Consider the following 57,671-nt stretch of genomic DNA (forward strand, 5'->3'; position numbering starts at 1 on the left):
ATAAAAGCATCTTGCATTACATCTTCTGCCAAACATTTATCTTTCATATACCTAACAGCCACAGCAAACATGCCTTTTGCATACAAATTATACAATTGCATTTGCGCTTTTGCATCATTGCTTTTGCATTGATCAATTATAGTTTGATGTAATTGTTTGGTTGGTTTCATTAAATCATTCTTATTCTAAAGACGATACATTTTTAACGATGTTGCAAAACGTTCTAAAATTTATCTTTAAATTTACATATTAACTTTTACAATGAATAAAAAACAATCTGCATTGCATGAAAAAGAAGGTGTTTCTAAACCAGAAACCACTAACTATTCTAGTGCAGAAAAAATAAAAATTAACAGAGCAAAAAGAAATTCTGTTGATGAATTTGTAACTCAAATTTTAAAAGGAAACATTACATTTCTAAGCAGAGCAATTACTTTAGTAGAAAGCACAAATGCGAATCATCAAAAAAAAGCAAACGAAATTTTAGAAAGATGCTTGCCTTTTGCAAACAATTCTGTAAGAATTGGTATTACTGGAGTGCCAGGTGTTGGTAAAAGTACATTTATAGAAGCTTTTGGTAAATACCTTACAAATAAAGGAAACAAGGTTGCAGTTTTAGCTGTAGATCCAAGCAGTTCTGTAAATAAAGGTTCTATTTTAGGTGATAAAACCAGAATGGAACAGTTGGTTACAGATCAAAATGCGTTTATAAGACCCTCACCCTCTGGGACCTCTTTGGGTGGAGTTGCTCAAAAAACCAGAGAATCTATAATTTTATGTGAAGCTGCAGGTTTTGATACTATAATTATTGAAACTGTGGGAGTTGGTCAATCTGAAACTGTAGTTCATTCCATGGTAGATTTCTTTTTATTACTGAAACTTGCAGGTGCAGGAGATGAATTGCAAGGAATTAAAAGAGGAATTATAGAAATGGCAGATGCCATTGTTATTAATAAAGCTGATGGTGATAATGCTAAAAATGCTAACATTGCTAAAGTAGAATTTAACAGAGCTTTGCATTTATACCCTTTAAAAGAAAGTAACTGGCAACCTAAAGTTATAACTGCAAGTGCATTGCAAAATTTGAACATTGATAAGGTTCATGAAATGATTGCTGAATATCTTAAACTTACCAAAAACAACAATTACTTTGAAGAGAAAAGAAATGAGCAAAATACTTTTTGGCTACTTTCTACCATAAATCAGCAATTAAAAGATAATTTCTACAACAATCCTAACATTAGTAAAGAGTTAACTAAAGAAATTATGAATTTAAAAAATGGAAAAACCACACCATTTAACGCTGCTAAAAGATTATTAAATTTGTAATTTTTTTGGTTGGTTTTCGACTACAAAGTATATAGTTTTGTGTAAAGTTTAGTGCTGAAACAATACTATCAATAATAGCATAAAAAGCTATTCTTAAGATTCTATTTAAACCTATGATACATCAAAAATTAAATAATTTTATTGCTCAAGTTGTTGATAATATGCCTAGTGATTGGGTTAATCTAACAACTCATAGACTGGATATATATAATGAATCGCTTGCAAAAAGCGAATTTTTAGCAAAATTTGAAGCCTTATTTAAAAACGATACAGTCAATAAAAATAAGCTAGAAAATTTACCAACTGCTTATGATTATATTCGTTTAGGGCACCCTTTATCTTGTGTTCTTGAATGGATTTTAAGTAAATTAAACGATTTACATCCAGATGAAGTAATCAGTTTTTCTTCTTTAACGATGCCTATTTTGGCAGTTTTAAGGAAAAATTTATTGGAAAATAAAGACACAGCTATTTATTTTACAAATTCCAGATTTAATGATATAGATTTTGAAACCTTAAAACGTGTTTATGGCTATAATTTTAGTACTCATTTAATTGATAATGAAAGTGAAATTCAAGAATCTGATTCAAGTACTATTTTTATATCTGATAAAGAAGACTTTAAAACGTTTAATTTAAGCTCATCAGTTGATTTTTATGTTAATGCGTATTCAGACTTAGGAAGTGTTCTATTGGTAAATGGAGTAAAAAATAAAGAATACACATCAGAAATTCAACATGTTAGAAGAAGAGAAAGTGTTGCTATGACACCTGTAAATTCTTTAAAAGCGTTAAATCTGTTTTTAGGAAGATCATACACCGAAAATGATACAAGTGCTAATGATTCCAAAAAATTAGTACAAAGTTTAATCAAAGATATTACAGGCACAAAAGCTACTCCTTTATTAGGCTCTAGTGGATTATCTATTCAATATGCAATTATGATGGGCTTAGTTGATGATGCTCTTCAAAATCATAAAAATAAAACTATAAAATTTATTGTACCACCAAATTGTTATGGAGGTACAAACGATCAAGCAAGAAGAGTTGCAGCATTAGATAAAAATATTGAAGTTGTTGATTTACCTGTAGATGGTAAAAATGATATGGTTTCTAGCATAGACCGCATTTTAGATGAAGTTGCAAATGAAGATGCTGTACCTTATATCATTGCAGAAATACCTACAAATCCAAGAGTTGAAGTTCCGAATTTAGAAGATTTAAAACGTGTTTTAACCAATGAACGCAAAACCAATTCTGGAGAAAGTGCAATAGATCCTATTTTCATTTTAGACCAAACTTTTTGTCCTAATTATCAATTTTTAGGCGAAGGTGAAATTTTATCAACTTGCAGAAGTATCGCATATGCTAGCGGTTCTAAATTTCCTAGTGGAGGTAAATGTACTGCTGGTTATTGTGTTTCTAATGATAAAGCAAAGGCTTTAATGCACAAAATTGAGCATCACTTAACTTTATGTGATAATGAAGCTACAAAACAACAATATGATATTCTTGCTGAGCAGTTGCCTAGTATGAACCATAGAATTCTAGAAGCTTATCAAAATACAAAAGATTTTGTAAGTTTTATTCAAAAAGTTTTACCAGAAGCTAAAATTAATTTTGTTTCAGAACAGTTGGCTCTACAAGGTTTTACACCTTCTGTATTCTCTTTAGATTTGCCTACAAAAGGTACAACTTTAGAAGAGCAAGAGGCTTATAAAAGAGCCTTGAATTTAAAATTAATTAATCTAATGATTACAGAAATTCCTGACGAAAGTAAATTCTGTGTAAGTTACGGACAATTAAAAGGATGTTATTGGACAGTTCCTGCAACATCTACTCAAGGTACTACAAAAGAAGGAGATAAAGACTATATTGTTCGTGCATCGTTATCGCCAGATCTAGATTTAGAATTACATAAAAAAGTATTTACAGATTTTGTGAATTCTCTATAAATTCCAATTAACATGAAAAGCTTTCATCAAACTACATTTTTGTTTTTACTAATTTTTGCCATAAGTTTTTCTGTGTTTAGTCAAAAAGACAACAATTCTTCAGGAGATTATATTTACAAAAAAGGAGATTTTAATGGAATTGGAAAATGGTATTTAGGCAGAGAAATTGCTTATGTAATGGGTTATGAAGGCATAAATTGGTTAGAACGTTCTACGCGTGAAAAAGAAGAAAACACTTCCAAACTAATCAAAAACATGAATATTAAATCTACTGATATTATTGCAGATATTGGTGCTGGTTCTGGATATCATGCGTTTAAAATGGCACCTTTATGTAAGAGTGGATATGTTTATGCTGTAGATATACAGCCAGAAATGTTAAATGCTATTTTAAAAAATCCGAAGTTTGAAAAATACACCAATATTGAGTTAGTTGAAGGTGATGAAAAATCTGTAAATCTTCCTAAAAATACTTTTGATAAAGTACTGATGGTTGATGTGTATCATGAGTTTAGCTATCCAAAAGAAATGATTTTATCCATTAGAAAAGCATTGAAAGAAAATGGTAAAATTTATTTGATAGAATATAGAATGGAAGACAAATCTGTTCCTATAAAAAAACTTCATAAAATGAGCGAAAAGCAAGCTGTTAAAGAATTACAGGCTGCTGGATTTAAGCTCGATGAAAATATAAGTAATTTACCTTGGCAACATTGTATGGTATTTAGCAAACAATAATTGCCAAGATTTTTTTAATGACTTTTCTTTTTTAATAACTCAGGAAATTTCTTCTTGAACTTATTTAATCTAGGCACAGAAACTGCTTTTACGTAACCTTGATTAGGATTTCTTCTTTCAAAGTCTTGATGATATTCTTCTGCCTCATAAAACTTAGTATGTTTTGTTACTTCTGTAACAATTTGATTGTTATAGACAGACTTATTTAATTCTGCTATTTTATCTTCAATAATTTGTTTTTCTTCTGCTGTGCTATAAAAAGCAATAGACCTGTACTGAGTGCCATAATCTGGGTGTTGGCCATCTTTTGTTGTTGGATTATGAGAGCCAAAAAATACAGCAACTAAGGTTTTAAAAGAAACTTCTTTTGGGTTATAATAAACGGCTACAGTTTCTGCATGACCTGTTTTACCAGTACCAATTGATTGGTAAGTAGGATTTTTTGTAAACCCACCTGCGTAACCTGATACAGCCTCCTCTACTCCTTTAACACTCTCAAAAATAGCCTCTACACACCAAAAACAACCACTAGCAAAATAAGCTACTTTGGTATCTTCTGAAGGTGTATAACTATGGATTTTTTGAGTATCATTAGAACTAGAATCTTTTTTAGAAAACCCTAAACAAGAAAATAATAGTAAAGAAAAAGTAACTGTAAAAAATGCTTTGTAAAATTTCATAAAATTAAAATCGTTTTTAAATTAAAATTTGCACCAAGAACAAACTAAAAAAATTCTTGGCACAAATTTCTGAACTTTTAACTCGATAACAAAACCGAATTACAACTATAGTCGCAAGAAAAGACATCATCATACAGTTTGTTTACAACTTTAGCATTTTGTTAAGAAACCTTATTGTAAAAAACGGATTAGATAGTTACTTTTGTTATTCAATTCAAATTAATTCATGGAGCATTTTATAGTTTCTGCACGTAAATATAGACCTCAAAATTTTGAGGACGTTGTTGGGCAACAAGCCATCACAAATACGTTAGAAAACGCTATAAAAAACAACCATTTAGCGCAGGCTTTGTTGTTTACAGGTCCTAGAGGAGTTGGTAAAACATCTTGTGCCAGAATTCTAGCAAAAAAAATAAATCAGCAAGAAGTAGAAAGTTCAGAAGATGAAGATTTTGCTTTTAATATTTTTGAATTGGATGCAGCCTCTAATAATTCTGTTGATGATATTAGAAGTCTTACAGATCAAGTACGTATACCACCACAAACTGGTAAGTACAAAGTATATATTATAGATGAGGTGCACATGCTTTCTCAGGCAGCTTTTAATGCGTTTTTAAAAACCTTAGAAGAACCACCTGCTCATGCTATTTTTATTTTAGCAACAACAGAAAAACATAAAATTATACCTACAATTTTATCTCGTTGTCAAATTTTTGATTTTAAGAGAATTGGCGTTCTAGATGCCAAAAACTATTTAAAAACAATAAGCGAAAAAGAAGGAATTAATGCAGATGATGATGCTTTGCACATAATTGCTCAAAAGGCAGATGGTGCAATGAGAGATGCGCTTTCTATTTTTGATAGAGTAGTTAGTTTTTCTGGAAAAGAATTAACTAGAGAAGCAGTTACAGAAAACTTGAACGTTTTAGATTATGAAACGTATTTTAATATGACAAGTTTACTGCTCGAAAACAAAATACCTGATGTTTTAAACGCTTTCAACACAATTCTTAGTAAAGGTTTTGAAGGGCATCATTTTATAAACGGATTAGCTAGTCATTTTAGAGATTTATTGGTAGCAAAAGATAAGGCCACAGTTGCTTTATTAGAAGTTGGTGATTCTGCCAAAAAGAAATATTTAGAGCAAGCCACTAAAGCAAGTATACCGTTCTTAATGCAAGCTATTAACAAAGCTAACGATTGTGATCTAAATTATAGAGCCAGCAAAAATCAGCGATTACTTGTAGAATTAACTTTAATGCAAATTGCCTCTATCACTTTTGATGGAGAAAAAAAAAAGTCAGCTAACTACATAATTCCTGCTACTTTTTTTCAAGCTTTATCGCCTAAATTTCAAGAAGTTAAAAAACCTACTTTAAACAATAGCTTTACACCAAAAGCTAATGTAGAAGATACAAAAGCAGTAAAAGAAAAGCCTGTATTAAAATCTGTTCAGAGAAGGTCTTCTTCGTTATCACTAAAAAGTATCCACCAGAAAAAAGAGGTTAAGAAAAGTGTTGTTGAAGAAAATTTTGACAATCACCCTAAAGATGATTTTACACTAAAAGAACTGCAAAAGCACTGGGATATTTATCACAAAAAAATGATTAGTAAAGGGGAAAACAATATGGCTACAGCCTTAGGTGTGAGTAAACCTAAATTGTTACCTAATTTTGTTATTCAACTAAACCTACCAAGCACTTTAATAGAAGATCACTTTAAAGAAGGTAAGTACAAGTTTTTAAAATATTTAAGAGAATCTTTAAATAACTATGGATTATCTACCAAAATTGTAATTGACAAGACTATAGAAGAGAAAAAAGCCTATGGTAATGTTGGTAAATACAAAATTTTGGTAAAGAAAAATCCGCTTTTAGATAAATTAAGACAAACTTTCGAATTAGATCTATAAATAAACCTCTTTTTCTGTTTTGTAACTTTCATCAATATCTTTACCCAGATAAGAAAAAGTTAATCCTTTCTTTTCTAAACCAGCCTTTTCAAACTCAGCAATTAAATATATTCCTTTATCCTTTTCAATAAATAACGGAATTGACTTTTCTTCTTTAGCTAATAACTCTAAAATTTTGTTGTACTCCTCTTCAGAGTTAATTTCAATTTCTTTAATTGTAGGATTTTCTCTAAATGCCTCACTTAAATTAATATAATCGTCTTTTGGTGTAAAGAAGTTTTCACGCTCTTCAGAAGTGGCATTAATAACCTCTAAAGAAGAGGCTAATCTAAATGCACCATGTTCACCAAAAATTGTAGAAAAATTAGCCAATGCATATTTGTTTACTGCATCATTACCTGTCATTGCAATTAAATAACCAACATCATTCAGCTCTATATTATCTCTTAATTCATCATCATAAATGTTTACAGCTAACGCTTCTAAATCTTCGTTTAAGGCTTGCTTGATAAAGTTTTTGTTAGAATCTATAATTACCACTCGCTTTCCTTTACTTTTTAAGAAACTTGCTATTAATCTTGAAGGATTTGAAGCACCAACAATTAAAATGGCATTAGAACTCTTTAAAAACACCCCTACCAATTTTGCAAACAATCTAGCCGTAGTTGCATTTAATAAAACAGTTCCTAATACAATCATAAAAACCAAAGGCGTAATATACTCTGCACCCTCAACTCCTTGTTTTAACAATTTACTTCCAAATAAAGAAGCAATACCTGCTGCAACAATACCTCTTGGCCCTACCCAGCTAATAAAAAGTTTTTCGTTGAATTTTAACTTTGAATTCGTAGTGCTTAAAAATACAGCCAAAGGTCTAATAATAAATACTACCAATGCAAATAGTGCTGCTGTTTTCCAAGTATAAAGCAGTAATAGCTGATCCATATTGATATTTGCTGCCAATAGTATAAAAAGGATAGATATTAAGAGTACACTTAAAGATTCTTTAAAATAAAGCAGTTCTTTAATGTTATTTAATTTTCCATTACCTAAAACCATACCCATTACTACTACTGCCAATAAACCAGATTCATGAGCAAAAAGTTCAGATTCTACAAAAACCAAAAGAACAGCTGAAAGCGAAACAACATTTAACAAGTAATGTGGAATTAATTTCTTGTTGATAGCATATGCTAATGCATGAGCAAAAGTGAAACCAAAAGTTGTACCAAATAATAAAATTTTTCCAAACTCAATTAGGGCTGTTTTTGTAAAACCACCTTCACCACCAACACTTATAAACTCAAATACCAAAACTGCAACTAAAGCGCCTATTGGATCTATCAAAATACCTTCCCATTTAAGAACAGTACTTATATCTTTTTTTAAGGGAATATTTCTTAAAATTGGAGTAATTACGGTTGGTCCAGTTACAATAATTAAACCTGAGAATAAAAAGGAAATCTCCCAACCTAAATCAAAAATAAAATGAGCAATAATGGCTGCACCAAAAAAGGTTACAGCAGAGCCAAGTGTAATTAACTTAGTAATAACTGGCCCAACATTTTTAATTTCGTTTCTTTTTAAGGTTAAACCACCTTCAAAAAGAATAATACTAATAGCTAATGAAACAAAATAATACAAGTAATCGCCAGGAAAAAGGCCTTTATCACCATTCCATATTGGTTCAATCCATTTTGTACCATCTTCACTTAGATATTCAGCTGCAATTGGCCCAACTATTAAACCAATTAAAATTAATGGTAAAATTGCCGGAATTTTAAATTTCCAAGCAACCCATTGAGCTAAAATTCCTAAAATAATGATACCTGCTAATTCTAACATATAAATCTAAATAGTATTAAAAAGTAAATTTAAGAATGTTTACCCATCTTAAAAATAAAATGACCTATTTTTTTGTTGTCCTTAAAATCAAGCTAAACAGTAAAAACTCTAACCTTTTTCTTTTTAAGATAAACGTTGTTGAGTTTTTCTACCAATCTTGCTGATTCTGATTTTGGTATAGCTACAAAAGCACAATCTTGTTTCAATTCAATAACACCCAATTGATCTTTGTTTAATGCACCTTTTTTAAAAAATAATCCTGCAATATCTCCTTTAGATATTTTATCTTTTCTACCTCCAGAAATGAACAAAGTTTCCCAATAAATGGATTTTAATTTTTGTTGATTGGAAATATCAACATTATTTGCTCCTTTAATAAAATCTGGTAATTGTTCTTTAGCCCATTTTAAAACATAAGCTGTTCCTTTAGCATCTACTCTAGCTGTTCTCCCATTTCTATGGGTAAACTCCTCTATTCTTTGAGGTAATTCATAATGCACAATGTATTTAATTTCAGGGATGTCTATGCCTCTTGCAGCCAAATCCGTAGCCAATAAAATTTGGCTAGTTCCGTTTCTGAATTTGATTAAAGAGCGCTCACGATCTCTTTGTTCCATTCCACCCGAAAATGTGCTGTGGGTAATATTGTTCTTTATTAGAAAATCACTAACATTTTCTATAGTACTCTTTAAATTACAAAATATTATACCTGGTTGATTTCCTATATACTTCAGCAAATCTACTAAGGTTTGATTCTTACTTTTACTGCTAGATGTTACTATTTTAATATCTAATTTCTTTGATTTTTTACCTGTTAAATAATTTAAGGTCTTCGCATTTTTTAAACCAACAAACTCTGGAATGTCAGTTTCTTGAGTTGCAGATGTTAGAATTCTGTTTTCTAGATTAGGCAACTGATTAATAATACCTCTCATTTCATATTCAAAACCAACTTCTAAAGATTTATCAAATTCATCTAAAATTAATGTTTTGATACTTTCTTTAGAAAAACGATCGTTTGCAAAATGATCGGAAATTCTACCTGGAGTTCCTATTAAAATACTAGGTGTGTGTTTTAATTCTATTTTATCTTTTGCCATAGACCTACCTCCATAAACAGCATTTACTTTAAAACCAGTTCCCATTTCTCTAATTACTTGCTCAATTTGGATAGCAAGTTCTCTAGAAGGCACCAAAATTAAAGCCTGTATATTTTCATTATCAACATCTAACATTTTTAAAGTTGGTAATAAAAAAGCCAATGTTTTTCCTGTTCCTGTAGGACTTAAAATAACAGTGTTTTTCGTGTTTTCTATAACCTCTATGGCTTCATTTTGCATTTCATTTAACTCGTAGATATTTAGCTTTGCTAAAATTTCTTCTTGATTTTTAATGTTATTGGCCATAATTCTATTTGTTAATTGTAATGAAAGTTTTATCTAAATTCTTGCCAAAGATAGTGTCTCTTTTGCCAATAAAGGCTTTATATTTTTTACTTTTGTAATCTTAAATAAAGATTATGTTAGGCTTACAATTTGAAACAGAAACTTCTTGGGCAGAAATTGCAAAAGTTAATTTAGAACAAATATTAACAGATCATGCTTTTTTAGAGCAAAAAGCGGCTTCTAATGCAGTATCTATCATTATTAATTATTCTGAAGAAACCGAACTTGTAAAAGAGATGAGCAATATTGCTATTGAGGAAATGCAACATTTTAAAATGGTGCATCTTTTAATGGTAAAACGTGGAATGGTTTTAGGAAGGGAGCAAAAGAATGATTACGCTGTTCGTTTGCAAAAGTTTTTTCCAAAAACAAAAAACAGAACAGATGCTTTAGTTCAACGTTTGTTAGTTGCTGCTCTTATTGAAGCTAGAAGTTGTGAACGTTTTAAGGTATTCTCTGAAAATATGGAGGATGAAGAATTGAAAAAATTCTACAAAAATCTTATGATTTCTGAAGCCAACCACTACACAACATTCTTAAAATTTGCCAGAGATTATCAAGATAGAGAAATAGTAGATACTAAATGGGCAGCTCTCTTAGCTTTTGAAGCAGAAATGATGAAAGAAAGAGGCCATGTAGCTAAAATTCACGGATAAAATTACATAGAAACATGTTTTCTAAAGAAGAAGCAGCACAATTACGTAAATTATTCTGGACAAGCTTTGGAAAGTCCTTTCCTAGAAAATGGCTTTTGTACAATACAAAAATTAAAGGTTTTGCCTTTAAATTTGTGGCCGATAGAAAAAAAGCAATGGTTTGTTTAGACATAGAGCATCCAGAAGAAATTGCAAACGAGCTACTTTTTGACCAAATGCTATCTCTAAAAACTTTACTAACTAATGAAATACCTGAAATAATTTTTGATAATTCTTACGAGTTAGATAGTGGCAAACAAATTCATAGAATTTATGTTCCTTTTGATAAAAAATTTAGCATATACAATAAAGATACCTGGAGAGATTGCTATGAATTTTTTGTAGATGAAATGTCTAAGTTTGAATTATTCTTCTACGAATATGAAGACTTTATAAAACAAGCGATATAAAAAAACACCTTTTCAGGCGTTTTTTTTATTTTATAAATTTTATAGAAAAAGGATAACTAGGTGGTTCGTTATTGCTAGCCTTAACAGCATTGGTTATTGGAAAAATCAAGTAGGCAAAACCTAGCACAATTAGTCCTAAAATACCCAAACCTAATAATAGAATTAGAGGAATACATATTAGAACATAAAGAAACATAGAAATTCTAAAATTTAGAATTGCTTTACCATGTTCATCCATATCATAAACCTCATCTTTTTTAGTTGCCCACAAAATTAAAGGAACTATAAAGCCACCTATACCCGATACAAAATCTAATAATTGGCTTAAATGGGTTAATACTAATAATTGTCTATTTTCTTTCATCATCTTTAGTTTGGTTTGTAATTATTGGACGCTAATCAATTTAAAATGTTACATCATATTTTATTTTTTTCATTTTAAATCTTCAGATAAACAATACTTTACTACAAAAATAATTATTGTTATTCAAAAATTGATTGAGTCAAGCTTAAAATTAAATGAGCAAAGACAAGCTAACCTCAGCTATTACTTTTGTAGAGTAATTATAAATGAAAAACAATGAATTATTTAAACTTAGACAATCACAAAGTATTACCAGTGGTAACAGAGCTAAATGTACTTTTAGCAGATTACCATGTTTATTATCAAAAACTAAGAAATTTTCATTGGAATATTCTAGGTAAAAACTTTTTTGACTTGCACAATAAGTTCGAGGAAATGTATAATGTTACCAGAGTAAAAATCGATGAAATTGCAGAACGAATAATTACCTTAAGGTATCACCCAATCAGTAAATTATCAGACTATATAGAAGTTTCAAAAATTAAAGAGTCTAGCCCATTATTATCTGATGAAGAGATGGTGAAAGACATTATCAATGATCATAGTATTTTACTGGAACAGTTAGGTAAAATTATAGATAGAGCTAATAAAGCAAATGATGAAGGTACCGTAGATTTAATTGGAGCCTATATAAGAGAATTAGAAAAATCAACTTGGATGTTAAACGCTTGGTCTAAAGATACCCAAGACGAATTAAACACCAGTTTTGTAAAATAGAAATTAACCAAACTTAAAGCCAAAAAATGAATAAAATTATCGAAAAATTAGAATTATGGAAAGATGTGTTTATTAAAAACATACCAAATATTGCTATCGCAATTGTAGTTCTAATAGTATCCTATTTCGCTTCTAGAGCAATAAGCTCTTTTGTAAACAAAGCTATAGGAAATAGAATTAGTCAAAAATCTGTAAGAAATCTTGTATCTAGAGTTGCATCTGCCCTAATATTTTTATTAGGTCTATATTTTGCAATGACCATTTTAAAGTTCGACGATACTTTAAAAACCATTGTGTCTGCAGCAGGTGTTTCTGGTATTGTTATTGGTTTGGCTTTACAAGGTACATTATCTAACACAATTTCTGGTATCGTTTTATCTTTCAGAAAAAATTTAGGTATTGGTAATTGGGTAGAAACCAATGGTTATTCTGGTGAAGTTATAGATATTAACCTAAACTACTTTGTTATTAAAGAAGCAGATAACAATATGGTTGTAATACCTAATAAAACCATTTTGGAAAATCCGTTTAAAAATTACTCTTTAACTACTAAAATGAGAATATCTATTGAATGTGGTGTTGAATATGGAGCAGATTTAGAAAAGGTAGAAGCTTTAACAAAAGAGGTTATTACCAGCAACTTTAACCAAAAAGAAATAGACAAACATGTAGAGTTTTACTTTACAGAATTTGCTGATAGTTCTATTAATTTCTTATGCAGATTTTGGGTAGATTCTCAAAATGCATTAGAGAAGTTAAAAGCTAAGAGTAAAGCAATTATAGAAATTAAAAAAGCATTTGATAAAGAAGGAATAAACATTCCATTCCCAATTAGAACATTAGAGTTTTCTAACAAATTAGATGTTCAAAATCAATTGGTAAAATCAAATGATTCCCAGAACCAGGAGTAATAAATGGTTTAGTTATAGTATTAACAATTAAAAAAATAATTATGAAAAATTTAAAATTAACAGTATTAGGATTAGTATTAGCAACATCAGGTTTATTTGCACAAGAAGCAGATTTAGACATGTCAGATAAGTGGGTTACTAAAGATGTAGTAACAATGGAGGTTGAGTCTGATGAGTATGATGTAGATGAAATTACAATGTTAGAAATCACAGAGGTTTTTACACCAGTAATGCTAGATCCAGAAGATAGATATAAATTAAATCAGGATATCATTTTCATGCCAGCTCAAATTACAAAAACCATTAAATTAGATTATGATGCAGATGCATTATATGATAGAGAAGTAGAATTTACCTATAACAAATCAGATGAGTTTGATTTAGATTTTACTTTAACCAAAGATGGTATTATCATTTTAACAGATAAAGATGATTTATTTGTAAGAAAAATGTGGGATAAAAATACTGAAGTAATGTTTTCTAACATTAAAGATAAAAGAATTAAAAATGAAGGTGAATATATAATTGAATTAACTGATGGACAAAAAGTTGATTTAAAAATTTCGAACTACGAGAGAATGTAATCATATACCTCAGAGAGTAAAACTAAAGGTTTAATACTTTTCGTATTAAACCTTTTTTGTGTTTTATAAAGAAACACAATTAAATACAATACTGTTTTACATTTGAGTTAAACTGATTTTTATAAGGGTTAAACTAAAGCTTAGAACGCAATTATATTTGTAGTGTACAATAAGTATGCTTTGAAAAAGAAAGCGCCGAAAAATTTAACCTTTATAAAAAATTACATTATGAAAACTTTAAAATTAACAGTATTAGGATTGGGATTATTATTATCAGGAACTGCAATTGCTCAAAAAGGAGATCCAAACATGTCAGATAAATGGGTAACTACAGATTTTGAAAAAACAGAATTAAATAATGGTAAAGGAGATAGATATTTTGTAAAACAATTTGTTGTTACAGAGGTATACACTCCAGTAATGTTAGACCCTGCAGATAAATATAAATTGAATCAAGATATTATTTATATGCCTGCTCAAGTAACTAAAAAAATTAGATTAGATAACGATACAGATGCTGCCTATGATAGCTTTGTGGAATTTAACTACACAAAACCAGTTAAAGGCGATGTAAACTTTACTTTAACTAATGAGGGTATTGTAATTAACGCCGAAGATAGTTCTGTTAGCATAGATAAAATTACAGATAAAACAGCTGTAATGCACAAAGACATTAACAATATTATGAAAGAAGGAAACTACACTTTAACTTTATCTAATGGAGAAGAAATTGATGTAAAAGTTTCTAACTATAGTAGAATGTAAAAATTAAAAGAAAAAGAAAACCCTATTTAAAAGCGTAACACTGCAAAGTGTTGCGCTTTTTTATTATGTCCTAAATTCTTTATGTATTTTTGCAATATGATTAAAAACGATACTATAATTGCATTAGCCACACCTTCTGGAGTTGGTGCTATTTCTGTTATTAGGCTTTCTGGAGATAAAGCAATTACCATTGCAGATTCTTTCTTTAAATCAATAAAAAAAGATAAAAAACTTACAGATCAAAAAACACATACCATTCATTTAGGGCACATTGTAAATAATGGTTTAATTTTAGATGAAGTATTAGTTTCAGTTTTTAAAAATCCGAATTCTTATACAGGAGAAAATGTGGTAGAAATATCTTGTCATGGTTCTACTTACATTCAACAAGAAATTATACAACTATTTCTGAAAAATGGCTGTAGAATGGCAGATAATGGTGAATTTACAATGCGAGCTTTCCTAAATGGAAAGATGGATTTATCGCAAGCAGAAGCAGTTGCAGACGTTATAGCCTCTAATTCTGAAGCCAGCCATGTTATGGCAATTCAGCAAATGAGAGGTGGTATTTCTAATGAACTTAAAGAACTTAGAGGGCAATTATTAGATTTTGCAGCGTTAATAGAACTAGAACTCGATTTTTCTGGAGAAGATGTTGAATTTGCAGATAGAACAAAATTTAAAGAATTAGTTGCTAAAATAACCCACGTTTTAAAAAGATTAATCGATTCGTTTTCATTTGGTAATGCAATGAAAAACGGTATTCCTGTTGCAATAATTGGAGAGCCAAATGTGGGTAAATCTACACTTTTAAATGCTTTATTAAACGAAGAGAGAGCCATTGTATCTGACATTGCTGGTACTACAAGAGACGCTATAGAAGATGAATTAATTATAGAAGGTGTTGCATTTAGATTTATAGATACTGCAGGTATTAGAAAAACGGAAGATATTGTAGAAAATATTGGTATTAAAAAAGCTTACGAAAAAGCAGAAAATGCACAGTTAATCATATTTCTTATTGATGCTAAATCAGAAAATAAAGAAAATAGATTGGCAGAAATTGAAGCTATTCAACAACGATTTCCAAATAAAAAATTGTTGGTAGTTGCTAATAAAATAGATTTAATTCCGACAGAAGAACTTGAGCAATTAAAATCCAATATTGACAATCTTATGCCTTTGTCAGCAAAAAATAATGTTGGTATAGATGAATTAAAGCAAGAATTAACCTCTTTAGTGAATATTGGTGCATTAAGTAACAACGAAACTATAGTTACCAATTCAAGACATTTTGAGGCTTTAAATAATGCCTTAATTGCAATTTCTAGCGTTCAAAAAGGAATTGATTTAGAAATTTCTACAGATTTATTTTCAATTGATATTAGAGAATGTTTACGTCATTTAGGCGCAATTACTGGAGATTATGATGTAGACAAAGATATATTGGGCCATATCTTCTCTAATTTTTGTATTGGAAAGTAAATGAATATCCAAGATTTAATTGGCACCTACTCTATTCTAGGTACAAATCAAAATGATTCTGGAATCACCTATTCTGGCACTTTAAAATTATCGCTTCAAAAAAACCAAATAATTGCAAAATGGCTTATCAATAAAAGTCAAGAGCAATTTGGTATTGGTTTTTATAAGGATAGAGTTTTGGTAATTAACTTTAATTACATAGGTGATGAAAACACTACTTATTTTGGAACAGTGGTGTACAAGTGTTTGAATAAGGATATTTTAGAAGGTTTTTGGTCTGAAGAATTTGGAAACCCAGAATTTTTAGGAACTGAAAATTGTTTTAGAATAAAAAACAGCTTTGTGAATTAGTCAATAAAGACAACACAAAGCTGAAACTTAAAAAAAAAAAAAAATCTACTTTTCTATGAAACTATTTTGGTTGGATATTTGTTATCCTTAATCTCTACTTGATTGCCATTCACGTTAATCTGTGATGATTTATTTTTTGATCTATACGTCCAAGCTATTTGCCCTAATTGACCTACAATTTTTATTGAGTCTTTCATAGATAGTTTAGAACCATCAGCATGAATCCATCTTTTTAATGGTTGCTCACATAAAATTTCTCTTGCTCTCTCTAAACCATAGTGATGTGTAATTCTTTTAAAGATTTCTACATCAAAAATCCATTGAGTAACAAACTTTTCATTAAAAGAGATACCAATTACATCTTTGTGGAAAATTTTAGCACCACATTGAGTGTCTTTGAAATCCATTTTAAGAATTTTTCTAATAATAAAGTTTATGGTTAAACTAATTATTTTTCTTGCTGATTCTTTAGTGATGTCAGCACCCATTCTACTAATTCTTGAACCACTTACAATTTTGTAGTCAGAGTTTTCTATGGTTGATACTAAATCATCAAAATCTGTTAAGTCTGTAGATAAATCTGCATCTAAAAATCCTATATAATCTAAATCAGATTTTTTAGCCATATGCAACATTCCTAATCTTACAGCTTCTGCTTTACCTCCATTTTTTTCACAGTCGTACACTGTAATAAAATCTTCTCTACCTTTTTGTATCTTATGTAAAACCTCTAATGTTTTATCTTTACTACCATCATTTACAAAACATAAATGATAGCCTGAATGCTTTTCTATAAAGTTTAAAAACTCTTTACTTAATAATCTATCTTCTTCATTATAACATGGTATTACTACACCAACACATCTTTGCTGTATTAATACATCTTTATATTGTTTTCTTACGCTTTTTTGTTCTGGTACACCAATTAATCTTTTAGTTCTAGAACAAACTTCACTTAAGCTTAATGGTTTTTTCATATAATCATTAGCACCTAAATCAAATGCTTTTTCAATCATATCATCAGAAGTGTTACCACTTAAAACCATAATTGGTGTATCCGACTTTTTTTCTTCTCTAATATGTTTTACTACGTCTATACCTGTTGTAATTGGCATGTTAATGTCTACAATTACTAAATCTGGTTGAAAAGTGTTAAAAGCTGATATACCTGCTAAAGCAGAAGTTTCTGTTTGTACTTCATAACCTAAGGCTTTTAATCTAGTTTCTAAAGGGATTAAAACTAATTTCTGATCATCGATTGCTAATACTTTCATGATGTTTTTTTTTTTAAGATTGTTTTTTTTATGCAAATCTAAGGCTATAACCATGTTTTATTTTGAATAAAAAGATAAACACTAACCTTTAGTTAGATGAACTGCAATAATCTATAGTCAAATTAAAAGTATAGAATACTGAAAATCTTTTATCTTTACATTGTAGATATATGAAGCAAAATTCGAATAAACATCTTATTAGTGCTGTATTACTTGGTATTGCCTTTCATGGTACATGTATATTTTTTACTTTAGAATATACATATGATGCTTTAATACACTTATTCTTTGCAGATCATTATTCAGGTAGTTGGTTTGAACCCTGGAACTATGAGTGGTACACTGGTTTTACTGTAATGAGTTATCCACCATTGGTGCATCAATCTATAGCAGCACTCTCGTTAATTGGTGGTTTAAAATTCGGAATGTTTTCTGTAGCATTAGTAGCTATTGTACTTTTTATAACAGGAGTATATAGGTTTACATTAATGATGACAAGTAATGAATCTGTTGCTGGTTATGCAGCCATTCTTGCAGTATTCTCCTCCTCTTTTTTAGAAACATTACACGTATTTGGTCAATTACCTAGTATTATTGGTATATCTGTGTTAATGCATGCTTTGCCTGAAATTTATTTATGGCTAAAAACAGGTAAATACAAATTTTTATTTACATCACTCTCTTTAATAGCAGTTACAGTAACCTCACATCATGTTACTCCAATTTTTGGTATGGTATTCTTTATCTTTCCATTAATTGGTATGGTTATTATGGATGTTGCTTATGATGATGTAAAATCCTACAAAAAAATAACCATTAAAGTCTTTTTAAAACACTTCTTTAAACAATTAAAAAAGAATTTAACCTTTGGATTTATATCATTATTTCTAATCATATTTTGCATTTTACCTTATTGGATTAACTCTAAAGCCAACCCAATAACGCAAGTGCCAATTCCTCATGGCTCTAGAGATAATTTTTTAGAAACTACCTCTTCTGGTTTGGTTTTTTTCTTAATTCCTTGGGGTATACTAATGTTTATGTTGCCTTTCTTCTTTTATAGATATTACAGCAAACGTTATTTATTTTTTGGATTATCTTTTACAATGCTAGTAATATTAGGTACAGGTGGTTCTACACCAGTACCAAAAATGATTTTAGGAGACAACGCCTTTAACATACTAACATTAGACAGGTTTACACTTTGGGCTTCTATTATGGCCTTACCCATGTTTGGTGAGTTTATATATCGATTTGTACAAGGAGATTTAAAAGAACTCATACAAAGAAGATTTGGTGCAGTTTATCACAGATTATTTGGAGTTGTATTGGCTTCTCTCTTTTTATTTATGATCATTTTTACAATGAGTTTAGGATATTTTAGACCTTCTCAGCCGCAGAAAATTAAAATGTTGCCTATTGTAAACTTTCTAAATCAAGATCAGCATTTTAAATGGCGATTTTTAACCTTAGGTTTTGGAGATCAAATGGCTTGGCTTTCTGCACAAACAGATGCCATGACTGTAGATGGTAATTATCATTCTGCAAGAAGATTACCAGAATTAACAACAAGACCCATAGAACGTTTAGAGAATTCCAAATTTAAAGGAGTAGCAGGTATTGGTTCTTTGCAACAATTTTTAACCACACCAGAAAAATACAATTTAAAATATATCTTTTCTAACGATAAGTTTTACGACCCTATTCTCTATTTCTGTGGTTGGCAACGTTTACCTCAATTAGAAAACGGAATTATGGTTTGGGAGCGTTTAAATGTACCTCCACTCTCTTCTATACTGCCTAAAGACGATGTTGCCAAATGGCAAAAAATACTTTGGGGTTTAATGCCTTTCTCTACAGTAATCATTGCATTTCTATTGAATATTCAACCGATTTTTGTTCGTAATTTACGTTCTAAGATTCAGGTAAATAAAGATTTCTTAAGGTATAAAGTTAAGTTAGAGAACTTTCCTAATGGTTTATTAAGAATAACACATATTTGGAGTTTCATTTTATTTATGATTATTGGGTATGGAATGTGGTTGTTTTATTTAAAAAACGATTCTCAAGTTACACCAGAAAACCTTATCACTTCATATTATGATGCTTTAGATTTTAAAGAATTTGAAAAAAGTTTCTCTTTAACAGATCCTGAAAGCAATATTACTATTTCTCAATTTATGCTAGAAAACTCTGTAACTGATGGTTTACTAAGTTCTTATGCAAAATTAGACGCTATAGAAACAGAGCGCATTAAAGAATCTGATAGTGTTGTGGTCTTAAAGGTTGATACCAAATGGATAACACCTTTAGAAAAAATTAATAGAACCGATTATAAAACTGTGGTAAGCAGAAAAGGAAAATGGTATGTAAAACCTGTTAAACTAGATTCAGATTTACCTCCAGATCAATTGTACTCTAACAATGTAACTGGGTATTTTAATCAAGGTAGAAGAAGAGTAACCACAGAACAAACCTATCATGAAGATGTTTTAAAACAACCTGTGCTAGAAATAGTATCAGCAAAACTGGTAAAACATAATAAGAGTTATGCTATTATTGGTGAAGTTCAAAATATTGATAATGTTCCTGCTGATGTTATCATTAAAGGAACCTTGTATAATGATGATAACAAGCAACTAGCCACATACAATGCTAAATATCATATAAAACATAAATTAATGCCAAAAGAAATTAGTTCTTTTCGTATTAACTTCGAAGGTATAGCTTGGTCTAAAACACAAGATTCTATTCCTAATGCCTTTGATCCTGATGAGTTTACGCCTATAGAATTAGATGAGCAACCAACCAAATTTAATCTACAAGCTGCAGGTAATGTGTCTTATGCAGATTTGTATAAAAACGTTGTTCTTAATGATGTAGATTTGGTAAATGATCAAGTAAAGGGTACACTTTTTAATAGCGGTTTACAAGAAATTACAGTTCCACAACTTTTAATTACATATTACACAAAAGATAAAAAAATGGTTTGGGTAGACCATATGTTTTTGAAGAATGGTATTCGTCAACAAAGAAAACAATATTTCTCTTATCCTATATTAACTAAAGATACTTTAAAAGTAATTAGTACAGACATGAGTAACTGTTATGTAAATGGTTTACCTAATGATGATATTGCCGCTAAAATTATTGCAGAAAGAATTGAAAACCATGATAGAAATACACTTTTAGAAATTGATAATGAAAATTATCAATACCTAAAAATAGAAATGAATAATTACATTGGTAACCCAAAATAATGAATTGTAAAAAAACACTTCTTTTAATAATTTTTATACTTGCTGTTAATTCTATAACAGCTCAGCTTAGCAATGAAATTAAGCTACTTAATGAAACTACAACATATCAAGTAGGAGATTCTATCGTTCTACAATTTAAAGCAAATGGTATAAGTAACTTAAAATTGTATTGTGCCAATAGTTATGGCAATACTTTGGTATCACCAATAGTTGAAAAAGATGTTTATTCATTTGCTATCCCAAGATTTTTAACAATTAAAAAAGGCATTTTAAATTGGTCTGTATTTAACAAGAAGCAGAGAGTTTCTGGAAATCTAACTATTATACCTAAAGAAAACCCAATAGAAATGGAAACCTATTTGGGTCCACCAAGCATAGAGGCTGGTGGAACAGATTTTACAATGTTAGTCGTAATTCCTACAGATGATTTAGACAACCCTTTAGTAGATGGCACAGAAATAGATGTGAACAAACAATTTTTAACTTCAAGAGAAAATTTACAAATAAAATCGAACAATTTAATTGGTTATAAAAGAATTTTCTCACCCATAAAAAGTGGTAGAGTAATTTTGTCTTCAAAAGCCAAACAATTAGATTCTAAAGAGTTTGATGTTAATATTATGCCTGCAATTGCAGAAAATTTTCAAATTTTCTATGAAAGGCTTCATGAGTATGCAGATGGTAATCAAATTACTACTTTTTTCACCTCTATTATTAAAGATAAAAATGATAATGTAGTAAGTGATGGTACTTTTGTAGATTTCTTTATTACCAATAAAGCTGGTAATATTTTAAAAACTTCAGGCACCACCATTAAAGGAATTGCTTATGCTAAAATACTACATCCAGATGCTGAAGAAACATGGCAAGTAAAAGCAATTATTACAGGTATTTCTGAAAGCGATTCTATAAGTTTATCATACAATAGAGCAATTGAAGATTTTACAGTATCTTTTAGTGAAGGAAACAGAAAAATTAAGGTAGGCCCAATAAAAAGTTTTATGAATCAAATGATTCCTGATGGCCTAACAATTACCTTAAGAGTTTTTAATAAAGGCAAACTCATTGAAGAAATTATAAAACCATCTAGAGATGGGTATGCATTCTATGAGCTAGATAAAGCCATTTATAAAAATGATTTATATACTTTTCAAGTAAAAACTGCAGGAATAGAAAAGAATTACGAGTCTAAAAAAGTATGGTAAAAACGAATAAATATATGCTTAGAATATTCATAATCATGAGTTACGTTTTAGTAATCTCAGTGATCACTTTTTTAATAAGTTCGCTTTTCACCTATTTAAATACTGGTGCAGATAGAGCTAAAATTCTACATTTAGAAGTAAAAAAGGAAGTGCAGTATTTACCAAAACTAACTTGGGCAGAAAATGGCAATGAAGGTAGAGAAATGGATGACCAAGTGCTTAATAGCATAGAAAACGATTATTTAGATGCATGGTATGTAAAAAACGTAGCTTTTAGAAATAACGACATCACTGGTATTGAAGATTTTTATACAGAAAGTGCCAGAGTAAATTTATATGATAATATTTATAAAAACAAGCTAGATTCCTTAACCATAGAATCAACAACATTTAAACACAAACCAGATATTCTATTTTTTAGTGAAGATGGACAATTAATTGTGCTTGAAGATAAAAATGTAATTGAGTATAAAAAGTTCTATGAAAAAGATGAGCTAGTTTTTGAAACCACAGAAGAAAATTCTTACAAGGTAATTCTATTATTAGAAGATGGTTTTTGGAGAATTAGACACATGGTAAAACAATCTTCTAAACCAATTGCACCAAGGTTTGATGCTGTACCTATAAATTTTACCATGAAAGGTATCAACTATTACCCTAAAGATACTCCTTGGGATATGTTTGGTGACGACTTTAAGCTTAGAGTGATAAAAAAGGATTTTAAAATAATTCGAAAAGCAGGCTTAAACAGTATTAGAATTTTTATTCCTTATGAAGATTTTGGAAGTGCAGTTGTACTGCCAGAAAAGCTAGAGAAGCTGAGAAAAGTTCTAGATGCTGCAGAAAAAAATAATCTTAAAGTGGTTGTTACCCTTTTTGACTTTTATGGGAACTATGACATTTTAGATTGGACGTTAAATCAAAGACATTTAGAAACAATTGTAAGTACATTTAAAGATCATAAAGCAATATTAGCTTGGGATCTTAAAAACGAGCCGAACTTAGATTTTGATCAAAGAGGAAAAGAAACTGTAATTTCTTGGTTAGAGCAAATGTTAATCCTAGTAAAATCGATAGATAAAAACCATGCAGTTACAGTTGGTTGGTCCAATACAGAAAGTGCTCATATTTTAAGTGATAAATTAGATTTTGTTAGCTTTCATTATTATGAAGATAAAGCCAATTTTGAGGATGATTATTTAGTGCTTAAAAAACAAATACCAAATAAAGAATTGGTGTTAGGTGAATTTGGTATTTCTTCATACAGTGGTTTATGGAAACCTTTTATAGGATCTCCAGAAAAGCAAGCCATATACCATGAAGAAATGCAAAAAGTCCTTAATAAAAATAATATTTCATTTTTATCTTGGACTTTGTATGACTTTGAAACTGTACCTTCAGAGGTTGTAGGGAAACTTCCTTGGAGAGTGAATCCTCAAAAAGAGTTTGGTTTTATAGACGTAAAAGGGAATAAAAAACCATCTTTTAAATTCATTACTAAATAGCAGATACATTTTTTACTGCACCACCTTTTTTAGCGATAATTTTTTCGAACTCCTCTAAATATATATCAGTTATTCTTTCCATTGGGTAAGCAGTAGCTGCTTTATAATTTGCTATTTCTAACTTAATTCTATGTGCTTCATTAGTTACAATAGCCTCAATAGCTTTAGCCAAACTTTCTGTGCTTTCTGGCTCAAAAAATTCTCCTCTGTAACCTTCATCTTCAATTAAAGTTGTTAAATCGCCTAAGTTTGGCATAACAACTGCTTTACCATAACTTCCTGCTTGATGCAATACTCCAGAACTACCTGTAGTTGATGTGTAAGGAAAAACAACTACTGCACTTTCATTGAATAAAGGAGCAACTTCTTCTTCTTCTACATAACCCGTAAATCTTAATTGAGGTACATGCTTATATTTTTCTTGAACATTTTTTAAATAACCAGGCACATTTGGATTATCTGTACCAGCAACAACTATTTCTAAATCTAAACCTGAAGAAGCTCTAACCATTTCTACAGCTTCAATCATTTTTTCAACTTTTTTATACGTACCAAATTTACCAAATGTCATTACTTTTAAAGGTCCTTCTGGTAGATCATGAGATGGTTCAGCTGGAATTTCAAATGTTCCATGAGGAATCATTTTTACATTTCCTGATTTGTACTTCTCTTCTAAGGTAGTTACATACTTATCCATAGTAACTGCAACTAAATCTGCTTTTAATATCAATTTCGTAAGAGTTGTACCAATAAAATTATAGACATTTTGTGCTATCTTGTTAGAAGTAAAACCTGCCTTATCTAAATCTACTTGTTCTAAGATATTGTGTAATAAAACTATAGTAGGTATTTTTTTCAACTTGCAAATTAATGGTAACATTAATCCAGTTGCTGCAACAATCTTCTTATCACCAAACTTCATAAATTGTAAGTTAAATAAAACAGAATCTGGTTTAACTTCAGAAATCGCCTTAGTTACATTTATAATGTTTTTATAACTATTAAACTTCCAACATTCTTTTACAGTAATTTTGCATCCGTTTTCTGTGAAAGAAATATCTTTTGCTCCAGGAGTTTCATCAGTTAATAAAACCAATTCAGTTACTTTTTCGCTCTGTCTAAAGCTTTTTACTAAATGATATGCATATTCGTTTAAAGTTACTTTACTTGGTGGGTAAGCTGTTACAATGGCGAGTTTCATAATTTTTATTTTTTTAAGTTATAACAAATTTCAATCATTTTTCTTGACTTTTTAGTCTATAAAAGATTAAAAGTAGAAAACTTTAGATGAATGGTATTATTATATAGTTTTTTTGATTTTTACTGATTTTGAGTGGTTTAAGAAGAAATAAGCCAATTGTACCCCTAATAATAACACCATAGCTATTATTTGTACATGAACCACTTGAGACAATGAATTATGGTATACTGTAACTAAAACCACTTGTAATAAACCAAATATTCCAGATAAAACCACTGGCACATATTTATCTAATGAAAGATAATAATAAGCGAATATGTTAGAAATTGCAAAAACTCCAGTAGCTGAGGCATATTTCCATAATAATGGTGCAATTTCTAAATAACTGCTACCAAATAAAATGTTTATTATTTGTTCAGGGAAAAAGAAACAAGCTACAATAATTGAAGCTGCAATCATACCAATGTAACCTACATACTTCATTAAAATTGGTAAAGTAGATTTACCTTCTTTCTTTAATTGAACAACAGTTGGTAATAAAAGCATTACAAACATCCAAGCTATAAAATATACAACTCTACCAATTAAAGCCAAAGACGCATATAAACCAGCTTCGTAAGAATCGAAATAGTGTTTTACTAAAAGAATATCACTATTATTAATAATAATTTGGGTCAATTCATAAAATGCGGTAATAATAAAAAAGTTACGAACTAGTTTGCTATTGTCTACATCTAATTTAAAAGAAGTTTTAAATGAAAATATTTTGTATTTAAAAGGCAGCATTCCAAATACGAACGAACATAAAATACCTACTGCAATTAGTACTGAAGAATCAAAATCTAAGAAATATAAAAGCGAAAATGTAATCAATAATCTACTAATCATTTCTGATTGATAGGTAACTGATAAAGAAGTAAGTTCTTGTTTTCCTTGAAAGACTCCCCTATTTACACTCATTAAAAAGTAAAAAGGTACACCAATACCAAAAAGTAAAAACATTTTAGAAGTTGATGTTTTAAAGAATTCTTGCAATTCTGCAGAGAAAAGAATAATGGCTAATGCCAAAATGATTCCAACAATAAAAGCTCTTTTGTAAAGGGTAGAAATGAATGATTGAAAACTTTCATTCTCAAATAACACTGAAAATTTAGCTGCGACTAATTGAAACGTCATTGCCACAAAAGACAAAACCAGTAAGAATGTTACTAAAATAGCTGCATCTGCAAATTTATCTGGACCTAAAAATCTACCAAGAATTAAATTGTATAAATAATTACCTCCATTTACCAGCAAAACACTTAGCATAAAAAGCTGTTCTGGCTTTATTTTGCTCTTAATGAGTTTAATAGTTGCATTCATGATTTTTTTTTTAATACAAATATCGAATAGAAAATGAATTTTTAAATAAATAATCGATGAAAAACAATTACCTTTAGATTAGCGTTACAATTTGAATGCTGAAGCCAAAAACCAATTTTAATACATATGCGAACGAAAAACCTCCTATTCCTTCTAATAGTATTCATAGCACAATTTACCTTTTCACAAGAAATGAAAGAAGGGTTTACCTACTTAGAAACAGGTAAATACAAAAAAGCAGAAGTTTTTTTCAAACAAATTTTAGAAGATTTTCCAACCAATAAAACTGCAAAACTTTGTTATGGAAGAGCTGTTGGTTTAACAGGTAATGCAACTAAAGCTACTAGAATTTTCACAGAGCTTTTAGAGAAATATCCAAATGATTTTGAAGTAAAACTAAATTATGCTGAATCTCTTTTATGGGGTAGTCAGTTTCAAAAGGCTAAATCTTATTATAAAAACCTGGTAGATGAAGATGATCAAAGTTTCTCTGCACTTTTGGGTTATGCAAATACTTTATCTAACTTAAAAGAGTTTGAGCAAGCAATTGTTTATGTAGATAAAGCTCTTAAAGTTTCACCTAACAATCCTAATGCACTTGTTAGTAAAAAGTATATGAGATTAGGTTTAGCTAATACAAAGGTTACAGATAAAGAGTATGATGAAGCAGAACGTATTTTAAATGAGAACTTTTCAAGTTTTAAGAATGATAAAGAAACATTACTAAACCTTGCCAATCTGTATTTGATTTCTAATCAGCCAGAAAAAGCAAAAGCAACCTATGAACAACTAGGCTTAGATCCTAAAAATAAATTTATCTCTTTAAACGGAATTGCATTAGCTCATCATATTAATGGAAAAGAGAAATTGGCTTTAGCAACTAGCAAAAAGGCATTAGAAGCCATTACTGAAAACACTAGTGAAACAGAAAAAAACCAAACTAAAGAAAGGTATATTCAAGCCTTAATTTGGAATAATAAATATACTGCTGCAGAAAGTGAAATTGATACTTTATTTGCAAATACAGATGAGCCAGAAAACTGGATGCTAAGTTTAAGAGCTACATTAAATATCTATAAAAGTGATTTTAAAAAGAGTATTGCTGATTACAATTTAATTTTAGAGAACGATAGTTCTTCTTTTGATGGAAATCTAGGGAAAGCAAATGCTTTAAAAGCTTCTGGTTTTTATGAGAATGCCTACAAAAGTGCAAACAACACTTTAAATTTTTATAAAAAGCAGAAAGATGCTACTCAGTTTATAAAAACACTAGACAAACAATTTACACCATTTGTAGAAACAAAAGCTGCTTATTCTTTCGATAATGGTAACAACAAAGCCTATTCGTATACCGTAAATTCAGAATTACCTTTGTCTACCAAATTTAAGCTTACAGGCTCTTACAATTACAGAACAACCTCAAATGATGTTTTAAACTTAGATGCAAAATCAAACAACATTCTTTTAGGTGCATCTTATCAACTATTAAATAACTTAACTGTAAATGGTAGTTTTGGTTTTACATCTTCTGAAGCAGAGAACAATAGTTTTAATCAGTTATTAGCAGATGTTAGTTTTAATATAAAACCATTTAAACTGCAAGATTTACAAATTGGTTATAAGAGAGACATACAAAGTTTTAATGCAGAATTAATAGACAGAGAAATTGTACAGAACAATTATATTTTAAACTACAGTTTAAGTACTAACTTTAATTTAGGATGGTTTACACAGTATTATTATACTTCTCAAAATGATGGTAACACTAGAAATCTACTATTCACTTCTTTGTATTACAATATTTTAAAGAAACCATCTTTAAAAGGAGGTTTTAATTATCAAAACATTTCATTTAAAAACCAAGTACCAACTATTTACTTTAGTCCAAGTAAATTTCATGCTGTAGAAGTTTTTATCAATCTAATTAAAGATGAAAATATTGCGAAAGAAAAAGAATGGTTTTATGGTTTAACTGCGGCTACTGGATTTCAGTTCATTGAAGATGATGAAAGACAAGGAACCTACAGAATACAAACTACTTTAGGTTATAAATTTTCTGAAAGAAGTTTACTAAACTTTTATGGCACAAGAAGTAATATAGCCTCTGCAACTGCTGCTGGTTTCACGTTTACAGAACTTGGCTTACGTTTTAAATGGTATTTTTTAGGCAAACCTATCTATAAAAAATAAAGACTAAAGAATTAACTTTAGTCTTTATATAAGGGTAAATTTTGGGTACTATGAAAAATTTTCTTGTTTCGTTTTTGATTTTTCAATCCTTTTCAATGGGTCTTCTTATTGGCTAATTACAAAAGTTCCTTTATGAACTCTTTTAGCATCGTCTTCTATTACGTACTTATAAATACCTGAGTTTACCTTTGGTGCTGTATAGTTTACTTTAGTACTAGAACCGCTAGTTGTAATCTTTTTAACATCTACTGTTCTACCTAATAAATCAAATACTTTAATATTTACGAATTCTGATGTATTTGGTAATACTATAGTAGTATTCGTTGCAAACGGATTTGGATAGTTAACCAATGTATTTTCATCAGATAAATTAAAGTCTTCTGCAGATAATACACTTCCTGCAGCACTTAATGCTAAATTATCTACAGATAATTGAAATGCTTTGTAAGTTGAGAAATCTCCAATTACAGAAAATACTATTGTTTTAACGTTTGCAATGGTTGCACTTTTTCCACTTGCATCTTTAAACATATCAAAATCAATACTCACAGCTCTCTTTGCACTACTTGCTGGTAAAGTATATCTTAATCTGTTTTCCCATGTTCTATCATCTTCTTGCATTATTACAATTTCTATATCTTGATTGTTTGCAATTTCTGCATTTACAAAATTATAGTCAGTTGCAACAACTGTTTGATCTCCAGCTAATAAATGTCTGAATAAGTTAATGTTACCTTTTACATCACCTGTTAATGATACATTTCTGTCTACATCAAAATTAGATTCATCATATACTCTATCTGAAGTTGATATTGCAAAGTCTGTCACAGTTGCTTGGTCATCTAAATAATCTAATCCCCAAGGACCATCTGCAAGATATAAAGCATCTTTTTGTGGTGAAGAAGCTGTTTCTAAAGACAAACCAATATCAAATAATACACCAGTTTGTACAGTTAAAATTTCACTATAGTTACCAGATAAGGTATACGTTCTAGTCATTTCTTCATAATCAGACAATTCTGTTTTAGCAATATTTCCCACAAATTCTAATGACGTTTCTTTTGTTTTATTAATAATCTCTAATTCTAAAACACCATTGGTATATTTACCAGACTTAACAAATACGTTTGGTAATACGTTATCTACTTTTGTACTTTTTAAGCCGTTTGTAGCAGTATGAGTGTCTATAATATGATTAGCAATTGCAAATACTTGAGAGAATGAACTACCCCAAATTTGAAAGTTTTGATAGTTTCCTGCAGGGTATTGATCTATATTCCAGAAGCTAAACAATTCAAATTCAGATCCGTCAGTTTTAATAGAGAAACTTAAGGTGTACTCTATATCTTCTGATGCTCTTTTAATTTTAGAGGCAATAATTTGATGACCTCTAGTTTCTACTGTTCTAATATCTTCTAAACTTGAGTTATTTAAACGATCACAGATAACTTTTGAATGATCATATATTTTACCTTCTGTAGATGTCGCTAATACTGCAGATACTCTTTGGTCTCCTTCATACATATCTAAAGAGAAAATTTCTACTGCATTTGTAATACCTAATAAATCATCTGGACTAGAAACTTGAGCTACTTCTGTTTTGTACATACCAGTCTCAGGTAAATAATCTGCTAATGAAGTAGCACCTGATTTGCTAGAATATGCACTTTTAGAAAACTTTAATTGATTCGCTTTCTTGTTTAAATTATGCTTTACTTTTTCTCTTTTAAAATTTCTTTTTGCAATTAAATTTGCTAAATCACCATTACTTTCTAAACCACCATCATTTGCAGAACTAACATCTGTTGCATCATCTACATCTGCATAGTTTGTAGTATCCATTGCTTCATAAGGGTTTGCAGTTACATAAAAAATGGCATCGTTAAAATCATTATCACATGAACCATAATCTCTTCTAATATCTTCAAAACCTAATATTACTCTTTCGTTATCTGGATCTGCTAATAATACATTGTGGTATCTTAAGTCTGCATTCGCTTCTGGATTAAAATCTGGGTTAGAATATAATTGCCAATGACCATTACCAACTGTTTGTGTAGTTTGGCTCCAAGCGTTTGCTAATAAAACCCAACCAATTCCTGTACCAGCTTTAAATGATCCTATTTTTACTTTATCTCCTACTAATAATCCTCCTCCACTTCCTAAAGCAGATGCATTAGGAAAAATAATTGTAATATCTTCTTTGGCAGGTGCACTTGTCATTGGGTTTTCTAAATCATATGTATAAAAACCTAAAACATTTCTGTAACCTGCACCTTCACTAATGAATGTAATCCAAACATCAGCATCATCATTTAATTTGATATCTGTATCATAACCTGCAGTAATGTATTGTGGGTTATAATCTGGAACAGGATAAGACTCAGGTAATGAGTTACTTATCATTTCTAAAGTTGCCACTGAAACAACATCTCTTTCTGGCTCTAAATATAATGGAGTTCCTAAAGCATCGTAACTTCCTAAAAAGTTGTATGATTGAGCAGCCATTCCTAAAGCGCTAAACGTAAATAAAATAAGTAGTAATTTTTTCATGATAAATGATTTATACCACAAATTTAACCGCAAATAGTGTTGTAAAATTTATTTTTCGGTTTCCTACAATTATTATGTAGATAAATTACAAATTAGTGTCGACGAATGAAATTGTGCAACGTTTAACGAAATGTTTTAACTGAATAAATATGACTACTATTTTGGATACATTTAGGCCTAAACCTATTTAAAATCAACAACTTTAATACTTGAGAATGGTACTATAAAGATGCTATAAATGAAGTGATGTTTTCTAAAATTTGATGAAATTCGTTTTGTAGATCAAAGTTATTTTCAAGTAAATTAGCCTCATAAGTATTGGCTATTTCATAACTTTTTTCAAGACCCAAAATACTTATTTTATGCTTTATTTTATGCACTGCCTCTTGAGTTTTCTTGGAATCTTTTGCCTCTAAATGGAGATAGTAATTCTCTTTTTCTTCAGGAAATTCTTCAATAACAATATCTAACAAAATCTTTTCAGTTTCTGCATCACCTTGCGCATACTGCTGTATAACTTTTAAATTCGGAGTTTCCAATATTATTTTTTTAGTGTGAAATGAAACGTGGTACCTTTATTCAGTTCAGATTCTAACCAAATTTCACCATTGTAAATATCGACAATTTTCTTAACTATAGATAAGCCAATTCCACTTGAATTTTCTGATTGTTTTAACGATTGAAATATTTTAAAAATCTTATCAAAATTTCGTTGTTCTATACCAATACCATTATCTGAAATCGTAAATTTATAAAACGACTTGAGGTCTTTAACATTAATATTAATAAAACCATTTTCCTTGTCATTAAATTTAATGGCATTACCAATTAAATTCTGAAAAAGTTGTTGAAATTTTGTTTTATCGCCTTTAATAACAGGTAGTTTGTCTTGAATATTTATGGTAATATTCAATGGCACATAAAGCATTTTTATAACCTCTTTTACCATAACATCTAAATCTACTTCATCCTCTTCGTTAACAGTTGCATCTAAACTAGAAAATTTTAGAACATCTGTAATTAAAGCATCCATTTTTTCTAAGGTAGTTTCTATATCATTAAAATTCTGTAAACTATCTTTATCAAAAACGTCTGCATTGTCCATTTTAATCCAAGAAGTTAAGGCTGAAATACTTCTTAATGGCGATTTTAAATCGTGAGACACAATATGAGCATACTCTTTAAGCTCTTCATTACTCTTTGCCAATTTAGATAAAAGATCTGCATTGTCTTTCTCTGCTTTTTTACGCTCTATTAAGTTTAAGGCACTTTTAAGTTGCATAGCTACCAAATTTGCAACACTTTCTAGGGTATTTATTTGCTCTGGCTTAAAGAAGTCTTTTTGTGTATGCCTTGCGTCTATAACCCCAATGATTTCTTTATCATTTATAATTGGTACTGAAATTATTGATAACTTTTCCTTACCGAAAGAAATATACCTATCTTCTAGGCTAGTATCATTTATTATTTCTGATATGCCCGATTTTGCAACAGAACCTAAAATACCTTCACCAACAGATAATTTTGGTCTATCATTAATTTTATCTGTATTGTAAGTAGCTATAGGCTCTAAAAATTTAGTGTCTGAGTTTATTAAATAAACAACGCAATTATCCGTATTTAGGTAACCTGTAATTTTATTAGTAATCTCCCAAGCAATTTCATTTACATCTTCTTTACCTAAAATAGATTTTGCTGTATCGTTTATTAAATCTAAAACAAGCTGCTTTTCTCTTTGTGAGGTAACATCTCTAATAATACCTTGTGCTGCAATAGGGTTATTATCTTTATCAAAAATTACACTAGCATTAATATTTACCCATTTTACATTTTTGTTTTTGGTAATTATTCTAGCGTTATAATCTGCAAACCTCCCTTTTTCAGTAAGTTGTGTAAAAGAAGCCATGGCATACTCATAGTCCTCATAATAAATTAAATCTACCACATTTACATCTTCTTCTTCTAGTGTAAATTCAAAGAACTTTTCTGCAACATCATTCATTTTAATAACATTGCCTTCTAAATCCATAACAAGATAGGCATCGTTAATATTCTCAAAAACCCCTTGTAGTTGAGAATTTTTCTCACCTAAAAGGCTTTCTAATTGTGCATTAACTTTTTTTAACTCTAATGAGGTATTGTAAAGTTCGCGAGATTTATCTTCAAGAATTTTTTCTGCTTGAAGTCTTGCTTTTTTTTGTCTATTTAATGCTCTATTTAATATTTCTTCTTTTTCTGAACTCACTAATTTTTTCGAATTATGAATCTTACTTCAGTACCATCTTCTGCTAGTTTTTCTAAAGTTATTTCTGCAGTTGTTTTGAAGTGTTTAAATGTTCTGTTCATTAATCCTAAACCAAAATAGTACATAGCTCTACTTGATTTGTACACCATGATTAATAAATCTTCTGATTTTTCTTCTACAACAAATGTTGGTAATTCTGCTTCAGGATATATTTTACGAACTTCTACGTGAATATGGTTCTCTATAGATGATAACATATCTATAGGATCTTTATAGGTATCTACAAGCCCCATATAACTTCTTTCGATAACGCCAAAAAAGTGTTCTCCATACACCAAAAGCAAGTCATCTATACTAATATTTGTTCGTTCGCTTAAGTTAGTTAATAAGGAAAGCATTTCCGAAAAATTATAGGTACCTATAGCAGTATAAACCCCTTCTGATTCTAATTCTGATGCCTCAATAATAGAGTCCACCATTTCCATTCCAAATTTTTCTTCTACAAGTTCTAAAAATTCGGTAAAAACAATTCCTTTCATAGTTAGTATTTTAAAAATTCATTTAGGCTCCAGTACCTAAAAATAGCCTTAATTTTAGCTTCGTATTCTTCGTATTTTAATGGTTTAAGCACATAACCAGCTATACCAAGTTTATAGCACTCGTGTATATCTCTCTCATTATTTGAAGTGGTTAAAATAATTACAGGAATATGCAAAAGATCATCTCTACCCTTCATAATTTGCATAAATTCTATACCATTTGTATCTGGCATATTTAAATCTAACAAAATTAAATTTGGCATGTCTTCTTCAATCCTTTCAAAAGCCTCTTTACCATTACTTGCAAAAGCTAATTCGTAATTATCTAAATCTTTAGCAATAGATCTTTTTAACTTTAAAACTTCTATTCTATCATCTTCTACTAGAAGTATTTTTAACTTATCTGTTCGCATTTGACTTTTGTTTAATTTATCAAAAATACCTTAAAGTTTATAGCCCGAACTTTACTGTAGATTAATTAAAAATTAATATAGATGAAATACCAATAAGTGTAGATGAATAGATTTTATTTAATGACAGCCTGAAACTGTAGTTAATGCATTTTGCAAAACAGGTTCTGGAGATATGTATGGTATACCAAGCCCTAAACCTCTAACTATAAATAAAACACCTATAAAAACCACCATAATTGGAATCACTTTCTGTATTTTTTTTCGAAAACCATTCTTTGTAAAGTTTCCTAAATATACAAAAATTGTCATTAAAGGTATTGTGCCTAAACCAAATAGCATCATATAAATGCTTCCATAAAGTGATGAAGAAGTTGTTATGGCCCCAAATAAAGCCATATAAACTAAGCCACAAGGTAAAAATCCGTTTAAAAAACCAAGGGTAAAAAAAGTATCATTGCCTTTCTTTTTTAATTCTTTCCCTAAAGAACTTTTTACTTTTAAAATGATATGACTAATCTTTTTAGATATTGGGATTTTATTAGACAGCTTTGGAAATAGAATTAAAACGATCATAAAAACACCAACAATAATTGAAATTTGTTGCTGAAAACCAAACAGGTAAAATCCTTTACCTAATAAGCCAAATAACAAACCTATGAGAGCATAAGTAAAAATTCTACCAAAATGATAACTTAATATCTGAAAGAACGCTTTGGTTCGATTGCTTCTATCAACAGGCAACATAAAAGCTATTGGACCACACATGCCTATGCAATGAAAACTGCCCAATAAACCAAATATGAGTGCTGAAAGTAACATTAGTAAACAATTTCTTTTTTAAATAAATATGGTTTATTTTCAAATGTCCAAAATACTATAATGTTCCAGCGACCATCTACTAAACGTTGTTCAGGCACGAGCAAATATGTATTAGAAGTTGAAATAGGAATATCAAAATCTAATTGTTTATTAGATGGTCTATATAGGAACACATTACCTTCTATATTTTTATTTTTAAAATCTTCTGGAAGTTGAATTTTTAAACCTGTTTCTGATCTTTGAACTGTAACTTTGGATTTTAGTTCATTCAAATTTTTTATGGCATCAATTTCATCTTGAAATTGCAATTCTTTTTGATAATATTTTTCTGTAACCAAATCATGACTATAGGTATGATCTGTACTCATGGTTACTACAAAATACATAATGAATGCAATAAATGCTACTATCGTAATTACAATACCTGTACCCCAATTTATTTTCATGATTCTTTTATTTATATGTTCTTGGTCCTAAAAAATTGGTTTTCGTGGTTTCTAATAATTCATCATTACTAAAAACACCAATTTCAATATCTACATTATCATCTTTTAAAACAGACTTATTAATCTCGATAAATAAAGTACCTTCTGCCAAGCCTTGTTTCGGAATTATAAAGTTTTGATTAGAAACCAACTGAATTTTACCCTTATGAGACAGCAATTTATAACTCACATTTTCAATGTCTTTGGTTGTTTTGTTAATCACTTTAAACGTATAAACATTACTGATTATATTATTTTCCTTTTGCTGATATAATTGACCTGGTAATCTTAAAATTCTTGCTTCTACATCATTTCGTAAAAAAAGCATTCCTACTAAAATTCCTGTCAGAATCAGTAAAACAGCAGAATAGCCTTTCATTCTTGCTGTAAATTCAAAAGGTTTTTTCTTAGTGATATTCTCTTCACTCGCATATCGAATTAAACCTTTTGGTAAGTTGATACTTTCCATAATATGATCGCATTCATCTATACAAGCTGTGCAGTTTACGCACTCTAATTGAGTTCCATTTCTAATATCTATACCTGTAGGACAAACAACTACACATTGTTTACAATCAATACAATCACCTTTACCTAGAGCTTCTCTATCTTCATTCTTTTTAAATTTAGAACGCCCTTGTTCTCTTTCTCCTCTTTTATAATCGTAGGCAACATTAATGGTTTTATTGTCTAAGAGTACACCTTGTAACCTTCCATAAGGACAAGCTATAATGCACACTTGCTCTCTAAACCATGCAAATACAAAGTAAAAAACACAGGTAAAAATTATTAAAGAAATAAGTGTATTAATATTATCTAAAGGATTACCAGTGATGTAATTAATAACAGTATCTCCACCAATTAAATACGCTAAAAAAACATTTGCTATGATAAACGAAATCACAAAGAACACAAACCATTTTAAAAGTCTTTTCCTTATTTTTTCTGCATTCCAAGGTTGTTTATCTAGTCGTATTTGTTTTCCTCTATCACCATCAATCCAATATTCAATTTTGCGAAAAACCATTTCTAAAAAAATGGTCTGTGGGCAAATCCAACCACAAAATAATCGTCCAAAAACCACTGTAAAAAGTATTACAAAAACAACACCTGTAATCATAGAAATTACCAAGAGATGAAAATCTTGTGGCCAAAATGGAAAGCTAAATATATTAAACCTTCTTTCTAATACATTAAACAGCAGAAACTGATTTCCGTTAATTTTTATAAATGGTGCAGAAAGTAGAAAAGCTAATAGAAAGTAACTTACATAACTTCTATACTTATAATATTTTCCACTTGGTTTTTTAGGAAATACCCAAGAACGCTTTCCTTCTTTATTGACGGTTCCAATACTATCTCTAAATTTTTCGTTCTCAGGTGTTTCCATACTAACTAAAAAACTAACATTATCTAACTATTCTTCTTTCCAAATTTCTCCTTGAGGCGCTTTTGCCTTTTCTGGTGTTGTTCCTTGCAGTGAAATAACATAACTAGCAACTTTCTCCATATCTGATGGCTTTAATGTATTTTTCCATGAAATCATACCTTTACCATCTCTACCACCATTTAATAACGTTGTAAAAACGTTTTTAACTCCACCTCCTAATATCCAGTATTCATCAGTTAAATTAGGCCCAATAGCTCCACCACCATCAGCTAAATGACAAGAAGCACAATTTAAATTAAAGACTGCTTTACCTCTTTTTAAAGAGCTTGCATCTGTTAAAAGCTCTACAGTTTCAGCCGTGATTAAATCTGGAGCAGATTTTTTAAACTTATTTACTTCCATTTGAGCTTTAGCTACAGCTGCTTGATATTCCATTTCTGGAGTGGCACCACCCATAATTTCAAATCGTACTAGATACACAACAGCAAATAAAATGGTAGCATAAAACATGTATACCCACCATGGAGGAAGTGAATTGTCTAACTCCTGAATACCATCGTAATTATGATCTAGAACTATGCTTTCTTCTTCTTCAACAGATTTGGCTCTTGTCCATTTTACCATCAACTTCTTAATCCAAAGATTAGGGTCTTCTGGAATTATGCCTTCTTTCTCGTTAATTAATTCTGTTGCTTTTTTAGTGGCTAAATAATTTACTAATTCCTTTAATGAAATCACTAATACAAAACCTATTAAAGCAAGCCATACCAATGGGTTTTCGAAAAAATTTAACGGATTTTCATAGGCTATAAATGCCTTAACTAATGCAAAAAATGTAGTTAAAACAAAAAGTATATAAATTATTGATTGAATCTTTTTTTTCATCGTTTACATTTTTATAATTAATCTAAAGGAATGTTGCTTACTCTTTGAATGTATTCTTTCTTAGCTGTAATTACCCACCAAAAAAGCGCTACAAAGAATGTAAAGAATATTACTAATGATATTAATGGATAGATTTCTATGCCAGTAATACTTTCCATATGGTTTTTTACAAATTTTAGCATAATCTTAATTTTTGATGATTTTTTGTTCTTCTTTTACCTTAATATCTGTTCCCAGTCTTTGGATGTAAGCAATAATTGCCACCAATTCTCTGTCTTTCATCTCTACAAATGGCTCATTATTCTCTTTTGCATATTTTTTATCTTCTAAATAACTTTTAGCAAAATCAGGATCTTGATATAGGTTTTCTTCTATCTGTTTTCCTTGTTCATCCATTAATTGTTGAGCGTTTGTAATTTCTTCTTCTGAATATGGTACTCCTAAACTAACCATAGCTCTCATTTTATCTTCTGTGTTAGATTTATCCAACTCATTTTTAATCAACCATTTATAAGAAGGCATAATAGAACCTGGAGATGTACTTTGAGGATCATAAAAGTGATTTAAATGCCAGCTATCAGAATATTTTGCTCCAATTCTGTGCAAATCTGGACCTGTTCTTTTACTTCCCCATAAAAATGGATGATCGTACACAAATTCACCTGCTTTTGAATAGTCTCCATACCTCTCTACCTCACTTCTAAAAGGCCTAATCATTTGTGAATGGCAACCAACACAACCTTCTCTAATGTAAATATCTCTACCTTCGAGCTCTAAAGGAGTGTAAGGTTTTATACTGCTAATGGTTGGTATATTAGATTTTACCAATAAGGTTGGAATAATTTGTACAACTCCTCCAATAAGAATAGCAATTGTAGCGTAAATAGTTAATTTGATTGGTTTTCTTTCTAACCACGTGTGATATCCTTCACCTTTAGTTCTATATTTTGAAACCTTGGTTAAAGGTGCAGCCTCTGCTAATTCATCTTGTACAGTACTACCAGCTCTAACCGTTTTTACTACATTATAAAGCATTACAATAGCTCCTAGAATATACATAGATCCACCAATGGCACGCATCCAGTACATAGGAATAATCTCATTCAAGGTTTCTAGAAAGTTTCCATAGGTTAGAGATCCATCAGGATTAAATTGTTTCCACATAGAAGCTTGTACAAAACCTGCTACATACATAGGCAGTGCGTATAAAATAATACCTAATGTTCCAATCCAGAAATGAAAATTAGCTAACGCTTTTGAGTATAAAGTAGTTTTAAAAATTCTTGGAATCATCCAATACAACATACCAAAGGTGAAAAACCCGTTCCAAGCTAAGGCTCCAACATGCACGTGAGCAATAATCCAATCAGAAAAGTGTGCTATTGCGTTTACGTTTTTAAGTGATAACATAGGACCTTCAAAAGTAGCCATACCATAACCTGTGATTGCAACCACCATAAATTTTAAAACAGGATCTGTTCTTACCTTATCCCAAGCACCTCTTAAGGTTAGTAAACCATTAATCATTCCTCCCCAAGAAGGAGCAATTAACATTACCGAAAATGCAACACCTAAATTTTGTGCCCAATTTGGTAATGAAGTATATAATAAATGGTGAGGACCAGCCCAGATATAGATAAAAATCAAAGACCAGAAATGTACTATAGATAATCGATAAGAATAGACAGGTCTGTTTGCAGCTTTAGGCACAAAATAATACATTAAACCTAAGAAAGGTGTCGTTAAGAAAAATGCCACAGCATTATGACCATACCACCATTGAACCAGCGCATCTTGAACTCCTGCATAAACTGAATAACTCTTTAAAAAACCTACTGGTAAAGCTAAACTGTTAAAAATATGTAATACAGCAACTGTTACAAAAGTTCCTAAATAAAACCAAATGGCCACGTATAAGTGACGTTGTCTTCTTTTAAGAATTGTCCAAATCATGTTTACACCAAATGCAACCCAAACCAATGCAATCATAATATCTATAGGCCATTCTAACTCAGCATATTCTTTAGAACTTGTATAACCTAATGGTAAGGTTATTGCTGCTGCAACTATAATTAATTGCCAGCCCCAAAAATTAAAATTACTTAGAAAGTTACTAGCCATTCTAGCTTTTAACAAACGTTGTAAAGAATAATAGACACCTGCATAAATAGCATTACCCACAAATGCAAAAATTACAGCATTTGTGTGCAATGGTCTTAAACGACCAAAACTTAACCAAGAAATTCCATCTGTTACATTAGGAAACAAAAACATAAAGGCTAATAGTAACCCTACTGAAAAGCCAATAATACCCCAGAAAAGTGTAGCGTAGATGAATTTTTTAACGATTTTATTATCGTAATAAAACTGTTGCGTCTTCATAATTGAATTTAATTTTAGTTGATTTTTTTAGTTTCTTTTACCAATTCATCATCAAACAAAATTCGTACGGAAGGTGTGTAAGAATCATCATACTGTCCTTTCTTTACTGAATAAATAAATGCAATAAAGAATACAATTGCCACTAAAATACTTAGGGTAAGTAGTAAATATATTACGCTCATATCTTGCCTGATAATTTGATACATCAAAAATACTTAGCGTAGTTATTTTAAAACATGATATTTATCAGGTTTCAAAAATTAAAGGAAAAAATTAAAGGAAAAGCGTACTCAAAATATAAATATCTGAGTACGCTTTGAAAATCGATAAGGATCTTTTGTTTTAATTTTCATTTATTAAAAAATAATACGAAACCTACTAAAATAAATATTTAGAGCATATACTCTAAAAATCTTCTTAGGTAGTAAAACAAAAAAATCCTTTAGCTATCGATTTTGAGTAGTGGGGGACTATTTTTTTATCTGGCTATTATATTAATTAAGCTAAATTTGAAAAAATATTTGAGAAAAAAAGTGTAAAAAAATTTCCGAAAAGGTTTTAGATTTTTATTACAAAGTACTTTTAGTTCTCTAGAAATCAAATTATAAAGTTCTTTAACGTATGAGAAACAGCCCTAATACAGTTCACTAAAAGTTTTAAAAATTAAGCACAAAAATATAGTTCACAAAACTTTGATGTTTGGCAACTAATTGTGTTTATTAAAATGGAAAGACATAACAAGACATATTTTCGAAAATATATAAAAAATTTCGAAAATATGAATTTTAGCTTACAGGTTCGATTTTAAAAGTTGATTAAGCTCTCAACCATAAAGATAATACTTACCGTTAAAATTAATAATTTTAGACTTGCGTCTCCTAGTCTAAGAGTTTCTGAAGTACTTCTTAAATCTGAAAATTTACGAGTTTTCATAGTGTGGGGGACTATTTAAGTTAATAATATGTAATAAAGTTAGTAAAATTAATTACACTACCAAATTAAATTTAAAAAAAATTCACGGTTTTTTTATCGAAAAGGATTTCGATTTACTATTTAGAGTAAGTTTCTTACTTTAATATTAATACTAGTTAAATATCTAATTAACTTAATATCAATTATTTACACGTATTTCTTAATTCTAAAACAAGCTTTCAAATAAAAAGATAGCGCTTAACGATAAAATAAATAATTTTACGGTCGCATCGCTTAAACTAATAACTTTAGACATAAGATTAGACGCAGAAGATTCTGTATTTTTCATTTTTAGGGGATAATTTAATTAATAATACCTAAATATACTGCAAAGAAACACCTTACACAACTTTTGTCTTAAATGGTTAGCGAGAAGGTTTTTTGGTCAGATTTTACTTTTAGTAATTTCTTGTCGAAAGCCATACATACGTTTCTAACAAATGGTCTTGCCTTTTCTGGAATATAGATAGTATTGCCTTTTAACTGAACTAAATCATCTTTTATTAACTCTTCAAGTTCATGCAAATGATTATCAACGTTTGAAATCTTCATTTGGTCTAAATCCCAAGAAGTACTAAAGTTGCACATCAAATTTAAAATGTGTTTTCTTATGATTTGATCTTCTTTAGTTAAAATATGACCTCTAAAAACAGGAATTTCTCCTAAGTTCACTATTTTTTGATATTCTTTTACTGTTTTTACATTTTGAGAAAAACCATACCAAGAGTCAGAAATGGCAGACATTCCCAAACCAATCATTAACTGGGTTTTATTCGAGGTATATCCCATAAAGTTTCTATGTAACGTATTTTCTAAAGTAGCTTTATAGAGAGAATCGCTTTTTAATGCAAAATGATCCATACCTATTTCTTCATATCCTAAATCTGCAAATAGTTTTTTTCCTATTTCATACAGTTCTCTTTTTTCTTCGTCTTTTGGTAAATCATTTTCATTAAAACCTCTCTGCCCTACTCCTTTTACCCAAGGCACATGGGCATAACTATAGAATGAAATTCGATCAGGTTTTAGCTCTTTGGTTTTATTAATGGTATAGATTACGTTTTCTTTTGTTTGATGTGGTAAACCGAAAATTAAATCATGACTTATAGAGGTGTAACCAATTTCTCTAGCCCAATCTGTAACTTGTTGCACTTCTTTAAAAGTTTGAATTCTATTAATTGCCTTTTGAACATTTTGGTTATAATCTTGAACTCCAAAGCTAACTCTGGTAAATCCGCAGTTAAACAACGTTTGTAATTGTTCTTTGGTTGTATTACTAGGATGACCTTCAAAACTAAACTCAGCATTGTTGTGCTTTTTAGCATTTTTAAAAATACCTTGTATCAAGTACTCTAAATTTTCTTTAGAGAAAAATGTGGGTGTACCTCCACCTAAATGTAACTCCTTTATAATAGGAGTTTCATCAGTTAAATTAACATACAATTGCCATTCGTTAATTACTGTTTTTATGTACTCCTCTTCTACTTCATGTCTTTTTGTAATATGTTTATGACAAGCGCAAAACGTGCATAAACTCTCACAAAAAGGCAAATGAATATATAAGCTAATACCTTCTTTCTGATTACTTTCTATAAAAGATTGTTGAAAGGACTTGATCCATTTTTGTTTAGAAAAGGTTTCATTATTCCAATATGGTACTGTAGGATAACTTGTATATCTAGGCCCTGGAACATTATATTTTTGAATTAAATTTTTCATAGTTTACGTAATTTTTTACCAATTATATTGGTTGAAATAGTTGTGAAAACAACTATGCTTATAGAACTTAAGGGCATTAAAATAGCTGCAATTACTGGCATTAATTGGCCTGTTACTGCAAAATATAACCCAACAACATTATAAAGTAGTGATAATGCAAAGCAGTATTTTATGATTGTAATCGCCTTTTTTGAAGCTTTGAAAAAAGCAGATATTTTATCAAATTGAGAAGCGTCTAAAATAGCATCGCAAGCAGGAGAAAAAACATTAATATTTTCTGAAAGTGCAATACCAACATTACTCTGAGCAAGGGCTCCTGCATCATTCAAACCATCACCAATCATAGCCACATTTCTGCCTAAATTTTGTTGACTTTCAGCAAATTGTAATTTATCATCTGGTTTTTGATTAAATAGAAATGTAGTTTCCTTGGGTAAAAATTCTTTCAAATACACTTTTTCACCCTCATTATCTCCTGAAATTACAGCCAAAAAATACGATCTTTTTAATGTATTAAAAATAGACTTTACTCCTTTTCTGTAAGCGTTTTTAAAACGGAATTTACCTTTGTAATTCTCATTAACACTTACATGTACTGAAGTATCAAATGATGATTCTTCTTTGCCATTTTTTACAAAGGATGCAGCACCTATTTTAAGACTATTGTTCTTAAGCTTAGTTTCTATTCCTTTACCTAAATACTCATTATATCCCTCTAAAACCTCAGTATTCACATTATTTAATGAGTTATACAATATTCTACTTAAAGGATGATTTGATGCTCTTAAACTACTCTTTAAAGCTATTTTTTCTTCCATTATTAAAGGTGAACCTTCATAGGTAATTGTACTTTCTTTATTAGTAGTTAAGGTTCCTGTTTTGTCAAATATCACAGTATCTACACCCGCTAATTGTTCTATTACTGTTGCATTTTTCAAATAGAATTTTTGCTTTCCAAAAATGCGCAATAAATTACCTAGAGTAAAAGGTGCAGCCAGAGCTATTGCACATGGACAAGCAATAATAAGCACTGCTGTAAATACATTTAAAGCCTTGCTATCATCAAAAAATAACCAAAAAGTAGTAGACAAAATAGCAATGGTTAACACTATAATTGTAAAATTTTTACTGATTTTATCTGTTAGTGTTTTAAATGACGAACTTTTATCATTCTTAAACACATCGTTACTCCACAACTGTGTTAAGTAACTTTGAGATACTGAAGCTAAGACTTGCATTTCTAAAACGCCTGTTAATTGTTTACCACCAGCAAATAACTTGTCTCCAGACTTTTTAGTTACAGGTTCTGCTTCACCAGTAACAAAGCTATAATCTATTTGTGCATCTCCATTAATTAAAATGCCATCTACAGGTATTAGTTCTTGGTGTCTAATTAATAATCTATCACCTTTTTTAACATCGTAAATTTGAACATTTTCTTCTGTTTTATCTGATAAAATTCGAGTAACCGCAATTGGAAAGTACGATTTGTAATCGCGTTCAAAAGACAAAAAATTATACGTTTTTTGCTGAAAGAACTTACCTAAAAGCAAGAAGAAAACTAAACCAGTTAAACTATCGAAAAAGCCAGTACCTAAATCAAAAATAATCTCGATAGTACTTCTTATAAATAAAACAGAAACACCTAAAGCAATAGGCACATCTATATTTAGTATTTTAGATCTTAGGCCTTTATATGCTGAAACAAAATAATCATTGGCCGCATAAAAAACTACAGGCAAAGAAAAGACAAACATTAACCAACGAAAAATGTTTTTGTATTGATTTAGCCAAAAGCCATCAACCTCAAAATATTCTGGAAACGATAAAAACATCACATTACCAAAAGCAAAACCTGCAATTCCTAATTTATAAATTAAACTTCGGTTTACTTTTTTCTTACCAGTTTCATAATCTTCTAAACTTATATAAGGTTCGTAACCAATTGTACTTAATAAAAGTACTATTTCTTTTAGTGATGTTAGGGTTGCATCATAAGATACTCGAACTGTTTTCTTAGGGAAATCTACTTGAGATGAGTTTATTTTATCATTTAATTTATGCAAATTCTCTAGGACCCAAATACAAGAGCTGCAATGAATATGAGGAATATAAAGCGTTACAATTTGTGTGTGTTCGTCATTAAATTCTAAGAGTTTCTCTATAATTTCTTTGTTCTCTAAGAAATCATACTTCCCCTCAATTTCTGATGGAATTGCACCTGGATTTTCTTGAAGATCGTAATAACAAGTTAAATCGTTTTCTGAAAAAATCTCATAAACGGTTTTACAACCATTACAGCAAAAACGCTTTTCGTTAAGCGTAATTGTTGTATTCTCACAAGAATCTCCACAATGATAACATAGTGTAGTATTCATATTTACTCTATTTGCCTACTGCAAATTTCGAATTTCTATTAAGTTTAAAATATGATATTTGTCAGGTTTTAAATATATTTGTTAGGCAACCAATCAATACAATTATGAGTAAATGTGAACAATGTATTGTTCGTCAATTTAATTCTCTAAAACATCTTTCTAAAGATGAATTAATAAGAATGTCTGCTTGCAAAACCTCTAAAATTATTAAAAAAGGTGAGCCTTTATTTATTGAGGGTGAGCATATTAATGGAGTTTTCTGTATCAAAGATGGTATTTGTAAAGTTTCTAAAATTAGTGACAATGGAAAAAATCAAATAGTAAACTTGATTAAAAAAGGCGATTTAATTGGTGAACGCAGTTTATTAACTGAAGAAGTTTCTAATTTAAATGCTGTTGCTCTAGAAGATTTAGAAGTGTGTTTTATACCAAAAAGTGAAATTGTTAAAGATTTAGAGAAAAATCAGAACTTTACAATGGATGTTTTAAAAAATATGGCAAACTCTCTTAAAAATGCAGATAATTTAATTGTTGATATGGCACAGAAAAGTGTAAAACAACGATTGGCTGAGACACTTTTAAAACTACAAACCAAATTTGGAACCACAGAAGAAGGCAATCTAGACATTCATTTATCCAGAGAGGATATTGCCAATATTATAGGTACAGCCACAGAATCTGCAATTCGTTTATTGTCTGAATTTAAGAAAAAGGGCTATATTGAAATGAAAGGCAAAAGCATTAGTGTTGCTAATGAAAATGGTTTAAAGAAAGTTTCTAGCGGATTTTAACCTTAGAAAGAATAACCTATTGCAAAATTAAATACAGGTTCATCTAACCTAAAATCTAAGCGTTCTCCTTCAGGCAAAGCTGGGTCATGAAATGGTGCTGCTAAATCAAAACGAATTACAAAACCTTGCACATCAATCCTTAGTCCTAAACCTGCACCCATTCCTAATTCATTTAAGAAGTTAGATGTAAATTTATCATTACCATTAAAAGCCGGATTTTCATTTGAGTTCCATACATTACCAGCATCAACAAAAAAGGCACCTTTAAAAAAAGAGTAAATAGGAAAGCGATATTCTACATTAGCTTCCAACCTAATATTACCAGTTCTATCAAAAAAAGAAGTACTGTTTTGATTGTTTGTATCTGTATAAGTACCTGGGCCTAAAGATCTAGTATTAAAGGCTCTTACACTATATGGACCTCCAGAAAAATATTGTTTTACAAAAGGTACAACATCAGAATTACCATAAGCCAAACCATAACCAGCAAATAAACGTGTTGCAATGGTTTGAGCATACTTATCACCAAAATTAAAATGATATCTAAAATCTACATCTGCCTTTGCATATTGTGCATATTGCAAACCTAAAAATTCTTTTGGCTGACCTGTTGTAGTTTCTTTACCTAATAGACTTATTGAATTTCCTGCAACATCAATTGTTGAATTAAAGAAAAATTGATGGGTTCTTTTTGCGGCTAACATTTCGTTATACGTAAATGAAAAAGTTAAACCAGAAATAAATTGCTGTTCAAAACTTCTTGCTAAAAATGGGTTGTCTGCTAAAATTTGATCAAATTCTGGTGTGGTGTTAGACAACCTTGTGTAATTAACAGAAATAGGATTTACCTCATAGGTTATGTATTTGTTTGCATTCCACACATAACCAAAAAGTGCAGTTCCTGATAATAAGGTATATAACTGACTACGATTTAAATATGTTGCACTTAAACTTGTTTTTGTTTTAGGTATGGAATATTCAAAAAAATCTTCGTTAATTGAAAACGGAGCAATTACTCTAGGAAAAATTAATTCTGTTTTTAATTCTAATTCTAAACTACTTAAACCTGAATTATCTCCTGATGAAACTTGGGTTTCATACCCAATACTAGAACTTATATTTAAGGTCTCTCCTCCTCCAAAAAGATTTCTGTTACTAAAAACCAAACCAAGAGTTGGACCAGCAAAATTGTTAGATTTAGTAACAGCTTGCAACTCTGCACGAAGCGCACGTTTGGTTAATGGTGATAAAAAGATATTGGCTTCTAATGCACCTTCATTATCATCTGCAAGGGTATCTAATTCTTTGTACTGAATATTTACATATTTATAAGCACCTATTGTAGATAGGCGTCTTGCCGTATTTTTTGAATTATCAGGATTGTAATAGTCACCTTCTTTTAGTGTGATAAAATCATCTAAATATTTAGGCTTGAAAAATTCTTCATTTTGATAGTAATTTTTCTCTTCAAAGCGTTTTGAAATATTAGTTGTAGAATCTCTTAAATTATAATTTGGGTAAACATTGATAGTTTTTACCTTATAAGGAATGATAGCTTTCTCAGGCACATCCTTTTTTAATTTCAAAAAAAGATCGAATTTCTTATTCTTGTATTGATTTGTATCTGCCTCAAAAATTAAAAAGTTATTATTAAAATTATAATAGCCTAAGTCTTTCAACTCATTATCTAAACGTTGCCTTTCTAACTTTAAATTCCCCAAATCGAAACGCATATTCTTTTCAAAAGGAGACTTTGCAGTAAGCTTTTTAATGTCATTAAAAATTGGTTTAGTAAAACTATCAACTTGATAATTGGCTAAAGTATAAGGTTCTTTAATTTTTAGTTGATATAAAACAGATGCTCTTTTCTCTGATTCTGTAAATGATGAAGTTGCAGAGCTATAAAAGAATCCACTGTTTTCTAATCTATTTAAAAGAATGTCTTCTACCTCTAAATTCTCTACATCAGATTGATAAACTGGCTCTTCACCTAATTGCTTAAACAACCATTTATTAATAAAATTGGTCTTTCCTTGCTCATTTTTATAATAGTAGTACAAACCCAAGTGCATACCTAAAAACTTAGAGTTGGGTTCAGGTCTTAAAACTTGTCTAAGATTTTCTTTTAACTGCGCTACTTGAGGTACTGCAGAATCAGCATCCATTTCTATTTCTGCGCCTGTATAAAGGCGTTCGCCTTCAGGTATAAATTTGTTAATGCTACAAGAATATACCATAAATAATATGCTACTAAAAAAGAGACTATTTTTAATTATTTTTTTCAATGATTAGTTTTTTTTCTTTTCTAAACTTTTATCAATTTTATCTTCTTTCTCCTCTAACTTTTTATCTGCTAGCTCCTTTTCTTTCTCTGCTTTTTCATTCTGGGCTTTAAAAATTGCATCCCAAAGTTCTCTAAATTGATTAAACTCTTGTGTGAATATAAGCGCAATTCCATTAACTATGGTTTGCCCATCAATAACATTTTCAAATTCACTTTTTCTAAAACCTTTTAAACGATATCTACCATCTTCAGACAATTTGTACTCTAAACTTACATTACCAATTAACGGAGTTTCATCTCCTGTTTGGCTACTACCTTGCAAATCGACATCACTACCTACCCTAACAGTTAAACGATCATTAAATAACTTTTTCTGAGCAGTTACTCCTAATTGAGTTCTGTCTGTAGCGTATGTACCTTGGTAATCTGTATAACTGTTTAAATCAAAATCTAACTCAATTCCAGAATTGCCTAATATTTTGTCTGAAAATGCATTTAATTGTCCAGAAACAGCATCATTCAAATTATCTCTAGCTATGGTTGCAAAACCACCAGAACTACCATCACTACCAGAATCTGGATAAAATCTATTTAAAACTAACAGCGAAAACACCTGTTTATTCAATTCCTCTTCTTGCTGATTTACCTGCTGCACTCTGCCATAAACTTGACCTCCAATTGCACCTTGTTCATCTTCTGGCATATCTAAATTAAAAGATATCTTAGGCTGTAATAAATCGCCATCGATATTTAGATAAACATTAAATGGCAAAACTTGCTTGAATTTATTTTTTACTGATGGATCTTCATCAGAAATTTGAGCGGCCATTAATGGTGATGCTGTGGTTTCTATTTTATATATGGCACTTACATCTAAACTAGCATCAAAAGGATCTCCAGACCAAGAAACTCTACCTCCAGTAGCTAGATTAAATCTTCTATTTACCAAACCATAAAGATTTAATTCATAATGCCCAGAAGCAATTTCGAAAGTTCCTGTTAAAGATAATCTTCCATTTGGCACCATGTTAAAAATAAATTCTCCATCACCAGAAACATTAAAATTATCTCCTGTATCCTCATCAATTACTACAGTTACAGATGCTTCTTTATTTACATTTAATTTTGCAAAAATATCAAAGCCCGTAATTACAGCCGACTTTTCTTCGGTTTGCGTAAGAATTGCATCCGGATTTTCTCTATTTACAAAAACCACAACATCATCTCTATTTTCTACACTTGCATAAGCAGTTGGCAAAACATAAGTAACATTGGTATCTGAACCTAGAGTTACGTTAGCAGATAATTTTGGTATTTGCAAATCTCCAGTTAAATCTGCATTCGCATTAAAAGTAGCTAAACCATACAATGATGGATTATCTTCTTTTTTGGCATTTAAAAGCCTAAAATCTTTAGCTCTTAATTGTAAATCAAATTCAGGATTAATAAAACTTTCTGTTAAGATTTTACCCGATAATACTAAAGAATTTCTATTGGCATCTAAAATAGTAAACTTAGATAAATACAGACCTTCATTATCTAAACGTAAGTTTTCATTTTGCAAAGAAAATTTGGTGTTTAGCTTTTTAATTGTAAAATCTGCATTGTTAAAGTTTAAGTTTCCTTTATAATTTGGATTTGATACTGTACCTGTAACCTTAAAATCGCCAGAGAAACTACCATTTGTATCTTTTATTTCACCCAATGAAAGTGTATTTAGGGCTTTCATTTTAAACTCATTAAGTTTGATATCTAAGTTTAAATTAGCATCATTATTTGCAACTACGTAATCACCCACTAATTCTAAATTGATATCGCCTTCTTTTAAGTTTGCATTAAAATCGTACTTATTTCCACCTAAAGATTTTGCATCTATAGAAAGCTTTCCTAAATCTGTTTTTAGTACTTTAAATTGATCTACTTTTAAATCTGCAACAATTCCTGTATCGTTAAATGGCTCCTCTAAAATAAAAGTTCCGTTTAAAATTCCGTTTGCGATTTGCTTATCAGGATTCAAATAATTAAGTACTTCACTTATTTTGAAATTTTTATAGTTAATAGCAACATGAGTTTTTTGAATATTATCTGCTTTGTCTGTAATTGCAATAGATTGTTTGTTTTTATCAATCTTAAAATTGTTAAAACTAAGTTGATTGTTATTTACGAAGATCATCCTATTATCAGAAGGAATATTCCAATTTGACTTATTTAAAATCAAATTATTTGGATCTACACTAAAAACCAAACGTTCACGACTACCTGTAATTTTGGCAGCAACATTCATTAAAGTTTCTTCCTTATCAAAACCTTTAAAAGTTAAATCAAGCTCATTATTTACTTGTTTACCTGTAATTTTAGTTTGTGGCACTCTAAAAGGTGTAGCTTTAATACCTTTAAATCCAAGCTCAAAATTGAAGCTTTCTTTATCTGTATTCATTGTAAAAGCCAAACTATCTAGCTCATTACCACTATAATTTATATGAGGAGCTGTTATTTCCGCATCTAATTTTCTTTCTATCTCATTAAAATCTAAGACAATATCTACAGTATCAATATCTTTTAAATTAACTAGAAATACATCTTCTAACAATGGAGTTTGAGAAATTTTACCTCTAAATTTAATGTTTACAGGGTTTTTAATAGTGTCTGTTGCAACTACATCTCTGTAGAAATAACTTTCTATATGTTTTTGTAATGATGTTGCAAACGTTTGTGGATCTGTGTTAGACTCTAACTTTAAATCTACCATTTTGTTATTTAAATTAACAACTGTAGTGTCTTTATTGGTAAAACCATTTGCTGTAATTTGCCCTAATAGAAAAGTGTCATTATCATAAACAACCACTCCATTTTTAATATTAGCATCAACTTGATACGCCTCTAGGTTTCCATTAAAACTAGCAGAAATATCCATACCTGTTTTAATATTTCTTTGCATTAAACCTAAACCACCTAAATCTGCACCAATAATATCTAAATCTAAATTGGCATTAGTATTTGTGCTGTCTAATTCAACTTGGGCATCTAAGTTAAAGTTTAAATTTTCATCTTTATAGTTTGATGAAAACTCACCCAAACCATTATTAAATTCGCCTGACAATACTACATCATTAATAGCATAGTTGTTATAGGCGAAATCTGAAATAGTTGCATTTACAGTAGCATCTAAATTATTCAATGAATTTCCACTTCCTGAAGCTTTTAAGTCTAAACTAATTGCCCCTATTTGATCATTTTGTAAAAGCTTATTTACTTGATATTGATCTACTTTAATGGTAGCATCGAAATCAATAATTTCTTTATTTTTAAACTGACCATTAATTGCAATTAAACCTTGAGAAGACTTTAAAATTAGATCGGTATTAATATTTTCCAATCCTCCATTTACAGAACCACGTATTGCAATTTCTTCTGGAAGTTGAATTCCAAAATCTTTTTCATTGATAAATTTTAAAATATCTGTTCTAGTTGTTGTCGCTTTTAAATTTGGGAGATTAACTTGCAAAACATTAGAATTGGTAGCATTAAGAATATTACCATCAACAAAAATAGTTGTATCTGTTCCCCAATTAATATTACTTTTTTCTAAGGTGATGTTGGCCAAATTACCTTTTGCAAAAACAGAACCCTTGACTGGTTTTTTACTCAATTCTAAAACGTATGGATTGCTTTTTAATGCTGGTTGAAAGTTTAATAATTGCTTTAAGTCTAATTGGATGGTTGGTAAGTTAAGTGCTAAAAAAGCATTGTTAGGTGCATCAATTAATTTGTTGATAGATGAGTAATCCATCTTTAAATCACCACCAACCTTGCTATCTTTTAATTTAAAGTAGAAATTATTTACAACTAATTTAGAGTCTGAAATAGAAGTTTGAAACTTTAATTGATTTAAATTTAATCCAGAGCTTTCTCTAAAGTTTAAAGTATTTACAGAAAGTTCTCCTTTTTTATCTTTAAAACTAATGTTTTTAGCTTTTAAATTTAGGTTTGTAAATGAAACTGCATCCGGATTAAATATGTTCTCATCTATCTTCTGATTGTTTACAACATAAGAAATTGCATTGTTTTCTAAGGATAAATCATCTAAATTTAATACTATTTCTGGCCATTCAAAAGCACTTTTCGAAGCTTTGTTTTCATTTGGTTGGCTGGACATATTAATATCTACAGTTGAGTTTTTTAAACTAACTGAATTAATATCAAAAATTGCATTCTCTAAATTGATTCTTGGAGAATTTGCTTCAAAGTTGGTCAAATCTAAATTTGCGGCTATTTGATTTACTTGATCTTTATACAATAGCTTGGTATTCTCAATATCTATATAGGTTGCAAAAAGATTAGGGAGAGGCACTTCTTCTGAAGAAATTAGTAGCACTGGTAATTGTTCAAATTGAATATTTGAACTAGATAAGTTGATACCACTTGTCTCAAAAATCATATTGTCGATATCAAACTTTTGAACTTCTGTAGATAATTCGCCTATTTTAAAACTACTTTTAATTCCTAAAGGAATATCATCATAAACAATATCAAAATCATTCAACTCAAAGCTACCTAAAATAATTTCTGGAGATGTACTTGTGGTATCTTGAGGTACAGTATTTGAATTTTGAGTTGCAAAAGCATCTAATAAAAACTGAAAATTATAACCCTTAATAGTATCTTGCCTTTGAATATTTGCCTTTAATCCTGTCCATTCAACATTATCAACACCAATGGCAGTGCCATTTATTAAACCCCAAATAGGTAAGTTTGCTTCTAAAGTTTTCGAATAAATAAGTGTATCACCTTTTTCATCTTCTAAATACAAACCATCTAATTCCAGATTACCATCAAAAGTGATGAAAGCTTTATCAATATCTACTACTGTGTTGGTTTTACTAGATATGTAGTTTGTTGCTTTATCTACAATAATATCTTGACCCCAAGGACTTCTAATAAAAAGTAACAATAGAATTAAAAAAAATAAAACACCCAAAAACACCCTAAGAAACCTTCTTAGATAACGAAATTTATTTTTCTTATTTTTTTTGGCTGACACTACAAAAATTTTGATTTACAAAGATATTACAGCTGAGCTACTAAATTATCTTATTTACATAAATTATTAACACTATTCAACTGTAATTATTCCTTAAAAAAGTTTTAATACATTTGTTACTACTAAAAAGAATAGCTTTAGACTGATGAAACAAATTATTATTTTTTTACTTCTAATAATAGCTGCAGTAATTGGCTATGGAGAATATAGTGATTACAAAAGATACAATTCGCCAAATGTGGATTATAAATCAGATCAAAAAATAGATTTAAACTACTACAATCAAGAACTGATTAGTAACTACTATAAAGCTGTAGAAGACTTAAATAGCTATGTAAAATTACAATGGACTGCCAATGATATTGATGTTAGAGCTCCTGAAGATGAAGATTTAGAAACAAAAGATGCTGTTAAAAAATTCGCTGATAAATTAGCATTAGTTAAATTCTATGAAGCTAAACTTCATAATTCATTGGAATTAAAAGCTGAAGGAAAAAACAATAAAGAAATACAATTTTTAGAATTGAATGGCATTAGCTTAGAAAAATATAACAATGAGCAGCATGCTCAGTTGATAAAGTCTTTGTTTAAAACCAATACCAAATTATATAATGGTGAAAAAAACGCTATTATTTATGAGGTACAGAAAAAGTTGGTTGAACAAGGGGAAACTGTAAGAATAGATGGCGTTTATAGAATTGAAACTTTAAATGCAATTAAGGCTTTCGAAGAAAAAAACAATCTGCTTGCAGATGGATATCTAGATGAGCTGACTTTAGAATGGTTATTTAAAAACTAACTACTTAAGGTAATCTTTTTCATTGTTTCAGTTCGTTGAATCTTACCTGTTGATGTTTCTGTAAATTGATCTAGAAAGTAAATCTTCTTAGGAATTTCAAACTTAGTTAAGGTAGAAAAATTTTTTATTTGATCGATTGCAATACAATTTGCTGCACCTTCAACAATTAAAATTAATTTTTCTCCTAATTTTTCATCAGGAATTCCTGAAACAAAAAATCGGTTGGTTATTAATTGACCTAACTTCTTCTCTATTTGCTCTGGATTTAGTTTAACGCCTCCAGAATTGATTATATTATCAAACCGACCTAACCACTCAAATTCATTTTCTGATATTAATTGAACTACATCATTTGTAAATACAGTTTCTTTAGCAACTTTTGGAGCTTTGATAACCAAACAATTTCTTTGATCTATAAAAAAATCTACATCAGGTAAAGCTTTAAAGAATGCCCTTTGTATAGGTAATTTAAGGCCAGTTTTTTCATTATTTACTTTTTGTACTGCAATATGGGTAATTGTTTCTGTCATACCATAGGTAGCAAAAACAGTTGTTGAAACCTTTTGTAGTTTTTGATAAAGAGTATTAGAAATTGCTCCTCCACCTACAATTAAAGTATCAATCAAGTCCAAATTAGACAAGGAATTTTCTACTTGCAAAGGCACCATAGCAGAAAAATCGTATACTGTATTAATATTTTGTAATGGTGAAGAATTGGATTCAACTATATCTAAATGCCATCCTAAAGTTACTGCTCTTATCAACATCATTTTACCTGCTATATAACTAATAGGTAAACATAATAATGCTTTAGTTGTGGCTTCTAGATTAAAATAAGCACCTGTTGCCTGTACTGAATTAATCATAAAGTTTTTTTGCAATTGAATTGCCTTAGGCTTACCTGTAGAGCCAGAAGTATTAACAATTACATATGTTTCACTGTTAAACCACTCTTCTAAGAACAAGCTCGTTCCTAAGGAAACTTTTTTGGCATAATTGCACAAATCACCTTCATTGGAAAATGACCTACCATTCAATTTAAAATTTGGATGAATTTTGTTCTTCACAATTATGTCTTGTAACTAATTAATTATCAGTTAAAGTAACAGGTTTTTCTATTTTACCAAATAGTTTTTCTGACCAATTAGACCACTTGTATTTTTTAGCAAACACGAATAGCAAGATTGGGAAAATCACAAAAACAGGTAGGTAAACATCAGCCCCTAAAGCTGGTTCTGACATATCAATTAAAACAGAATCTGTTTGAAAAACGGTCCAATCTGCAGTTACTAAAACAGCAGTAAACAGGTTATTTGCTGCATGGAATCCCAGTGCTAATTCTAAACCTTCATCCATCAAGGTTAAAATACCTAAAAAGAAGCCTGTACCAATATAGTAGATGAGTAATTCATACCCTAACTTGCTTACTTCAGGATTTGCAATATGTAAAACACCAAATACAACCGATGTAAAAATTAAAGGAAACCACCTAGTTTTTGTTGCAACACCTAAGCCTTGCATTAAATATCCTCTAAATAAATATTCTTCAAAGCTAGTTTGTAATGGAATTAATAGTACTGCAACTACTAGTAAGACTAAAAACTTGTTAAGGTTAAAATTCCATTGATAATTTTCTGGAGATACAAAATAATCAATCATTAAAAAGGCTGTTGTTACAGCACCCCATAAGAAAAATGCAAAAAACACTCTTTTCCAATCTATTTTTTTTCTAGAAGTAGTTAATGATGTTAATGATTGTTGATGCACATATTTTGTCCATAATAAAACTGCAGCCAAACCAACTGCAAACGGAATGAGACTTTCAATTAAGAAACGTGTTGCCCCTTTATTTTCTATTTCTGTTTGAATTATTTTATCAACATCTAAATCTAGAACCATCATTGCTAGAAAATTTAGAAACATTAGACCAAAAAATAAAAATGGAATAATTAAATATTTCCACATTCCTAATTCTCCTTTGTATGCTTGTTGTATGTAATTCATATTAATAATTAAAATTCCAATTTAAACTTGTATTGTATTGCAATGTACCTTTTTTAACTTCTAAAGGACTTTGAATATTATTGGTAAATAAACTTCCAGTACCTAAACCTTGAGGCAAATTACTATTTAAAGTGTAAGTAAATTGTGCTATTGCATTTAAACCTACATTACTTTCTAAGGCAGAAGTTATCCACCAACCACAATCATTTTCTTCTGCTAAGTTAATCCATTCAGTACTACCTGCAAATCCGCCAACCAAACTAGGTTTTAAAATAATATATTGAGGCTTTATGGTTTGAATTAGATTGCTTTTAGCCTCCTTAGAAAATACACCTATCAATTCTTCATCTAAAGCAATTGCTAAAGGAGTTACTTCACATAATTCAGCCATTTCTTGTAATTGACCTTGTTTAATTGGCTGCTCAATTGAGTGAATTTCTAATTCTGATAATACTTTTAATTTTTCTAGAGCAGTACTTGGGTCAAATGCCCCATTTGCATCTACCCTAAGCTCTATTTCTTTTGATGAAAATTCTTTTCGAATGGATTTTAGTAAGTCAATTTCAGTATCAAAATCAATGGCTCCAATTTTCATTTTTATACATGAAAAACCTGATGCTAACTTTTCCTTAATTTGGGTTTTCATGAACTCTTTATCTCCCATCCAAACTAAACCATTAATAGGTATAGCACTTTTACCCTGTGTAAAATTAGAAGGAAATAACTCAAACTTATTTTTACTTTTTAAAGATAAAAAAGCCTGTTCTATACCAAATTGAATAGATGGATAATGCACAAGCTCTTCTAATAAAAAATCTAAATCTTTGTTGATATTGTTACAAACCCAAGTTAATTTTTCTTCGTAATTAGAAACATCATCTATACTTAAGCCTCGAAACAAGCCTGTTTCTCCTACTCCAATTTTATCATTCTCATTTAAAATGATAAAATAGGTTTCTTTAGTTCTTAAAATTCCACGAGAAGTACCACTTGGATTATTAAAATTTAGAATATACTTTTTATAATTAGCTTTAATCAAAATGAATTATTTATTTTCAATATACGTTTTAAAATTATTCAAATAGCCTTGATCTTGATCTTGAAAAGTAGACTTAAAATATGGAAACATGCAAGCCATAATATAAGAATCGCTTCTGCAGCTTGAATTTAAAGTTATAGTGGTTATTCCATTATTTTCGGTAAAAACATAATCATCTTTCTTTAGCATATTTTCTGCATCAAAAAATAGGGTAACTTTTTCATTAGGTACATAAGCCATCACCTTCTCTGTCATTGTAATTTCTTGACCTTGGTTGTCTAAAACTATTTTATAGCTACTACCTGTTTTACCTACATTTTCATTTATAGTCTTTACAGATTTAATTTCAGGAATCCAATTCTTCACATTTTCTGTGGTATTAAAAGTTTTAAAAACTTCAGCTAAAGGCTCGTTCACAGAAACTTTAGCTTCATAGTTTGTTTCTTTTACTAATAAGCCTGTCGCAAAAAATGCTAAAACTAACGCTGTAATTATACCTAATATAATTTTTATGGTTTTCATAATTTCAATTTAAAAAATAAAGTTTGTAATCCCGAAAATTAAAGCAAATAAGAAAGTACTTAGTGCAACTTTTTTTAATTCGCCATCTAATTCTGCTGGAATTGTATTTTTAGAAACAGTTATAATATTTAAAATTAACGGGATAAATGCTACTAAATATATCAACTGGTAATAGCTTTCAAAATTAAGATAAGTGTAGCTTAAAGCAGCAATTAAGGCTCCTAAAAT

General features: G+C 29.7%; 47 protein-coding genes (2 of these 47 only partly in view). 18 read left to right on the plus strand and 29 right to left on the minus strand.

Annotated elements, in window-relative coordinates:
- Positions 1-170, minus strand: the 5' portion of a protein-coding gene (locus tag MED152_RS03000; RefSeq protein WP_015480376.1) for an RNA polymerase sigma factor. The gene continues 388 nt to the left of window position 1, outside the view; 170 of the gene's 558 nt are visible here — the first part of the coding sequence; it begins with the start codon at positions 168-170; its stop codon lies beyond the left edge, outside the window.
- 91 nt (positions 171-261) lie between these two features.
- Here MED152_RS03000 and meaB point away from each other — a divergent pair, with 91 nt between their 5' ends.
- The 3 genes from meaB to MED152_RS03015 all read left to right on the plus strand — a co-directional run bounded on the left by meaB (position 262) and on the right by MED152_RS03015 (position 4,022).
- A complete protein-coding gene (gene meaB, locus MED152_RS03005; protein ID WP_015480377.1) occupies positions 262-1,329 on the plus strand; it encodes a methylmalonyl Co-A mutase-associated GTPase MeaB in 1,068 nt (355 codons plus the stop codon).
- Between the two features lie 113 nt (positions 1,330-1,442).
- Positions 1,443-3,284 (plus strand): cystathionine beta-synthase, encoded by a 1,842-nt coding sequence (locus MED152_RS03010; protein WP_015480378.1) that lies wholly within the window; start codon positions 1,443-1,445, stop codon positions 3,282-3,284.
- 12 nt (positions 3,285-3,296) lie between these two features.
- A complete protein-coding gene (locus MED152_RS03015; protein ID WP_015480379.1) occupies positions 3,297-4,022 on the plus strand; it encodes a class I SAM-dependent methyltransferase in 726 nt (241 codons plus the stop codon).
- A 14-nt stretch (positions 4,023-4,036) separates the two neighbouring features.
- Here MED152_RS03015 and msrA read toward each other — a convergent pair whose 3' ends face one another.
- Positions 4,037-4,702 (minus strand): peptide-methionine (S)-S-oxide reductase MsrA, encoded by a 666-nt coding sequence (gene msrA, locus MED152_RS03020; RefSeq protein WP_015480380.1) that lies wholly within the window; start codon positions 4,700-4,702, stop codon positions 4,037-4,039.
- 226 nt (positions 4,703-4,928) lie between these two features.
- On the opposite strand from msrA, the gene dnaX reads away from it, so the two are divergent.
- Positions 4,929-6,614: a DNA polymerase III subunit gamma/tau gene (dnaX, locus tag MED152_RS03025; protein WP_015480381.1), complete on the plus strand. Its 1,686-nt coding sequence runs from the start codon at positions 4,929-4,931 to the stop codon at positions 6,612-6,614.
- On the opposite strand, the gene MED152_RS03030 is transcribed toward dnaX, so the two are convergent.
- Together MED152_RS03030 and MED152_RS03035 are read right to left on the minus strand one after the other, a co-directional pair.
- Positions 6,609-8,459 (minus strand): sodium:proton antiporter, encoded by a 1,851-nt coding sequence (locus MED152_RS03030; protein ID WP_015480382.1) that lies wholly within the window; start codon positions 8,457-8,459, stop codon positions 6,609-6,611. The two genes, dnaX and MED152_RS03030, sit on opposite strands and share 6 nt — an antisense overlap.
- Positions 8,460-8,551: 92 nt before the next feature.
- The gene (locus MED152_RS03035; protein ID WP_015480383.1) at positions 8,552-9,865 is read right to left on the minus strand and encodes a DEAD/DEAH box helicase; all 1,314 of its coding nucleotides are present in this window, start codon (positions 9,863-9,865) and stop codon (positions 8,552-8,554) included.
- Positions 9,866-9,978: 113 nt separating this feature from the next.
- Here MED152_RS03035 and MED152_RS03040 point away from each other — a divergent pair, with 113 nt between their 5' ends.
- Complete coding sequence (locus tag MED152_RS03040) at positions 9,979-10,560, plus strand: tRNA-(ms[2]io[6]A)-hydroxylase (protein ID WP_015480384.1); 582 nt, start codon at positions 9,979-9,981, stop codon at positions 10,558-10,560.
- 14 nt (positions 10,561-10,574) lie between these two features.
- A complete protein-coding gene (locus MED152_RS03045) occupies positions 10,575-11,009 on the plus strand; it encodes a DUF4268 domain-containing protein (RefSeq protein ID WP_015480385.1) in 435 nt (144 codons plus the stop codon).
- Positions 11,010-11,034: 25 nt separating this feature from the next.
- On the opposite strand, the gene MED152_RS03050 is transcribed toward MED152_RS03045, so the two are convergent.
- Positions 11,035-11,373: a DUF4870 domain-containing protein gene (locus MED152_RS03050; protein WP_015480386.1), complete on the minus strand. Its 339-nt coding sequence runs from the start codon at positions 11,371-11,373 to the stop codon at positions 11,035-11,037.
- Between the two features lie 216 nt (positions 11,374-11,589).
- On the opposite strand from MED152_RS03050, the gene MED152_RS03055 reads away from it, so the two are divergent.
- The 6 genes from MED152_RS03055 (at position 11,590) to MED152_RS03080 (ending at position 16,186) form a co-directional block, all read left to right on the plus strand.
- Positions 11,590-12,090 (plus strand): Dps family protein, encoded by a 501-nt coding sequence (locus tag MED152_RS03055; RefSeq protein WP_015480387.1) that lies wholly within the window; start codon positions 11,590-11,592, stop codon positions 12,088-12,090.
- 26 nt (positions 12,091-12,116) lie between these two features.
- A complete protein-coding gene (locus MED152_RS03060; RefSeq protein WP_015480388.1) occupies positions 12,117-13,001 on the plus strand; it encodes a mechanosensitive ion channel family protein in 885 nt (294 codons plus the stop codon).
- Positions 13,002-13,042: 41 nt separating this feature from the next.
- Entirely contained in the window at positions 13,043-13,585 is a 543-nt protein-coding gene (locus MED152_RS03065; protein ID WP_015480389.1) for a hypothetical protein, read from the plus strand.
- A gap of 228 nt (positions 13,586-13,813) precedes the next feature.
- On the plus strand, positions 13,814-14,350 hold the full coding sequence (locus MED152_RS03070; protein WP_015480390.1) for a hypothetical protein: 537 nt from the start codon (positions 13,814-13,816) through the stop codon (positions 14,348-14,350).
- 96 nt (positions 14,351-14,446) lie between these two features.
- Complete coding sequence (gene mnmE / locus MED152_RS03075) at positions 14,447-15,835, plus strand: tRNA uridine-5-carboxymethylaminomethyl(34) synthesis GTPase MnmE (protein WP_041383337.1); 1,389 nt, start codon at positions 14,447-14,449, stop codon at positions 15,833-15,835.
- Positions 15,836-16,186, plus strand: a complete 351-nt coding sequence (locus MED152_RS03080) for a hypothetical protein (RefSeq protein ID WP_015480392.1) — start codon at positions 15,836-15,838, stop codon at positions 16,184-16,186.
- A 53-nt stretch (positions 16,187-16,239) separates the two neighbouring features.
- Here MED152_RS03080 and MED152_RS03085 read toward each other — a convergent pair whose 3' ends face one another.
- The gene (locus tag MED152_RS03085) at positions 16,240-17,460 is read right to left on the minus strand and encodes a response regulator (RefSeq protein ID WP_041383822.1); all 1,221 of its coding nucleotides are present in this window, start codon (positions 17,458-17,460) and stop codon (positions 16,240-16,242) included.
- A gap of 170 nt (positions 17,461-17,630) precedes the next feature.
- Between MED152_RS03085 and MED152_RS03090 the strand changes: the two genes are divergently transcribed.
- Genes MED152_RS03090 through MED152_RS03100 form a run of 3 tightly spaced genes read left to right on the plus strand, consistent with a single transcriptional unit; the run spans position 17,631 to position 23,430 of the window.
- Complete coding sequence (locus MED152_RS03090) at positions 17,631-20,720, plus strand: membrane protein (RefSeq protein WP_015480394.1); 3,090 nt, start codon at positions 17,631-17,633, stop codon at positions 20,718-20,720.
- Complete coding sequence (locus tag MED152_RS03095; RefSeq protein ID WP_015480395.1) at positions 20,720-21,925, plus strand: hypothetical protein; 1,206 nt, start codon at positions 20,720-20,722, stop codon at positions 21,923-21,925. The genes MED152_RS03090 and MED152_RS03095 overlap by 1 nt, the downstream gene beginning before the upstream one ends.
- 35 nt (positions 21,926-21,960) lie before the next feature.
- Entirely contained in the window at positions 21,961-23,430 is a 1,470-nt protein-coding gene (locus MED152_RS03100) for a cellulase family glycosylhydrolase (RefSeq protein ID WP_368085807.1), read from the plus strand.
- On the opposite strand, the gene MED152_RS03105 is transcribed toward MED152_RS03100, so the two are convergent.
- On the minus strand, positions 23,423-24,631 hold the full coding sequence (locus MED152_RS03105; RefSeq protein WP_015480397.1) for a glycosyltransferase: 1,209 nt from the start codon (positions 24,629-24,631) through the stop codon (positions 23,423-23,425). The two genes, MED152_RS03100 and MED152_RS03105, sit on opposite strands and share 8 nt — an antisense overlap.
- Before the next feature lie 99 nt (positions 24,632-24,730).
- Positions 24,731-25,993, minus strand: coding sequence for an oligosaccharide flippase family protein (locus MED152_RS03110; protein WP_015480398.1), 1,263 nt, complete (start codon positions 25,991-25,993; stop codon positions 24,731-24,733).
- A 126-nt stretch (positions 25,994-26,119) separates the two neighbouring features.
- Between MED152_RS03110 and MED152_RS03115 the strand changes: the two genes are divergently transcribed.
- Entirely contained in the window at positions 26,120-28,183 is a 2,064-nt protein-coding gene (locus MED152_RS03115; RefSeq protein WP_041383341.1) for a tetratricopeptide repeat protein, read from the plus strand.
- 105 nt (positions 28,184-28,288) lie between these two features.
- Here MED152_RS03115 and MED152_RS03120 read toward each other — a convergent pair whose 3' ends face one another.
- From MED152_RS03120 to MED152_RS03185, 14 genes are all read right to left on the minus strand, one after another.
- On the minus strand, positions 28,289-30,736 hold the full coding sequence (locus MED152_RS03120; RefSeq protein WP_015480400.1) for a DUF4114 domain-containing protein: 2,448 nt from the start codon (positions 30,734-30,736) through the stop codon (positions 28,289-28,291).
- Positions 30,737-30,957: 221 nt separating this feature from the next.
- Positions 30,958-31,275 (minus strand): Hpt domain-containing protein, encoded by a 318-nt coding sequence (locus MED152_RS03125; RefSeq protein WP_015480401.1) that lies wholly within the window; start codon positions 31,273-31,275, stop codon positions 30,958-30,960.
- A 2-nt stretch (positions 31,276-31,277) separates the two neighbouring features.
- Positions 31,278-32,981, minus strand: coding sequence for an ATP-binding protein (locus tag MED152_RS03130; RefSeq protein ID WP_015480402.1), 1,704 nt, complete (start codon positions 32,979-32,981; stop codon positions 31,278-31,280).
- Entirely contained in the window at positions 32,981-33,520 is a 540-nt protein-coding gene (locus MED152_RS03135; RefSeq protein ID WP_015480403.1) for a heme NO-binding domain-containing protein, read from the minus strand. The genes MED152_RS03130 and MED152_RS03135 overlap by 1 nt, the downstream gene beginning before the upstream one ends.
- A 2-nt stretch (positions 33,521-33,522) precedes the next feature.
- A complete protein-coding gene (locus MED152_RS03140; protein WP_015480404.1) occupies positions 33,523-33,933 on the minus strand; it encodes a response regulator in 411 nt (136 codons plus the stop codon).
- A gap of 117 nt (positions 33,934-34,050) precedes the next feature.
- Positions 34,051-34,752 carry a sulfite exporter TauE/SafE family protein gene (locus MED152_RS03145; protein ID WP_015480405.1) on the minus strand — a complete coding sequence of 234 codons (702 nt, stop codon included), beginning with the start codon at positions 34,750-34,752 and terminating at the stop codon, positions 34,051-34,053.
- Positions 34,752-35,198, minus strand: coding sequence for a FixH family protein (locus MED152_RS03150; RefSeq protein ID WP_015480406.1), 447 nt, complete (start codon positions 35,196-35,198; stop codon positions 34,752-34,754). The genes MED152_RS03145 and MED152_RS03150 overlap by 1 nt, the downstream gene beginning before the upstream one ends.
- Positions 35,199-35,205: 7 nt before the next feature.
- Entirely contained in the window at positions 35,206-36,627 is a 1,422-nt protein-coding gene (ccoG, locus tag MED152_RS03155) for a cytochrome c oxidase accessory protein CcoG (protein ID WP_015480407.1), read from the minus strand.
- 27 nt (positions 36,628-36,654) lie between these two features.
- On the minus strand, positions 36,655-37,512 hold the full coding sequence (locus tag MED152_RS03160) for a cbb3-type cytochrome c oxidase N-terminal domain-containing protein (RefSeq protein WP_015480408.1): 858 nt from the start codon (positions 37,510-37,512) through the stop codon (positions 36,655-36,657).
- A gap of 17 nt (positions 37,513-37,529) precedes the next feature.
- A complete protein-coding gene (locus MED152_RS03165) occupies positions 37,530-37,694 on the minus strand; it encodes a hypothetical protein (RefSeq protein WP_015480409.1) in 165 nt (54 codons plus the stop codon).
- A gap of 4 nt (positions 37,695-37,698) precedes the next feature.
- Positions 37,699-39,894: a cytochrome-c oxidase, cbb3-type subunit I gene (gene ccoN / locus MED152_RS03170; RefSeq protein WP_015480410.1), complete on the minus strand. Its 2,196-nt coding sequence runs from the start codon at positions 39,892-39,894 to the stop codon at positions 37,699-37,701.
- Between the two features lie 14 nt (positions 39,895-39,908).
- Positions 39,909-40,076, minus strand: a complete 168-nt coding sequence (gene ccoS / locus MED152_RS03175) for a cbb3-type cytochrome oxidase assembly protein CcoS (protein WP_041383825.1) — start codon at positions 40,074-40,076, stop codon at positions 39,909-39,911.
- A gap of 1,147 nt (positions 40,077-41,223) precedes the next feature.
- On the minus strand, positions 41,224-42,585 hold the full coding sequence (hemN, locus tag MED152_RS03180; RefSeq protein ID WP_015480413.1) for an oxygen-independent coproporphyrinogen III oxidase: 1,362 nt from the start codon (positions 42,583-42,585) through the stop codon (positions 41,224-41,226).
- Complete coding sequence (locus MED152_RS03185) at positions 42,582-44,963, minus strand: heavy metal translocating P-type ATPase metal-binding domain-containing protein (protein ID WP_015480414.1); 2,382 nt, start codon at positions 44,961-44,963, stop codon at positions 42,582-42,584. The genes hemN and MED152_RS03185 overlap by 4 nt, the downstream gene beginning before the upstream one ends.
- A gap of 104 nt (positions 44,964-45,067) precedes the next feature.
- Between MED152_RS03185 and MED152_RS03190 the strand changes: the two genes are divergently transcribed.
- Entirely contained in the window at positions 45,068-45,754 is a 687-nt protein-coding gene (locus MED152_RS03190; RefSeq protein ID WP_041383344.1) for a Crp/Fnr family transcriptional regulator, read from the plus strand.
- Positions 45,755-45,756: 2 nt separating this feature from the next.
- On the opposite strand, the gene MED152_RS03195 is transcribed toward MED152_RS03190, so the two are convergent.
- Both MED152_RS03195 and MED152_RS03200 read right to left on the minus strand, forming a co-directional pair.
- A complete protein-coding gene (locus MED152_RS03195; RefSeq protein WP_015480416.1) occupies positions 45,757-47,991 on the minus strand; it encodes a BamA/TamA family outer membrane protein in 2,235 nt (744 codons plus the stop codon).
- 51 nt (positions 47,992-48,042) lie between these two features.
- Positions 48,043-52,989 carry a translocation/assembly module TamB domain-containing protein gene (locus MED152_RS03200; protein ID WP_238559153.1) on the minus strand — a complete coding sequence of 1,649 codons (4,947 nt, stop codon included), beginning with the start codon at positions 52,987-52,989 and terminating at the stop codon, positions 48,043-48,045.
- A 235-nt stretch (positions 52,990-53,224) separates the two neighbouring features.
- On the opposite strand from MED152_RS03200, the gene MED152_RS03205 reads away from it, so the two are divergent.
- Positions 53,225-53,878 (plus strand): peptidoglycan-binding protein, encoded by a 654-nt coding sequence (locus tag MED152_RS03205; protein WP_015480418.1) that lies wholly within the window; start codon positions 53,225-53,227, stop codon positions 53,876-53,878.
- On the opposite strand, the gene MED152_RS03210 is transcribed toward MED152_RS03205, so the two are convergent.
- The 5 genes in view from MED152_RS03210 to menA are tightly spaced (at most 19 nt apart) and all read right to left on the minus strand, a layout consistent with a single transcriptional unit that may run on beyond the window.
- Positions 53,875-54,945 (minus strand): AMP-binding protein, encoded by a 1,071-nt coding sequence (locus MED152_RS03210; protein WP_368085808.1) that lies wholly within the window; start codon positions 54,943-54,945, stop codon positions 53,875-53,877. The two genes, MED152_RS03205 and MED152_RS03210, sit on opposite strands and share 4 nt — an antisense overlap.
- A gap of 19 nt (positions 54,946-54,964) precedes the next feature.
- On the minus strand, positions 54,965-55,882 hold the full coding sequence (locus MED152_RS03215; protein ID WP_015480420.1) for a CPBP family intramembrane glutamic endopeptidase: 918 nt from the start codon (positions 55,880-55,882) through the stop codon (positions 54,965-54,967).
- A 1-nt stretch (position 55,883) separates the two neighbouring features.
- The gene (locus MED152_RS03220) at positions 55,884-56,918 is read right to left on the minus strand and encodes an o-succinylbenzoate synthase (protein ID WP_187288772.1); all 1,035 of its coding nucleotides are present in this window, start codon (positions 56,916-56,918) and stop codon (positions 55,884-55,886) included.
- A gap of 9 nt (positions 56,919-56,927) precedes the next feature.
- Positions 56,928-57,443, minus strand: coding sequence for an SRPBCC family protein (locus tag MED152_RS03225; RefSeq protein ID WP_015480422.1), 516 nt, complete (start codon positions 57,441-57,443; stop codon positions 56,928-56,930).
- Positions 57,444-57,452: 9 nt separating this feature from the next.
- Positions 57,453-57,671, minus strand: partial view of a 1,4-dihydroxy-2-naphthoate octaprenyltransferase gene (menA, locus tag MED152_RS03230; protein WP_015480423.1) — the end only. 750 nt of this gene lie beyond the right edge of the window; 219 of the gene's 969 nt are visible here — the last part of the coding sequence; its start codon lies off the right edge, out of view; the stop codon is at positions 57,453-57,455.

The sequence above is a fragment of the Polaribacter sp. MED152 genome (genome assembly GCF_000152945.2).
In the GTDB taxonomy this organism is placed as follows: Bacteria; Bacteroidota; Bacteroidia; order Flavobacteriales; family Flavobacteriaceae; genus Polaribacter.

Bases quoted from the DNA above. Each gene is read 5' to 3' on its own strand.
- meaB (WP_015480377.1), top strand. From the start codon at position 262: ATGAATAAAAAACAATCTGCATTGCATGAAAAAGAAGGTGTTTCTAAA.
- MED152_RS03010 (WP_015480378.1), top strand. From the start codon at position 1,443: ATGATACATCAAAAATTAAATAATTTTATTGCTCAAGTTGTTGATAAT.
- MED152_RS03015 (WP_015480379.1), top strand. From the start codon at position 3,297: ATGAAAAGCTTTCATCAAACTACATTTTTGTTTTTACTAATTTTTGCC.
- msrA (WP_015480380.1), bottom strand. From the start codon at position 4,702: ATGAAATTTTACAAAGCATTTTTTACAGTTACTTTTTCTTTACTATTA.
- dnaX (WP_015480381.1), top strand. From the start codon at position 4,929: ATGGAGCATTTTATAGTTTCTGCACGTAAATATAGACCTCAAAATTTT.
- MED152_RS03030 (WP_015480382.1), bottom strand. From the start codon at position 8,459: ATGTTAGAATTAGCAGGTATCATTATTTTAGGAATTTTAGCTCAATGG.
- MED152_RS03035 (WP_015480383.1), bottom strand. From the start codon at position 9,865: ATGGCCAATAACATTAAAAATCAAGAAGAAATTTTAGCAAAGCTAAAT.
- MED152_RS03040 (WP_015480384.1), top strand. From the start codon at position 9,979: ATGTTAGGCTTACAATTTGAAACAGAAACTTCTTGGGCAGAAATTGCA.
- MED152_RS03045 (WP_015480385.1), top strand. From the start codon at position 10,575: ATGTTTTCTAAAGAAGAAGCAGCACAATTACGTAAATTATTCTGGACA.
- MED152_RS03050 (WP_015480386.1), bottom strand. From the start codon at position 11,373: ATGAAAGAAAATAGACAATTATTAGTATTAACCCATTTAAGCCAATTA.
- MED152_RS03055 (WP_015480387.1), top strand. From the start codon at position 11,590: ATGAATTATTTAAACTTAGACAATCACAAAGTATTACCAGTGGTAACA.
- MED152_RS03060 (WP_015480388.1), top strand. From the start codon at position 12,117: ATGAATAAAATTATCGAAAAATTAGAATTATGGAAAGATGTGTTTATT.
- MED152_RS03065 (WP_015480389.1), top strand. From the start codon at position 13,043: ATGAAAAATTTAAAATTAACAGTATTAGGATTAGTATTAGCAACATCA.
- MED152_RS03070 (WP_015480390.1), top strand. From the start codon at position 13,814: ATGAAAACTTTAAAATTAACAGTATTAGGATTGGGATTATTATTATCA.
- mnmE (WP_041383337.1), top strand. From the start codon at position 14,447: ATGATTAAAAACGATACTATAATTGCATTAGCCACACCTTCTGGAGTT.
- MED152_RS03080 (WP_015480392.1), top strand. From the start codon at position 15,836: ATGAATATCCAAGATTTAATTGGCACCTACTCTATTCTAGGTACAAAT.
- MED152_RS03085 (WP_041383822.1), bottom strand. From the start codon at position 17,460: ATGAAAGTATTAGCAATCGATGATCAGAAATTAGTTTTAATCCCTTTA.
- MED152_RS03090 (WP_015480394.1), top strand. From the start codon at position 17,631: ATGAAGCAAAATTCGAATAAACATCTTATTAGTGCTGTATTACTTGGT.
- MED152_RS03095 (WP_015480395.1), top strand. From the start codon at position 20,720: ATGAATTGTAAAAAAACACTTCTTTTAATAATTTTTATACTTGCTGTT.
- MED152_RS03100 (WP_368085807.1), top strand. From the start codon at position 21,961: ATGAGTTACGTTTTAGTAATCTCAGTGATCACTTTTTTAATAAGTTCG.
- MED152_RS03105 (WP_015480397.1), bottom strand. From the start codon at position 24,631: ATGAAACTCGCCATTGTAACAGCTTACCCACCAAGTAAAGTAACTTTA.
- MED152_RS03110 (WP_015480398.1), bottom strand. From the start codon at position 25,993: ATGAATGCAACTATTAAACTCATTAAGAGCAAAATAAAGCCAGAACAG.
- MED152_RS03115 (WP_041383341.1), top strand. From the start codon at position 26,120: ATGCGAACGAAAAACCTCCTATTCCTTCTAATAGTATTCATAGCACAA.
- MED152_RS03120 (WP_015480400.1), bottom strand. From the start codon at position 30,736: ATGAAAAAATTACTACTTATTTTATTTACGTTTAGCGCTTTAGGAATG.
- MED152_RS03135 (WP_015480403.1), bottom strand. From the start codon at position 33,520: ATGAAAGGAATTGTTTTTACCGAATTTTTAGAACTTGTAGAAGAAAAA.
- MED152_RS03140 (WP_015480404.1), bottom strand. From the start codon at position 33,933: ATGCGAACAGATAAGTTAAAAATACTTCTAGTAGAAGATGATAGAATA.
- MED152_RS03145 (WP_015480405.1), bottom strand. From the start codon at position 34,752: ATGTTACTTTCAGCACTCATATTTGGTTTATTGGGCAGTTTTCATTGC.
- MED152_RS03150 (WP_015480406.1), bottom strand. From the start codon at position 35,198: ATGAAAATAAATTGGGGTACAGGTATTGTAATTACGATAGTAGCATTT.
- ccoG (WP_015480407.1), bottom strand. From the start codon at position 36,627: ATGGAAACACCTGAGAACGAAAAATTTAGAGATAGTATTGGAACCGTC.
- MED152_RS03160 (WP_015480408.1), bottom strand. From the start codon at position 37,512: ATGAAAAAAAAGATTCAATCAATAATTTATATACTTTTTGTTTTAACT.
- MED152_RS03165 (WP_015480409.1), bottom strand. From the start codon at position 37,694: ATGCTAAAATTTGTAAAAAACCATATGGAAAGTATTACTGGCATAGAA.
- ccoN (WP_015480410.1), bottom strand. From the start codon at position 39,894: ATGAAGACGCAACAGTTTTATTACGATAATAAAATCGTTAAAAAATTC.
- ccoS (WP_041383825.1), bottom strand. From the start codon at position 40,076: ATGAGCGTAATATATTTACTACTTACCCTAAGTATTTTAGTGGCAATT.
- hemN (WP_015480413.1), bottom strand. From the start codon at position 42,585: ATGAAAAATTTAATTCAAAAATATAATGTTCCAGGGCCTAGATATACA.
- MED152_RS03185 (WP_015480414.1), bottom strand. From the start codon at position 44,963: ATGAATACTACACTATGTTATCATTGTGGAGATTCTTGTGAGAATACA.
- MED152_RS03190 (WP_041383344.1), top strand. From the start codon at position 45,068: ATGAGTAAATGTGAACAATGTATTGTTCGTCAATTTAATTCTCTAAAA.
- MED152_RS03195 (WP_015480416.1), bottom strand. From the start codon at position 47,991: ATGGTATATTCTTGTAGCATTAACAAATTTATACCTGAAGGCGAACGC.
- MED152_RS03205 (WP_015480418.1), top strand. From the start codon at position 53,225: ATGAAACAAATTATTATTTTTTTACTTCTAATAATAGCTGCAGTAATT.
- MED152_RS03215 (WP_015480420.1), bottom strand. From the start codon at position 55,882: ATGAATTACATACAACAAGCATACAAAGGAGAATTAGGAATGTGGAAA.
- MED152_RS03225 (WP_015480422.1), bottom strand. From the start codon at position 57,443: ATGAAAACCATAAAAATTATATTAGGTATAATTACAGCGTTAGTTTTA.